Origin of the sequence: Amycolatopsis taiwanensis DSM 45107 (genome assembly GCF_000519205.1) — a bacterium.
Lineage (GTDB): Bacteria > Actinomycetota > Actinomycetes > Mycobacteriales > Pseudonocardiaceae > Amycolatopsis_E > Amycolatopsis_E taiwanensis.
Genome location: NZ_KI912599.1, coordinates 114,629 through 170,230, shown reverse-complemented (window position 1 = coordinate 170,230; position 55,602 = coordinate 114,629). Strand labels below are relative to the sequence as shown.

56 protein-coding genes and 1 pseudogene (1 of these 57 running past the window's edge) are annotated in these 55,602 nt (G+C 69.9%); 18 read left to right on the top strand and 39 right to left on the bottom strand.

Annotated elements, in window-relative coordinates; translation table 11 throughout:
- Positions 1 to 299: 299 nt before the first annotated feature.
- Together A3CU_RS53170 and A3CU_RS48755 are read right to left on the bottom strand one after the other, a co-directional pair.
- Entirely contained in the window at positions 300 to 1,916 is a 1,617-nt protein-coding gene (locus A3CU_RS53170; RefSeq protein WP_052372884.1) for a protein kinase domain-containing protein, read from the bottom strand.
- A gap of 113 nt (positions 1,917 to 2,029) precedes the next feature.
- Complete coding sequence (locus A3CU_RS48755; protein ID WP_052372883.1) at positions 2,030 to 2,521, bottom strand: MarR family winged helix-turn-helix transcriptional regulator; 492 nt, start codon at positions 2,519 to 2,521, stop codon at positions 2,030 to 2,032.
- A gap of 62 nt (positions 2,522 to 2,583) precedes the next feature.
- Between A3CU_RS48755 and A3CU_RS0138380 the strand changes: the two genes are divergently transcribed.
- Positions 2,584 to 3,801, top strand: a complete 1,218-nt coding sequence (locus A3CU_RS0138380) for an amidohydrolase family protein (RefSeq protein ID WP_043843951.1) — start codon at positions 2,584 to 2,586, stop codon at positions 3,799 to 3,801.
- 115 nt (positions 3,802 to 3,916) lie between these two features.
- Here A3CU_RS0138380 and A3CU_RS0138375 read toward each other — a convergent pair whose 3' ends face one another.
- The 4 genes from A3CU_RS0138375 to A3CU_RS55320 are packed head-to-tail and all read right to left on the bottom strand — an operon-like array spanning position 3,917 to position 7,582.
- Entirely contained in the window at positions 3,917 to 4,729 is an 813-nt protein-coding gene (locus A3CU_RS0138375) for an FAD binding domain-containing protein (RefSeq protein ID WP_027946705.1), read from the bottom strand.
- On the bottom strand, positions 4,726 to 5,196 hold the full coding sequence (locus tag A3CU_RS0138370; protein WP_027946704.1) for a (2Fe-2S)-binding protein: 471 nt from the start codon (positions 5,194 to 5,196) through the stop codon (positions 4,726 to 4,728). The genes A3CU_RS0138375 and A3CU_RS0138370 overlap by 4 nt, the downstream gene beginning before the upstream one ends.
- On the bottom strand, positions 5,193 to 7,451 hold the full coding sequence (locus tag A3CU_RS0138365; protein ID WP_027946703.1) for a xanthine dehydrogenase family protein molybdopterin-binding subunit: 2,259 nt from the start codon (positions 7,449 to 7,451) through the stop codon (positions 5,193 to 5,195). Before A3CU_RS0138365 ends, A3CU_RS0138370 begins: the two co-directional genes overlap by 4 nt.
- Entirely contained in the window at positions 7,448 to 7,582 is a 135-nt protein-coding gene (locus A3CU_RS55320; RefSeq protein ID WP_281174193.1) for a hypothetical protein, read from the bottom strand. The genes A3CU_RS0138365 and A3CU_RS55320 overlap by 4 nt, the downstream gene beginning before the upstream one ends.
- Before the next feature lie 291 nt (positions 7,583 to 7,873).
- Between A3CU_RS55320 and A3CU_RS0138355 the strand changes: the two genes are divergently transcribed.
- Positions 7,874 to 8,725 (top strand): SAM-dependent methyltransferase, encoded by an 852-nt coding sequence (locus A3CU_RS0138355; protein ID WP_027946702.1) that lies wholly within the window; start codon positions 7,874 to 7,876, stop codon positions 8,723 to 8,725.
- 6 nt (positions 8,726 to 8,731) lie between these two features.
- Here A3CU_RS0138355 and A3CU_RS0138350 read toward each other — a convergent pair whose 3' ends face one another.
- The 4 genes from A3CU_RS0138350 to ribA form a co-directional block, all read right to left on the bottom strand.
- A complete protein-coding gene (locus A3CU_RS0138350; protein ID WP_156960769.1) occupies positions 8,732 to 8,965 on the bottom strand; it encodes a hypothetical protein in 234 nt (77 codons plus the stop codon).
- A 320-nt stretch (positions 8,966 to 9,285) separates the two neighbouring features.
- A complete protein-coding gene (locus A3CU_RS53165; protein WP_156960768.1) occupies positions 9,286 to 9,435 on the bottom strand; it encodes a hypothetical protein in 150 nt (49 codons plus the stop codon).
- Positions 9,422 to 10,225: an inositol monophosphatase family protein gene (locus A3CU_RS0138340; protein WP_027946700.1), complete on the bottom strand. Its 804-nt coding sequence runs from the start codon at positions 10,223 to 10,225 to the stop codon at positions 9,422 to 9,424. Before A3CU_RS0138340 ends, A3CU_RS53165 begins: the two co-directional genes overlap by 14 nt.
- Positions 10,226 to 10,310: 85 nt before the next feature.
- On the bottom strand, positions 10,311 to 10,937 hold the full coding sequence (ribA, locus tag A3CU_RS0138335; RefSeq protein WP_027946699.1) for a GTP cyclohydrolase II: 627 nt from the start codon (positions 10,935 to 10,937) through the stop codon (positions 10,311 to 10,313).
- A gap of 98 nt (positions 10,938 to 11,035) precedes the next feature.
- Here ribA and A3CU_RS51920 point away from each other — a divergent pair, with 98 nt between their 5' ends.
- Complete coding sequence (locus A3CU_RS51920) at positions 11,036 to 11,755, top strand: creatininase family protein (protein WP_084144174.1); 720 nt, start codon at positions 11,036 to 11,038, stop codon at positions 11,753 to 11,755.
- 53 nt (positions 11,756 to 11,808) lie between these two features.
- Here A3CU_RS51920 and A3CU_RS48745 read toward each other — a convergent pair.
- The 5 genes and pseudogenes from A3CU_RS48745 to A3CU_RS48735 all read right to left on the bottom strand — a co-directional run.
- Positions 11,809 to 12,735, bottom strand: a pseudogene (locus A3CU_RS48745) (lysylphosphatidylglycerol synthase transmembrane domain-containing protein); the annotation flags it as partial.
- Complete coding sequence (locus A3CU_RS51915; RefSeq protein ID WP_425388312.1) at positions 12,732 to 13,577, bottom strand: class I SAM-dependent methyltransferase; 846 nt, start codon at positions 13,575 to 13,577, stop codon at positions 12,732 to 12,734. The gene A3CU_RS51915 and the pseudogene A3CU_RS48745, both read right to left, overlap by 4 nt.
- The gene (locus tag A3CU_RS0138315) at positions 13,523 to 14,611 is read right to left on the bottom strand and encodes a glycosyltransferase family 4 protein (protein WP_027946698.1); all 1,089 of its coding nucleotides are present in this window, start codon (positions 14,609 to 14,611) and stop codon (positions 13,523 to 13,525) included. Before A3CU_RS0138315 ends, A3CU_RS51915 begins: the two co-directional genes overlap by 55 nt.
- Positions 14,565 to 14,975: a 6-pyruvoyl trahydropterin synthase family protein gene (locus tag A3CU_RS0138310; RefSeq protein WP_027946697.1), complete on the bottom strand. Its 411-nt coding sequence runs from the start codon at positions 14,973 to 14,975 to the stop codon at positions 14,565 to 14,567. Before A3CU_RS0138310 ends, A3CU_RS0138315 begins: the two co-directional genes overlap by 47 nt.
- A gap of 2 nt (positions 14,976 to 14,977) precedes the next feature.
- Positions 14,978 to 15,988: a zinc-dependent alcohol dehydrogenase gene (locus A3CU_RS48735; RefSeq protein ID WP_043843946.1), complete on the bottom strand. Its 1,011-nt coding sequence runs from the start codon at positions 15,986 to 15,988 to the stop codon at positions 14,978 to 14,980.
- Positions 15,989 to 16,172: 184 nt separating this feature from the next.
- Between A3CU_RS48735 and A3CU_RS48730 the strand changes: the two genes are divergently transcribed.
- On the top strand, positions 16,173 to 17,003 hold the full coding sequence (locus A3CU_RS48730; RefSeq protein ID WP_052372876.1) for a CDP-alcohol phosphatidyltransferase family protein: 831 nt from the start codon (positions 16,173 to 16,175) through the stop codon (positions 17,001 to 17,003).
- On the opposite strand, the gene A3CU_RS48725 is transcribed toward A3CU_RS48730, so the two are convergent.
- Positions 16,928 to 18,430, bottom strand: coding sequence for a nitrilase-related carbon-nitrogen hydrolase (locus A3CU_RS48725; RefSeq protein ID WP_084144167.1), 1,503 nt, complete (start codon positions 18,428 to 18,430; stop codon positions 16,928 to 16,930). The two genes, A3CU_RS48730 and A3CU_RS48725, sit on opposite strands and share 76 nt — an antisense overlap.
- The gene (locus tag A3CU_RS0138290) at positions 18,414 to 18,995 is read right to left on the bottom strand and encodes a TetR/AcrR family transcriptional regulator (RefSeq protein WP_027946696.1); all 582 of its coding nucleotides are present in this window, start codon (positions 18,993 to 18,995) and stop codon (positions 18,414 to 18,416) included. The genes A3CU_RS48725 and A3CU_RS0138290 overlap by 17 nt, the downstream gene beginning before the upstream one ends.
- A 481-nt stretch (positions 18,996 to 19,476) precedes the next feature.
- On the opposite strand from A3CU_RS0138290, the gene A3CU_RS0138285 reads away from it, so the two are divergent.
- Positions 19,477 to 19,857, top strand: a complete 381-nt coding sequence (locus A3CU_RS0138285; RefSeq protein WP_027946695.1) for a hypothetical protein — start codon at positions 19,477 to 19,479, stop codon at positions 19,855 to 19,857.
- A gap of 14 nt (positions 19,858 to 19,871) precedes the next feature.
- Here A3CU_RS0138285 and A3CU_RS0138280 read toward each other — a convergent pair whose 3' ends face one another.
- Together A3CU_RS0138280 and A3CU_RS0138275 are read right to left on the bottom strand one after the other, a co-directional pair.
- Positions 19,872 to 20,675: an ABC transporter permease gene (locus tag A3CU_RS0138280; protein WP_027946694.1), complete on the bottom strand. Its 804-nt coding sequence runs from the start codon at positions 20,673 to 20,675 to the stop codon at positions 19,872 to 19,874.
- Entirely contained in the window at positions 20,672 to 21,655 is a 984-nt protein-coding gene (locus A3CU_RS0138275) for a daunorubicin resistance protein DrrA family ABC transporter ATP-binding protein (protein ID WP_027946693.1), read from the bottom strand. The genes A3CU_RS0138280 and A3CU_RS0138275 overlap by 4 nt, the downstream gene beginning before the upstream one ends.
- A gap of 427 nt (positions 21,656 to 22,082) precedes the next feature.
- Between A3CU_RS0138275 and A3CU_RS0138270 the strand changes: the two genes are divergently transcribed.
- The 6 genes from A3CU_RS0138270 (at position 22,083) to A3CU_RS0138245 (ending at position 30,598) form a co-directional block, all read left to right on the top strand.
- Positions 22,083 to 23,885, top strand: a complete 1,803-nt coding sequence (locus A3CU_RS0138270; protein ID WP_027946692.1) for a glycosyltransferase — start codon at positions 22,083 to 22,085, stop codon at positions 23,883 to 23,885.
- Between the two features lie 10 nt (positions 23,886 to 23,895).
- A complete protein-coding gene (locus A3CU_RS0138265; protein ID WP_027946691.1) occupies positions 23,896 to 24,729 on the top strand; it encodes a TylF/MycF/NovP-related O-methyltransferase in 834 nt (277 codons plus the stop codon).
- Positions 24,726 to 27,080: a phosphoketolase family protein gene (locus tag A3CU_RS0138260; RefSeq protein WP_027946690.1), complete on the top strand. Its 2,355-nt coding sequence runs from the start codon at positions 24,726 to 24,728 to the stop codon at positions 27,078 to 27,080. Before A3CU_RS0138265 ends, A3CU_RS0138260 begins: the two co-directional genes overlap by 4 nt.
- Before the next feature lie 132 nt (positions 27,081 to 27,212).
- On the top strand, positions 27,213 to 27,446 hold the full coding sequence (locus A3CU_RS0138255; RefSeq protein WP_027946689.1) for a hypothetical protein: 234 nt from the start codon (positions 27,213 to 27,215) through the stop codon (positions 27,444 to 27,446).
- Between the two features lie 3 nt (positions 27,447 to 27,449).
- Positions 27,450 to 28,571, top strand: coding sequence for an acetate/propionate family kinase (locus A3CU_RS0138250; protein WP_027946688.1), 1,122 nt, complete (start codon positions 27,450 to 27,452; stop codon positions 28,569 to 28,571).
- Positions 28,572 to 28,867: 296 nt separating this feature from the next.
- A complete protein-coding gene (locus tag A3CU_RS0138245) occupies positions 28,868 to 30,598 on the top strand; it encodes a GAF domain-containing sensor histidine kinase (RefSeq protein ID WP_211246619.1) in 1,731 nt (576 codons plus the stop codon).
- Between the two features lie 3 nt (positions 30,599 to 30,601).
- On the opposite strand, the gene A3CU_RS55315 is transcribed toward A3CU_RS0138245, so the two are convergent.
- From A3CU_RS55315 to A3CU_RS48700, 12 genes are all read right to left on the bottom strand, one after another.
- On the bottom strand, positions 30,602 to 30,958 hold the full coding sequence (locus A3CU_RS55315; RefSeq protein WP_084144166.1) for a gas vesicle protein K: 357 nt from the start codon (positions 30,956 to 30,958) through the stop codon (positions 30,602 to 30,604).
- Positions 30,955 to 31,221: a gas vesicle protein gene (locus tag A3CU_RS0138235; protein WP_084144165.1), complete on the bottom strand. Its 267-nt coding sequence runs from the start codon at positions 31,219 to 31,221 to the stop codon at positions 30,955 to 30,957. The genes A3CU_RS55315 and A3CU_RS0138235 overlap by 4 nt, the downstream gene beginning before the upstream one ends.
- On the bottom strand, positions 31,214 to 31,996 hold the full coding sequence (locus A3CU_RS0138230) for a GvpL/GvpF family gas vesicle protein (protein WP_027946685.1): 783 nt from the start codon (positions 31,994 to 31,996) through the stop codon (positions 31,214 to 31,216). Before A3CU_RS0138230 ends, A3CU_RS0138235 begins: the two co-directional genes overlap by 8 nt.
- Positions 31,989 to 32,345, bottom strand: coding sequence for a gas vesicle protein (locus A3CU_RS48715; RefSeq protein ID WP_043843942.1), 357 nt, complete (start codon positions 32,343 to 32,345; stop codon positions 31,989 to 31,991). The genes A3CU_RS0138230 and A3CU_RS48715 overlap by 8 nt, the downstream gene beginning before the upstream one ends.
- A gap of 1 nt (position 32,346) precedes the next feature.
- The gene (gene gvpO / locus A3CU_RS0138220) at positions 32,347 to 32,670 is read right to left on the bottom strand and encodes a gas vesicle protein GvpO (protein WP_084144164.1); all 324 of its coding nucleotides are present in this window, start codon (positions 32,668 to 32,670) and stop codon (positions 32,347 to 32,349) included.
- Between the two features lie 26 nt (positions 32,671 to 32,696).
- Positions 32,697 to 32,939 carry a gas vesicle protein GvpG gene (locus A3CU_RS0138215; RefSeq protein WP_027946683.1) on the bottom strand — a complete coding sequence of 81 codons (243 nt, stop codon included), beginning with the start codon at positions 32,937 to 32,939 and terminating at the stop codon, positions 32,697 to 32,699.
- A 5-nt stretch (positions 32,940 to 32,944) separates the two neighbouring features.
- Positions 32,945 to 33,697: a GvpL/GvpF family gas vesicle protein gene (locus A3CU_RS0138210; RefSeq protein ID WP_027946682.1), complete on the bottom strand. Its 753-nt coding sequence runs from the start codon at positions 33,695 to 33,697 to the stop codon at positions 32,945 to 32,947.
- Between the two features lie 6 nt (positions 33,698 to 33,703).
- Positions 33,704 to 34,078: a gas vesicle protein GvpJ gene (gvpJ, locus tag A3CU_RS0138205; RefSeq protein WP_027946681.1), complete on the bottom strand. Its 375-nt coding sequence runs from the start codon at positions 34,076 to 34,078 to the stop codon at positions 33,704 to 33,706.
- Positions 34,075 to 35,148, bottom strand: a complete 1,074-nt coding sequence (locus A3CU_RS48710; protein ID WP_043844003.1) for an SRPBCC family protein — start codon at positions 35,146 to 35,148, stop codon at positions 34,075 to 34,077. The genes gvpJ and A3CU_RS48710 overlap by 4 nt, the downstream gene beginning before the upstream one ends.
- 5 nt (positions 35,149 to 35,153) lie before the next feature.
- Complete coding sequence (locus tag A3CU_RS0138195; protein WP_027946680.1) at positions 35,154 to 35,792, bottom strand: hypothetical protein; 639 nt, start codon at positions 35,790 to 35,792, stop codon at positions 35,154 to 35,156.
- Positions 35,793 to 36,214: 422 nt separating this feature from the next.
- Positions 36,215 to 36,973, bottom strand: coding sequence for a hypothetical protein (locus A3CU_RS48705; protein WP_052372870.1), 759 nt, complete (start codon positions 36,971 to 36,973; stop codon positions 36,215 to 36,217).
- Positions 36,970 to 37,617 carry an RNA polymerase sigma factor gene (locus tag A3CU_RS48700; protein ID WP_211246618.1) on the bottom strand — a complete coding sequence of 216 codons (648 nt, stop codon included), beginning with the start codon at positions 37,615 to 37,617 and terminating at the stop codon, positions 36,970 to 36,972. Before A3CU_RS48700 ends, A3CU_RS48705 begins: the two co-directional genes overlap by 4 nt.
- Positions 37,618 to 37,951: 334 nt before the next feature.
- Between A3CU_RS48700 and A3CU_RS0138180 the strand changes: the two genes are divergently transcribed.
- Together A3CU_RS0138180 and A3CU_RS55310 are read left to right on the top strand one after the other, a co-directional pair.
- On the top strand, positions 37,952 to 38,830 hold the full coding sequence (locus A3CU_RS0138180; RefSeq protein ID WP_027946679.1) for an NAD-dependent protein deacetylase: 879 nt from the start codon (positions 37,952 to 37,954) through the stop codon (positions 38,828 to 38,830).
- 189 nt (positions 38,831 to 39,019) lie between these two features.
- Complete coding sequence (locus tag A3CU_RS55310; protein ID WP_156960767.1) at positions 39,020 to 39,406, top strand: ribosomal eL19 family protein; 387 nt, start codon at positions 39,020 to 39,022, stop codon at positions 39,404 to 39,406.
- 122 nt (positions 39,407 to 39,528) lie between these two features.
- Here the strand turns inward: A3CU_RS55310 and A3CU_RS0138170 are convergent, their stop codons facing one another.
- The 4 genes from A3CU_RS0138170 to A3CU_RS0138155 are packed head-to-tail and all read right to left on the bottom strand — an operon-like array spanning position 39,529 to position 45,409.
- On the bottom strand, positions 39,529 to 41,277 hold the full coding sequence (locus tag A3CU_RS0138170; protein WP_027946678.1) for an L-lactate permease: 1,749 nt from the start codon (positions 41,275 to 41,277) through the stop codon (positions 39,529 to 39,531).
- 28 nt (positions 41,278 to 41,305) lie between these two features.
- Positions 41,306 to 42,622 (bottom strand): glycolate oxidase subunit GlcF, encoded by a 1,317-nt coding sequence (gene glcF, locus A3CU_RS0138165; protein WP_027946677.1) that lies wholly within the window; start codon positions 42,620 to 42,622, stop codon positions 41,306 to 41,308.
- A complete protein-coding gene (locus A3CU_RS0138160) occupies positions 42,623 to 43,894 on the bottom strand; it encodes an FAD-binding oxidoreductase (protein ID WP_027946676.1) in 1,272 nt (423 codons plus the stop codon).
- A 36-nt stretch (positions 43,895 to 43,930) separates the two neighbouring features.
- A complete protein-coding gene (locus A3CU_RS0138155; RefSeq protein WP_052372910.1) occupies positions 43,931 to 45,409 on the bottom strand; it encodes an FAD-linked oxidase C-terminal domain-containing protein in 1,479 nt (492 codons plus the stop codon).
- Positions 45,410 to 45,656: 247 nt separating this feature from the next.
- Between A3CU_RS0138155 and A3CU_RS0138150 the strand changes: the two genes are divergently transcribed.
- Complete coding sequence (locus A3CU_RS0138150; RefSeq protein WP_027946674.1) at positions 45,657 to 48,041, top strand: lysylphosphatidylglycerol synthase domain-containing protein; 2,385 nt, start codon at positions 45,657 to 45,659, stop codon at positions 48,039 to 48,041.
- Between the two features lie 67 nt (positions 48,042 to 48,108).
- On the opposite strand, the gene A3CU_RS0138145 is transcribed toward A3CU_RS0138150, so the two are convergent.
- Complete coding sequence (locus A3CU_RS0138145) at positions 48,109 to 48,300, bottom strand: hypothetical protein (protein WP_027946673.1); 192 nt, start codon at positions 48,298 to 48,300, stop codon at positions 48,109 to 48,111.
- Positions 48,301 to 48,531: 231 nt separating this feature from the next.
- On the opposite strand from A3CU_RS0138145, the gene A3CU_RS0138140 reads away from it, so the two are divergent.
- Both A3CU_RS0138140 and lspA read left to right on the top strand, forming a co-directional pair.
- Positions 48,532 to 49,671, top strand: a complete 1,140-nt coding sequence (locus A3CU_RS0138140) for a glutathione-independent formaldehyde dehydrogenase (RefSeq protein WP_027946672.1) — start codon at positions 48,532 to 48,534, stop codon at positions 49,669 to 49,671.
- A gap of 674 nt (positions 49,672 to 50,345) precedes the next feature.
- Complete coding sequence (gene lspA, locus A3CU_RS0138135; RefSeq protein WP_027946671.1) at positions 50,346 to 50,870, top strand: signal peptidase II; 525 nt, start codon at positions 50,346 to 50,348, stop codon at positions 50,868 to 50,870.
- Positions 50,871 to 51,088: 218 nt separating this feature from the next.
- Here the strand turns inward: lspA and A3CU_RS0138130 are convergent, their stop codons facing one another.
- Positions 51,089 to 51,772, bottom strand: a complete 684-nt coding sequence (locus A3CU_RS0138130) for a DUF429 domain-containing protein (protein WP_043843939.1) — start codon at positions 51,770 to 51,772, stop codon at positions 51,089 to 51,091.
- A 25-nt stretch (positions 51,773 to 51,797) separates the two neighbouring features.
- Here A3CU_RS0138130 and A3CU_RS0138125 point away from each other — a divergent pair, with 25 nt between their 5' ends.
- Both A3CU_RS0138125 and A3CU_RS0138120 read left to right on the top strand, forming a co-directional pair.
- Positions 51,798 to 52,043, top strand: a complete 246-nt coding sequence (locus A3CU_RS0138125; RefSeq protein WP_027946669.1) for a hypothetical protein — start codon at positions 51,798 to 51,800, stop codon at positions 52,041 to 52,043.
- A gap of 12 nt (positions 52,044 to 52,055) precedes the next feature.
- Entirely contained in the window at positions 52,056 to 52,694 is a 639-nt protein-coding gene (locus A3CU_RS0138120; RefSeq protein WP_245617513.1) for an HD domain-containing protein, read from the top strand.
- A 451-nt stretch (positions 52,695 to 53,145) separates the two neighbouring features.
- Here the strand turns inward: A3CU_RS0138120 and A3CU_RS0138110 are convergent, their stop codons facing one another.
- Together A3CU_RS0138110 and A3CU_RS48695 are read right to left on the bottom strand one after the other, a co-directional pair.
- The gene (locus A3CU_RS0138110; RefSeq protein ID WP_052372868.1) at positions 53,146 to 53,967 is read right to left on the bottom strand and encodes an FHA domain-containing protein; all 822 of its coding nucleotides are present in this window, start codon (positions 53,965 to 53,967) and stop codon (positions 53,146 to 53,148) included.
- A gap of 74 nt (positions 53,968 to 54,041) precedes the next feature.
- Positions 54,042 to 55,602, bottom strand: the 3' portion of a protein-coding gene (locus A3CU_RS48695; protein WP_052372867.1) for a serine/threonine-protein kinase. The gene runs 263 nt beyond the window's last position; 1,561 of the gene's 1,824 nt are visible here — the last part of the coding sequence; its start codon lies beyond the right edge, outside the window — the gene reads right to left on this strand; it ends in the stop codon at positions 54,042 to 54,044.

The window sequence follows — 55,602 nt, the reverse complement described above, 5'->3', positions numbered from 1 at the left end:
CGCCCCAGGCGCCCGAACTCCCGCCTCAAACGTCCGAGTTCCCGGTCCAGGCGTCCGAATTCCCGGTTGGGGCGTCCGAATTCCCGGTCCAGGCGTCCGTGTCCCCGCTCCAAGCGTCCGAATTCCCGGTCCAGGCGTCCGTGTCCTCGCTCCAAGCGTCCGAGTTCCCGGTTGGGGCGGCTGAGTTCGCGATCGAACCCGGAACTCGCGTGCCTGAACCCAGAACTCGCGTGCCCGAACCCAGAACTCGGCTGCCTGAACTCGGAACTCGGCTGCCTGAAGTGGGGACACGCGCGGGGTCAGGATTCTTGACAGGTGGGGGTGATGTCGGCGGGGGCGGCGGAGCCGTCGTCAGTGGCGTTCAGGCCGAAACTGGTGGAGCTTCCGGCGTGGAGCACGGCGTTGAAGTCTGCGTTGGTGACCGTGATGCTGGAGCCCTGCTGGGAAAGGGTGCCGTTCCACACTTGGAGGATGTTCCCGGATGGCACCGTCCAGCTGACCGACCAGCCGGTGAGATTGTCCGTGCCGTCGTTCCGGACGGTCACCTGCGCCTGATAACCGCCGGGCCAGGAGCCCGTCACGTGGTATTCGGCATGGCAGCTCCCATGCGGCGGAGCGCTCGAGGACGCGCTCGGTGGCGGAAGCGCGGCGGTGCTCGCCGGTGGCTGCCCGGCGGCTACACCGTTTGGTTGCCCATCGTTGCTGAAGATCGTGCCGAGGAGCACGCCCCCAGCGACGAGCGCCACCGCGAGACCCGCGACGGCAAGCCGCCGTGCGGTCAGCCGCCGGAAGACCGTGAACGCGCTCCCTTCCTCGGGCCAGTCTCCTTGTGGTGGCAGAACTTTGGTGCCACGCAGCGGTAGCGCCTTCGTCCCGGACGCGGGGGCTCTCTCGCCTGGCTCCTGCCCGAACCCGGAACTCGACGACCCAAACCGGGAACTCGGCGACCCAAACCGGGAACTCGGCGAGCCGAACCCGGAACTCAGCGACCCGAACCTGGAACTCAGCGACCCGAACCCGGAACTCGGCGGGCTGGAGCGGGAACTCGGCGGGCTGGAGCGGGGACTCGCGGGTGGGGGGAGGTCGGGGACGGGGCGGCCGTCGGCCACCGCGGCGAGTGCCTCCGCCACGGCGGGCAGCTCGGGGCGCTCGGCGGGGTCGCGGCGCAGCAGGCAGAGCAGCACATCGGCGAGTGGCCCGGGGTGCCGGGGCGGGGGGATCTCGTCCCGGGCGATCCGGTGCAGCAGCGCGATCGGGTTCGCGTCCGTGCCAAACGGCGGCGCGCCCTCGACGGCGAAATAGAGCGTGGCGCCCAGCGAAAAGACGTCCGACGGGAAGTCGGCCTCGGCGCCGCTCGCGACCTCCGGGGCGAGGTAGGCCGGGGTGCCCACGACGAACCCGCTGGCGGTCAGCGTGGCCTCCCCGGCCGCGCGGGAAATGCCGAAGTCCGCGAGCTTCGCGGTGCCGTCCGGGGTGATGAGCACGTTCCCCGGCGTGACGTCACGGTGAATGATGCCTTCCGCGTGCGCCGCGGCCAGCGCGGCGGCCACCTGCGCGCCCAGCTTCGCCACCTGCCCGGAGGTCAACCCGCCGCTCCGGCCGGCCAAGGCCGACAGGCTCTCCGCCGACACGAATTCCATGACCAGGTATGGGCGTCCACCGTCCGACACGACGTCGTACACGGTGACCGCATGCGGGTGCTGCAGCCGCGCGGCGAGGCGGGCCTCGCGCATCACCCGCCGGGCCGCCTCGTCGGCCGTGGTCTCGTCCGCGGTCTCGGCGACCACGAGCTGCTTGACCGCGACCACGCGATCCAGCCGCTCGTCGTGGGCCCGCCACACCACGCCCATCGCCCCCCGGCCGACCCGGGACACCAGGCGATAGCGTCCGCCGACCAACTCACCCTGTTGTGTCACGACGAGGTCCTCCAGTGCGTGACGAGGTGGCCCCCCGCGCCGATTGTAGGAGGGTTACTCAAAACGCGAGATGAGCACAATGCTCTGCCTCGTGGAGGCTCCGCTCCCATCCGTCAGCGGCGGCGATCGGTGACGGCGGTTATCTCGCGTAGGGCGTCGGCTGCCGCGCGGATCGTCTTGTCGGGGATGCCGGCCAGCAACTCTTCGTGGACGCGGGTCGACGCTGCCATTGCCTTGTCGGTGATCGACTCGCCGGATGGGGTCAGGCGGACCCAGCGGCCGCGGGCATCGTCCGGGTTTGCTTCGCGCGCTACGTAGCCGGCGGTGGTCAGGCGTTGCAGGACGTTGCTTGTACCGCCTGAGGTGAGAAACAGGGACCGCGTCAGCTCGCTGGGGCGCAGCGGGCCGCCTGCTCGGCGTAGCGCCGCCAGCACGTCGAACTCCGCGTAGGTCAGGCCCAGTTCCGACAGGGCGACCTTCATCGCCTGCTCGTGCCGCAACGCAAGGCGGGACACGCGCTTGCTCAGCTCCACGCGCGTAATAGCCGCTGGGGCCATGCCCGCCGCCGCCCACTGCCTGGCCAGCTTGTCGACCTCATCCTGCACGGGGCCGAGAGTACCGCTGTTCTAATTGCTTTTCTAAAAGCTTTCGATATAGCATCACCGCCATGGCAATGATCATTCGTGGTGGACGAGCGGTGGACAGTGGGCGCGTGACCGACTTCCTTGTCGAGGACGGACGGATCGCCGCGACCGGGCCGGACCTACCCGCACCTGCCGGCGCCGAAGCAGTCGACGCCACCGGCATGCTTGTCTCGCCCGGCTTCGTCGATACCCACCGGCACACGTGGCAGGCCGGGCTTCGCGGGATGGGGCCCGACATCTCACTCGCCACGTATCTCGATCTCGTCCTCGGCACGGTGGGTCCCCGCTACCGTCCCGAGGACGTCTACACCGGCACCCTCGCCGGCGCGCTCGAATGTCTCGACGCCGGGATCACGACCCTCGTGGACTGGAACCACATCCAGCACACGCCCGAACACACGGCCGCCGCGGTCGACGCGCTCAAGGTGTCCGGCATTCGTGCCGTCTTCGGATACTGCAGCCACAAGCCGGAACTCGCGCGGCGAGTCCAGGCCAGCATGGGCGGACGGGTCACGATGGCCATGGCGCCGTTCGGGCCCGAGATCGCCGGGGAGGACGTCGCTCTCGACGAATGGCGGATCGCGCGGGAGTTGGACCTTTCCGTGACCGTGCACATGGGCGGCCACGGCAAAGAGAGTGCGGCACGCGGGCTGGACTTCCTGCGGCGCAACGGCTTCCTCGGACCGCGCACCAGCTACGCCCACGGCAACCACTACACCGACGAGCAACTGAAGCTGATCGCCGGCAGTGGCGGTGCCATCGCGGTGTCGCCGGTTGTCGAGATGGAGCTTGGTATCGGCGCGCCCGTCACCGCCCGGGCGCGTAAGGCGGGAGTCCCAACCGGACTCGGGGCGGACACCGTGATCAGCGGGCCTGGCGACATGTTCAGCCTCATGCGGGCCGACTACGCCCACATGCGGCTCGAATCGGACCTCACGGCCCGCGACATTTTCCGCGCCGCGACCGAGGACGGTGCGCGCGTGGCCGCGATCGACGGCGTCGGGACGCTGGAAACCGGCAGCCATGCGGACGTCGTACTACTCCGAACGGACCTGCCGGGGGTGGCGCCGGTGCATGATCCCGTCGCGTCGGTCGTTCTGGCGATGGACACGCGGGCGGTCGACTCCGTCATCGTGGGTGGCCAGTTCGTGAAGCGGGACGGCCGGTTGCTTGCTCCCGACGTGAGCACATTGTTGACGACATTGGCGGAATCCGCCGCTCGGGTCATCGCCCCGGCATGATGTTGCGTGCCAGGGGGCAAGCAGCCAGACGCTCCGCCACCACAACCCCGGCACGGCCGCCTCGGGCGAACCCGGGGCGGCCGTGTGCCGTCAAACCGTCAACGAACGCGCGCGATCAGGCCGCGGCCTTGGTCAGCGCGCGGGTGGTGAGCACACGCGCCAGGTGCTGGCGGTATTCGGTGCTGGCGTGCGGCTCGTCGACCGGGGAGGTGCCCTCGGCCGCGAGCGCCCCGGCTTCTTCCGGCGATGCTCCGGACGCGAGCGCCTCCTCGGTGGCGCGGGCGCGCAGCGGCGTGCCACCCATGTTGATCAGGCCGACCGACTTGCCGACCACCGCGACGCCGACGATCGCCCAGTCGATGGCCCGGCGGACGAACTTCTCGAAGCCCCAGCCGAGCCCGGTCTGCTTCGGCACCCGGACCTCGGTCAGCATTTCATCCGGCTCCAGCGGGGTGGTGAACGGGCCGAGGAAGAAGTCCGCGGCCGGGATCCGCCGCTCGCCCGACGGGCCGCGCACGACGAGCACGCCCTCGGACGCGAGGATCGCGGCCGGCAGGTCCGCGGCCGAGTCGGCGTGCGCGAGCGAACCGCCGATCGTGCCGCGGTGCCGGATCTGCAGGTCGCCGATCGAACCGGCGACGTGTGCGAGCAATGGCGCGTGTTCGGCCAGCACCGGGTCGCCGTTGAGGTCCTGGTGCCGCGACAGCGCCCCGATCGCGATGTCGTCGCCGTCGAGCCGGACGTAACGCAACTCGTCGATCGGCGCCACGTCCACCAGCACCTCGGGCGCGGCCAGCCGAAGCTTCATCAGCGGCAGCAGGGACTGCCCCCCGGCCAGGAGCTTGGCTTCCTCGCCGTGCTCGGCGAGCAGGCTGAGCGCCTCGTCCACAGTGGACGCGCGCTGGTAGCTGAACTGTGCCGGGATCACCGGTCGACCTCCTGCCCGGACGCTTCCATCACCGCGCTGACGATGTTGTGGTAACCCGTGCAGCGGCACAGGTTCCCTTCCAGGCCCTCGCGTACTTCCCCACGGGTGGGTTTCGGGTTGTGCGCCAACAGGGATGCCGACGCCATGATCATGCCCGGCGTGCAGAACCCGCACTGCAGGCCGTGCTGCTCGCGGAACGCCTTCTGCAACGGGTGCAGCTCGCCGTCGCTACCGCTCAGCCCTTCGATGGTGGTGACGGCGTGCCCGTCGGCCTGCGCGGCCAGCACCGTGCACGACTTCACCGATTCCCCGTCGAGCAGCACCGTGCAGGCGCCGCACGACGTGGTGTCGCAGCCGATGTTGGTCCCGGTCAGTCCGGCGTTCTCCCGGATGAAATGGACCAGCAGCGTCCGGTCCTCGACCTCGTCGGTCACCGCACGACCGTTGATCTCGATGGAGACCTTCATTTCCCCTCACCTCTCACAGAAAGCGCTTCCCAGACCCGCTGCGGGGTCGTGGGCATGTCCAGGTGACGCACGCCGAGGTGCGCCAGCGCATCCACCACCGCGTTGTGCACGGCCGGGGTGGACCCGATGGTCGCGGCCTCACCGATGCCCTTGACTCCCAACGGGTTCCGCGTCGTCGGCGTCGCCGAGTCCACCAGCTCGAAGTCCGGCAGCTCGACCGCGCTGATGAACGAGTAGTCGGCCAGGGTGGACGTGGTCGGGTTGCCGTCGGCGTCGTAGCTCATCACCTCCAGCAGCGCCTGCGCCGCGCCCTGCCCGAGCCCGCCGTGCCGCTGCCCGCGGAAGGTGACCGGGTTGAGCACGGGTCCGGCGTCGTCGGCCGCGATGATCCGCATCAGCTCGACCTTGCCGGTCTCGGTGTCGACCTCGACCACGGCGAGGTGGCTGCCGAACGGGAAGGTCGGCGTGCCCTTGTCGAACCACACGTCGGCCGACAGCGGCTCCTCGATCTGCTCCGCGAGCTGGCTCCAGCTGAGCTGTCCGCCCGAGGGCACGCCCTTGACCCGCCACACGCCTTCGTCGACGTCCAGTTCGAGGTCGTCCGGCGAAGCCTCCAGCAGGTCGGCGGCGAGCTCGCGGGCGCGGTCGATCACCTGGTCCGCGGCGGCCTTCACCGCGGAACCGCCCAGCTGCAGCGACCGCGACCCGAAGGTGCCCACGGCCCTCGGGATCTCGTCGGTGTCGCCGTGTTTGACGGTGATCTTGTCCATGGCGACGCCGAGCTGGTCGGACAGCAGCATGGCGAGCGTGGTGTCCAGGCCCTGACCGTGCGGTGAACTGCCGGTGTAGGCGGTGACGGTGCCGTCCGGGTTGATGTCCACGCGGCCGCTTTCGCCACCGCCGTCGCCGCCGGTGATCTCCACATAGGACGCGATGCCGAGACCGAGCGCCTTCACCTCGCCCGCCTCGCGGCGGCGTGCCTGCTCCGCGCGAAGCTCGGCGTAGCCGGCGGCTTCGAGAACCTTGTCCAGTGCTGCCGAGTACTCGCCGGTGTCGTAGTTCGCACCGGTCGGCGACTGGTACGGGAACTCGTCCGGGCGGATGAAGTTGATCTTGCGGACCTCCGCGGGGTCCTTCCCGATCTCCGCGGCGAACACGTCGATGGCGCGTTCGATCGCGGCGGAGGCCTCCGGCCGCCCGGCGCCCCGGTAGGCCCCGATCGGGGTCGTGTTCGTGACCACCGCGCGGCTCGCCGCCTCGACCTTCGGGAAGTGGTAGACGCCCGTACCCATCAGTTCAGTGAGCGTAGGCAGGAACAGCGCGCGTGGGTAGGCGCCCGCGTCCTGGATCACGTCCAGCCGGAAGGCCTCCACCGTGCCGTCGCGCCTGCCGCCGATGGTGATGGTGTTCTGCTGGGCCCGCCCGTGCGTCATCGCCACGAGGTTTTCGCTGCGCGTCTCGGCCCACCGGATGGCCCGGCCCGACCGCTTCGCGGCCCAGCCCAGCACCGTCACCTCCGGATCCGCGCCGATCTTCGCGCCGAAGCCGCCGCCGACGTCGGGCGTGACGACCCGGATCTGCTCCTCGCCGACACCCAGCCCGCCCGCGATCGCGCCACGCGCCAGTTGCGGGTTCTGCGTGGACAGCCACACGGTCAGCCGGCCGTCCTCGCCCCACGCACATGCCGCGCCGCGCACCTCCAGCGGCGCCGGCGCGACCCGGTTGTTGACAATCGTCTGGGTGACCACGACTTCGCAGTCCTCGAACGCCTTGTCGTCGAACTGGCCGTCGTGCTGGTGCACCAGGTTGCTGCCCAGCTCCGGGAACAGCACCGTCTCGTCGGCCAGGGCCGCGTCGATGGTCGTGACCACGTCGAGCGGGTCATAGTCGATGTCGATCAGTTCCGCGGCGTCGGCCAGCTGGTACCGGTGCTCGGCGAGCACCAGGGCGACCGGTTCACCGACGTAACGCACCACGCCGTCGGCCAGCCACGGCGACGCCACCGGCGCACCGGCCGGGACCGGCGGCGCGAGGTCCAGGTCCGAGATCGTGTACACGGCGACCACCCCGGGCGCGGCCTGCGCCGCCGAGGTGTCGATCGACGAGATCCTGGCGTGCGCGATCGGGCTGCGCACGAACATCGCGTGAACCGCGCCGGTGAGCGCCGCTTCCCGCAGGTCCTCGACGTAGGTGCCGCCCTGTGTGATCAGTTTCTGGTCCTCGATCCGGACCACTCTGGTGCCGAGAATGCTCATCTGGCCTCCTGTGTCTTGCGGGACACCCGCACCCGGTCGGCCCGCACGAGCAGGGCTGCGCGAGTATCGCTCATGCGGTCCTCCTGTGTCTTGCGGGACACCTGGACGCGGTCGGCCCGCACGCTACGCATCCAAGATCATGCCCTTTGTAGGCAGTGGTCAGCGCAAGGGGTACATCTTTTCCGTTCACCGGAACACCTTCCTGCCGGTCCGTAGCGGACGGTCGCGCGGTTGGTCACCCGGCCAACGTTCGACTCGATTTTCGCCCATATCCGGTAATGGGCCAAGAAATGTCCGGACTTTCCGACGAGGCCGGCGAAGCCCTTATCGAGGCTTCCGCCGCAGGTGCCCCCCTCGTGCGCGCCGCCCGGCAGCGCTAAAGTCGGTTGGTCCGCCTCCGCCGACCCAGCCCCGAGGTCGTCATGCCGCTGATCACTCCCCGACAGACCCCCATCGGAGTGGACCCGACCAGGCCCAGCATCCCACGGATCCAGCAAACGTTCCTCGGCGGCAAGGACAGCTACGAGGCGGACCGGCAGGTGATGCGGGAGATCACGAGTGCGGTGCCCGACGCCGGGGACATACCCCGCGCCGGCCGCGCCTTCCGTGACCGCGCGTGCCGGTTCCTCGCCGCCCAGACCGGCATCGGCCAGTACCTCGACTGCGGGGCCGGGCTGCCGACGGCGGAGAACACGCACCAGATCGTGCAGGCGAGCCAGCCCGAGGCCCGGGTGATCTACGTCCACGACGACCCGATCGTCCTCGCGCACGGGCGGGCGCTGCTGGAGGAGAACGAGTTCACGCACATGGCCGCGGGGGACATCTTCAACCCGTCCTCCGTGCTGGACAACCCGGTGGTCACCCGCCACCTCGACTTCAGCGAGCCGATGGTGCTGCTGCAGGTGAGCACGATCCCGTTCCTGCCCGACAGCAGTGAGCTCAGCGCGCCCGAGATCATGCGGCAGTACATCGACGCGCTCGCCCCCGGCTCGTACGTGGTGCTGTCGCACTTCCTCGACCCCGAGGTCCCGGGGCTGACCGAAGTCGCGAAGAAGCTGGAACGGATGCTGCTGGACGGGCCGGTGGGCGCCGGCTGGTTCCGCCCCCGGGCCGAGATCGCCGAGTTGATGGCCGGCCTGGACATCGTCGAACCGAACGAACTGTCCGTGCCCGGCGTCGTGGTCTGCGACGAGTGGTGGCCGGACGGGCCGCGGATGATCCCGCTGAGCAAGCCCGCCCGCTGCGTCGCCGCGGTGGTCGGCCGCAAACCGTGAACCAGGTCAGGTTCCGTACCTGACCGGGCTGTACCGGGGAAACCAGCCGGGCGGGTAGGTGGTGCCGTCGCCCGCGCTCGGCGCTGAGATGTACTGGCCGTTCCGCATGAACTGCGCCATCCGCCGGGCCTGCGCGGTGTCGCCGGCGGCGATCAGCCCGGTCTCCTGCTGGTACGGGTCGCGGCCCACACCCGGTGGTAGCCGTCGCCCGGTGAGTCGGCGCTGACCACGTCGCCCCACGGGGTCGCCAGCCCGGCCACGCTCGCGCCGCGAAGGTCTTGTCCTCGGCCGAATGCAGAGCCATCACCGCCACCTAGTAGGCGCGACAGCGTTGTGTGTCACCGCAAAACGCGGGCCGGCGCGGCCTTCATACTGTCCACATAGGAGTCTCTGCCACTGCGATAGGCGGCTTCCACGGCGGAAAATCCGCTCGCGAGCACGCCACCCCGCGGCGAGCGCGGAACTGGAGCTGTTACCGAAGCCGAGCGCGACGGTGAATGTGGTGTCCGCCCCTACGGCGATCTGCCCACACCGCACGGCATGGGCTCGCGAATGCGCAACTAGACTCGCTGAACCAGGAACTCGGTGCCCTGAACCCGGAACTCGGCCTCCTGAGCCGGGGACACGCGCCCCTGAACCCGGAACTCGGCGTTCTGAAGCGGGAACTCGGTGTTCTGAAGCGGGAACTCGGCGTCCTCAGCCGGGGACACGCCGGGAGGTGGCGAGGATGGACATGATTTCGGCGCGCAGGCCGGGACACACGGCGATGGTCGCCGCGGAGTCGGCGGAGTGCTCGGTGTCGTCGAGGTCGAGCACGGCGCCGCCCGCCTCGCGGACCAGCAGCGCACCGGCCATGGTGTCCCAGGGCAGGTTGGCCAGGATGATCGCGGCGTCGAGCTTGCCGTGCGCGACCCAGGCCAGGTCGATCGCGGCGGTCCCAAGCATGCGGATGCGTTGCGCCCGCGCGCCGAGATGGCTCAGCAAAGCCATCCGGAGCCGGTTCTTCGGCTCGGCGCCGGAACCCACGGCGAAGTCGCCGAGCGAGATCACCGCCTGGGACAGCTCCCGCACCGGCGACGACGTGATCCGCTCGTCCCCGGCGTAGGCGCCCTGCCCCGCCAACGCCGTGTAGGTCACGTCGAGAAACGGCAGTTCGATCGCGGCAAGCACGCTGCGCCGGCCGGCCACGAGTCCCAGTGACACCGCGGAAAGCGGAATACCCCGCGCGAAATTCGCGGTGCCGTCAATGGGATCCAGCACCCACCAGAGTGCCTCCCCGGTGGCGCCGCTACGGCCGCGCTCCTCGCCGAGGAGGCCGATGTGCGGGGTTTCCCGGGCCAGGAAGTCGCGGAGCGAGTCCTCCACCGCGAGGTCGATGTCGGTCACCATGTCCCGGTCGCCCTTCGCGGCGAGGACGGCGGGCGCCCGGGAGGAGATGATCCGGCGCGCCATCGCGACCGCTTCCCGGGCGATCGGCAGCAGGCCGGCGAACTCGGTCATCCTTGTTCCTCCGCGAGGAGGCGCGGGGCCTGACGGCGGCGCGCGTGGTGGTCACCCTGGTCGCCGTGGGTTGACACCAGGTGCGTCATGCGCCGCCCCCTCCGCGCACGAAGCCTTCGAGCTGCGGCAGGTCGTGCCCGAGCCGGTCGCGCTTGGCGGTCAGGTACGCGATGTTGTCGGCACTCGGCCGCACCAGCAACGGAACCCGCGCGGTCACCACGATGCCGTGCGCTTCCAGGGACCGGATCTTGTCCGGGTTGTTCGACATCAACCGCACGGACCGAACCCCGAGATAGCGCAGCACCGACGCGGCCGGCGTGTAGTCCCGGACGTCCACCGGGAGCCCCAGTCTGACCGCGGAATCGACGGTGTCCAGGCCCTGCTCGTCCTGGAGGATGTGCGTCCGGACCTTCTCCACCAGGCCGATCCCCCGGCCCTCGTGCCCGCGCAGGTACACCAGGATGCCGCTGCCCTCGTCGACGATCGCGTCCAGCGCCGCGTCCAGCTGCTCACCGCACTCGCAGCGGGTCGACCCGAAGATGTCGCCGGTCATGCACTCCGAATGCACCCGGACCAGCACGTCTTCGCGCACCCGCGTCCCGTGGACCAGCGCCAGGTGCTCGTGCCCACCCGGCTGGTCCCGGAAGGCCACGCTCCGGAACCTGCCCCGGCGAGTCACCAGCTCGGACTCCGCGATGTCTTGTTCCCGCATCCAATTACCCTTGTCTTGCCTGCCTGTGCACGGTGTACCGGAAATGATGGAATTGACCGGATGGGTGCGCCCGGCGGAAACGCGGAAAGGCAGACATGATGGACCCGCTACGGTTGGAAACGACCACGGACACGACCATCGACGCACGAAATCGCGCGGCCCGGGTCGCCGTGCTGCCAGTCGGCAGCTTCGAACAACACGGGCCCTTCCTTCCGCTGGCCACCGACACCGTCATCGCCTGCACCATCGCGCAGGAAATAGCCGCCGCCCACCCGGTCCAACTGCTCCCGCCGGTGACGATTTCGTGCTCCCACGAACATGCCGCGTGGGCCGGAACGGTGAGCATCTCGGCAAGCACATTGTATTCGGTGGTGCGCGACATCGCCGATTCGCTGCGCCTTTCCGGAGTGCCCAGGCTGGTTCTGGTCAACGGACACGGCGGAAACTACGTGCTGGCCAACATCGTGCAGGAATCGCTCGGCGGGATGGCACTGTTCCCCGGGCTGCCCGAGCTGCTGCGCGCCCGGGCCGCGGCCGGCCTGCGGACGTCGATCGACACCGACATGCACGCGGGCGAACTGGAGACCTCGATCCTGCTGCACGCCCACCCGGAACTGGTGAAAGCCGGCTACGAAACGGCCGACTCGGTCGCCGACGATCGGCCTCACCTGCTCACGCTCGGCGTGGCCGCGTACACGACTTCGGGCGTGATCGGCCGCCCGTCACTGGCGTCGGCAGCCAAGGGCAAGGCACTGCTGGCGAGCCTGGTCGAGTCCTTCGCCGGGTACCTAACGGCCCTCGATCCGGGGGAACCCTGACCCGGGCGGCGCCGGAACAGCACGAGCACACCCGGCGCGCAGGCCGCCAGCGACAGCACCCCGTACACCACAGCCGTGGTCAGTCCCGCCGTGGCGCCCAATCCCACGGCACCGAATGCGAACGCGGAAAAGCCCTCCCGCGGGCCCCAACCTCCGACGTTGAGCGGCAACCCCATCACCATCAGGGTCAAGATCATGATCGGGAAAAGCTGCGCGACCGGCGCGGTCACGCCCGCGACCCGGGCCGCTACGACGAACAGCGCGACGTTCCCCACCACGGTCGCCGCGGACAGCAGCGCCACGCCCGGCCAGGCGCGCCGGGCGAACAGGCCGCGGCGTGCGTCGCGCAGCGCGGTCGCCCACACGCGCCGTCCCGCCGCGGAGGCCCGGGCCAGGAGGAGCGCAACGACGGCGAGCAGCAGGACCGCCACGACAACCACCAGCCCACGGCCCGGCAGGACCCCCGTGACCAGGGCCGGGTAGGCCATCAGCGCCCCGAGCCCGGCCACCGCGAGCGCCAGTTGACCCGCGAACCGTTCCAGCACCACGGCGCGCACCCCTCGGCCCAGGTCACCGGACCGGTGCCCGTGGTCCACCGCGCGGTGGACGTCGCCGAGCACCCCCGCCGGAAGCACCGAGTTGAGCAGCACCGAGCGGTAGCAGTCCGCCACCGCCGTGCCCAGTTTGAGCGGCAGGCCCAGGTTGCGGGCCACCAGACACCAGCGCCACGCGCCGAACAGCGTGGTGAGAAACCCGATGCCCACGGCGGCCAGTAGCGACGAGACGGTGATCACCCGCAGCCCGGCCACGAAGGCGCCCGCACCGAGCCGCCACGCGAGCGCGGCCAGGATGCCGACCGCGACCAGCAGTCGCAGCCACGGCCAGCACCTACGCACCGCGGCCCGCACTCGGCCATTACGGAGCAAGGTGGATTTGCTACGAAACGACGGCGCCCCTGACACCTGCTCGGTCGCGATCATGCTGGTTCCTCGATCGCGAGCAGATCCGTATGGCCCACAACGACTTCCCCGCCGGTCTCGGCGAGCCGCCGGCGCAGGTAACCGGGCGCTTCATCGGCGAGTTCGGGCCGCTGTTCGCACGCCGCCGCGACCCAGCCGCGCAGCCATTGTTCGGTCAGCGCGGCCTGTTGAAGGCCCAGCCGCCACGGACTCGGGCGGCCGGCCACCCGCATTCCGCGACGCTCGAACGCCTCGGTCGCCGCCCTGATCGCGTCCGGCCCGAGCCGCCCGTCACGCCGCTGGTGGTCGTTGAAAGCCGCTTCGAACTCGGCGTCGAGCGGCTCGGCCTGGGCGAACTCGACCTCGCCCGAGACGGACAGCGTGAGCAGCGCCGGGCATCCGGCGCCGGCGCAGGCGGCGGCGAGGCCGTCCACTTCCTCGGCGGTGAGCAGGTCCAGCAACGCCGACGCGGTCACCAGCGAGGTTCCCGCGAGATCTTCGGCGCGCAGCCCGGTCAGTTCGCCGAGGCGCGTCTCGAAGGTGACGGGGGTGGAGTCGGCGGCCACGCCAGTCACCGTCGCCACCTCGAGCAGCGCGGCGTCACGGTCGTACAGCACCCAGTGCTGCGGGCCGGGCAATCTTGCGGCCAGCCATCGCCCCATCGATCCGGTCCCACAACCCATATCACGAACGATCACGCGGTCCCGGTTCAGCAGGACCGCGCGCAGCGGGTCGAGCAGTGCTTCGGCACGGGCCACCGCGTCGGCGGGCTCGCGCAGCGAAAGCCATCGCGGGGAACAACCCGAACTCAGCTGGTCAGCTGTCCGAGCAATCGAGCCAGGCGCCGCGAGGTTTCGTCCCACGTCACCAGCATGCCACGGCGTTGTCGCGCCGAAATGGTGAGACGTTGCCGCAACTGCTCGTCGGCGAACCACTCCCGCAGGGCCGTGACCAGCGCCGGAACGTCCCCGGGCGGCACGAGAACGCCCGGCACCGAACCGTCGGGCGCCCGGCCGAGAGTGTCCGGCAGACCCTGTGCGGCAGCCCCCAGCACCGGGATCCCACGGGCCAGCGCCTCGGTGACGACCATCCCGAACGTTTCCGCGCGCGAGGGCACCACGACCAGATCGGCGGCGGCGTAGGACCGGTCGAGCGCCTTCGGAGTGCGCGGCCCGGTGAGCCGCACCCGGCCGTCCAGTCCCCGGCGGGCGACCGTTTCCCGCAGCCGTTCGACGAACGCGGGATCGCGGCGCCACGGCCCGACCAGGTCACAGGTCCACGGCAGGTCGCCGACCGCGGCGAGCGCCTCCACCAGCAGGTCCTGGCCCTTGCTCGGGGTCAGCGAACCGACACAGAGCAGCCGCGACACGCCGTCGGTGCCCGGCGCGAGCGGCGCCGGATCGGTGCCCGGGCTGACCACGTGCACCCGCCGTGGGGGTACCCCGTGGTGCTCGGCGAGCCGGTTCGCGGTCCACGCGCTGGTCGCCACGACGGCGCGTGCGGCGTGCAGCGTCCAGCGTTCGCGGGCGTCCAGGTCCGCGGCCACCTCGGGCGCCAGCCCGGCCTCGTCGGCCAGGGGCAGGTGCACCACGACCACGAGGTTCAGCCGGTCCGCCTCGGGCACGACGACCTCGGGCACCCCGCACGCGATCAGCCCGTCGAGCAGCACGACCGAGGAGTCGGGCACGCCCGCGAGCGCCTGGGCCAGCTCCGCGCAAGCGCTTGCGCCCGGCCTCGGCCACGTCCCGTGCGCGGCGATCTCCCGCACCGGCCGGCCCGCCGCGGCCAGGCCGAGGCACACCCGGCGGTCGTAGACGTTGCCGCCGCTGGGCATCGACGGGTCGTCGACGTCAGCCGGCAGTACGAAGATCACGCTCGTAGCTTGCCCACGCGACATGCGACTCATGCAGGGTGACGGTGATCCCGGCCAGGCCACGCGCGCCTTCGCCGAGGGCACCCACGTGCACCCGCTCGGCGAGCCGGTCGGCGATGACCTTGGCCAGGAACTCGGTCGAGGTGTTGATCCCGGCGAACGCGGGCTCGTCGTCGAGGTTGCGGTAGTTCAACTCGGCGAGCACCGCGCCCAGTTCGGCGGTGGCCCGGCCGATGTCCACGACGATGTTGTCGTCGTCGAGTTCCGATCGGCGAAACGTCGCGTCCACCACGAACGTCGCCCCGTGCAGCCGCTGCGCGGGCCCGAACACCTCACCACGGAAGCTGTGGGCGACCATCAGGTGGTCACGCACGGTGATACTGAACAAAGTTACGACCTCCCCGGACTCTCTTGATCTATCACAGCCTCCCGATAAGCGATCCGGTGGCACAACGCACCCATCTCCCCGGCCGCCAGCCGCGGCAGCACCGACGGCAGGTCTTCGAACCGGCTCTCCCCCGTGATCAACGCGTCGAACGCCGGGTCGGCGAGCAGGTCGAGAGCGAGCGCGAGCCGGTCGGCGAACGTGCGCCGCGACCGCCGCGCGGGGGACACCATGCCGACCTGACTGGCCCGCACGGTAAGCCTCCTGGAGTGGAAGAACTCGCCCAGCGGCACGCTGACCCGCCGGTCGCCGTACCAGCTCAGCTCGATGACCTCGCCTTCGGGCGCGAGCAGCTCCAGCGCGCGGGTCAGCCCGGCCTCGGTGGCGCTGGCGTGCACCACCAGGTCGCAGCCGTCTTCGGCCTCCTCGGGCGAGGCGAAGTCGACTCCCAGCCCACGCGCGACCGCCGCTCGCGCCGGGTCCACGTCGACCAATTGCACGCGGACACCGGGAAAACGGGCCAACAGCGCGGCCACGCTGCAGCCGACCATCCCCGCCCCGATGACCGCGACCCGGTCGCCGACCAGCGGCGCCGCGTCCCACAACGCGTTCACCGCGGTCTCGACCGTCCCGGCCAGCACCGCACGGGCCGCGGGCACCCGGTCGGGCACGACGGTCACCGCCCCGGCCGGGACCACGTAGCGGGTCTGATGCGGGTAGAGGCAGAAAACCGTGCGGCCGAGCAGGTCCGCCGGTCCCCGCTCGACCTCGCCGACGTTGAGGTAGCCGTACTTGACCGGCGCCGGGAAATCGCCTTCCTGGAACGGCGCGCGCATCAGCGAGTACTGGCTTTCCGGCACCCCGCCCCGGAACACCAGCGTCTCGGTCCCGCGGCTCACCGCCGAGAAGAGCGTGCGGACCAGCACCTCGTCCGGCCCTGGGGCGGGCAACTCGGTGGGACGGATCTCACCTTCACCGGCCGACTTGAACCAAAACGCCCATGCTGAATGTGTCACAGGTACAGCGTTGTTCAGAACGTGTGCGGGTAGCCAGACCGTGACGTCCGTGGTCGGCTACCGGTCGATCACAGCGGCGGCCTGCCTCCCCGCCCACGTGCAGTGTTGTTGCGGTCACGAAGGTGTTGATCTTGCGCTTTGCATCGTTTCCACACCTCCGTGTCTCCGCTGGGAAGGGACGCGCTTGAAGGCGATCACCGGTTCCGCCGGCCGGGAACAGGCGGCCGCGGTGGGCACCCAGCTCCTCCTGCTGGTTCCGCTGCACCTCGGGTGGGCCGGCTGGCTGGCCGGGGCCGGCTACGCCGCCGCACTGTGGTTCATCCTGACCATCGCGCGGCACCGCACCGGCGCCCGGTCCTTCGGCCCGGCCGATCACGTGACCCTGGCCCGGGCCGTGCTCGTCGGCTGTGTCATGGCCCTCGTCGCCGCCCACGCCGCCACCGGGCCGTTGTTCGTCGCGGTCGCGTCGGTGGCGCTGGCCCTGGACGCGGTGGACGGGCTGGTCGCCCGGCGCACCGGAACCGTCTCGGCGCTGGGTGCGCGCTTCGACATGGAGGTCGACGCGTTCCTCATCTTGCTGCTCAGCATCCAGGCCTCGGCCTCGCTCGGCGTGTGGGTCCTGGCGATCGGGCTCATGCGGTACCTGTTCGTCGCGGCGAGCCGGCCGTTACCGTGGCTTCGCGCCCCGCTGCCGCCCAGCTTCGCCCGGAAGACGGTGGCCGCGCTGCAGGGAATTCTCCTGGTCGCCGCCACCTCCGGGGTCTTCCCGCACCCGGCCGCGATCGCACTGGCCGCCGTCTCGCTGGCGACGCTCACCTGGTCCTTCGGACGCGACGTCCGATGGCTGTGGCGCCGCCGCGCACCCGCGCCCCCGCTCCAGGACGCTGTGTCCCCGATTCAGGACGCTGTGTCCCCGGCTCAGGACGCTGTGTCCCCGGTTCAGGAGGCCGAAATCCGGGCTGGGGCAACGGGGGTCTCGGCCCGCGTCTCCGCCTTCCGATTACGCCCTCGGTAGGCCGTGAGCGGCGCGACGATGGTCAACGCGAGGCACAGCCACGCGAACCAGTCGCCGAACTTCGTGTAGAGCGTGGCCCCGGGCCCGATCGGCACATCCGCGGTGATCGTGGTGAAACCGGTCGACCCCGTCGTGTACGTCTGGGCGAGCACCCGGCCCCAGCCGTCGGCGATCATCGGGCTGCCGTTCTGGTCGGCCCAGACCACCGCTTGCCCGTTCTCCATCCCGCGCAGCAGGGCCGTCCGGCTGTGCTGCCAGCCGTTGTCGCCGTTGTCGGACGCGGGGATCGCGAGAATGTCGGAGCCTTGTGCGGCATAGCCTCGGGCGGGCTCGGCGAACTCGACGTCGTGGCAGATCTCGACCCCGGTTTTCGGCCCGGCCGAAGGGACGAACACGAGATCGTGGCCGAGACGGCTGACCATGTCGTGCTGCTTGAGGTACCGCACCGGTTCGCCGCCACCCGCCGGGAATATCAGCGCGAAGTTCTCCCGCACCGAGCCACTCTCGCCCCGCTCGCCGTTGGCGTGCATGAAGCCGAGCACGATGTCGATGTCCTTCCGCGCGGCGGCCTGCCGCATCGGTCCGGCCAGGTCGGCGGGCAGGACATCGGGTGAGCTGAACGCGCCTTCCGGCAGCACCACGGTCCGCACGCCCGCAGGCAGATTGTCTATCTCCCGCAGGTATCCGGCGACGAGCGCGCGCCCCTGGGGGCTGGCCACGTCGGGTGCCCACGCGTAGTGGTTGGGCGCGATCGCCGCGACGCGCCGCGTATCGCCGGTGTTCTGGTTCAGGCGCACCGCCCCCGCCGTGAACACGGCAGCGAGCACAACCGCCGCGGCGGCGCCCAAACGTATCCGGGCCTTCGATGTCACCGAAGGTGCGCACAGCGCGGCGATCACCGACGGCACGAACATGACCAGGAATTCGACGCCCCACCTGCCCGTCACGACCGCGGTCTGCAAGGCGAGGGGAAAATCGCCCTGATCCTCGAAGAACATGTTGGAGAGCCCCATCGGGTTGGACACCGCCACCACGTAGAGCGCGCCTGCCCACGCGGCCGGTCCGGCGATCGCGGCCCACACCGGCCGCCCGCGGCGGGCCGGCAGGCGGAAGACCACCACGGCGAGCACGAACACCAGCGACGTCCCGACGTCGATCACGACGCCCACCGGCCACAGTGGCGTATCGCCCGAGTGCAACTGGAAGCTCCAGCTGTTCGCCGTACCAAGCAAAAACGCCGCGAACGCTGTGCCCGCGGCGGTCCATCCTCGCAGGCGGGGCGCCACCAGCAGCACCGGCAGCGGCGCCAGCCAGGTCAGCGCAGCGACCGGGGTGAGGCCGGTGCCGAAGTAGAAGAGCGTTGCCGAGACAGCCACGGCGGCGAGCACCGCCGGGAACCGTGCCGGCCTGTTAGTGTTTAAGTCCATTGAGGACCCTCCCCACAGTTTTCGCGCACAGGCGCCTGAATTCCTCTTCGGACAGTCCTATTCGGCCACCGAGATAGAGCTGGGTCAGTCCCACTACCGGCATGGTGATCGCGAGTGTCACTTCGAGCGCGTCGTCTTCGGCCAGCACCTGCTCCCGCATGCCCTGCTCGACCACCTCGATCACCGGGCCCAACGCGGGAGAGTCGCTGCTCCGGAAGTCCTCCGGGAACTGCCGCACGCCTTCCCGCCGGTCCGTGATCAGGAACGAGTACAGGTTCGGCTTGCCCAGCGCGAAGTCCAGGAAGCCGTGCATCAACTCGTGGATCCGGCTTTCGAAGTCGCCGCCCGCGCCGCGGTTTCCCCAGTCCTTGGCCAATTCCGCGAAGGCCGTGTCGGCCACTGCCCGCAGCAGCGTCTCTCGATTCGGGTAGTGGCGGTACGTCGCCATCGTCGTGACGCCCGCGTCCGCCGCCACTCGGCGCATCGTCACCGCCTGGGCGCCTTCTTCCAGCAGGATCGCCAAAGCCGCAGACGCCACTCGCTCGGCCGTGCCAGGTTCTGTCATGTGTACAACGTACACGTCGCCGTGTACGTTGTACACATCGGGCTCCGTGACCGACCCCGAGCCCCCCGGCCCAGCCACCCGAAATCCCGGCCCAGGACGCTGTGTCCCCGCTCCAGACACGTGAATTCCGGCTTCAGGCAGCCGTGTCCCCGATTCAGGACGCTGTGTCCCCGGCTCACGCACGCGAGTTCCGGCTTCGGGCAGCCGTGTCCCCGGTTCCAAAAAGCGAATTCCCGGTTCGGGCCGATCGTTCGGGTCGTCAACTCCAACTCACGGACCGAACGGAGAACGGCTGAGTGCTTGATCCACGATCACGTCCGCCACTGCGAACTGCCTCGCTGCTCCACCTGTCGCGCGAACGCAACGTCGACTGGGTCCTCAGCGGTTCTGCCGTCCTGATGCTCTACGGCGCGGACCTGAGCCCCAACGATCTCGACGTGGTGCCCGCGCTCGCCCCATCAACCTGCGCCGACTTGCCGACGTGCTCATCGAGATCGAGGCCGTGCCCGCGTACCAGCCGTCCTGGTCGAAAGGGTTGTCCCTGCAAGAGTGCCAAGCGTGGGCGCCGGAGCCGCCTACCGCCGAGCAACTGGACCACCTGTTCGTCACCCGTCTTGGCATGCTCGACATCCCGCCAGCTCTCACGGGCACCTACGCCGAGTTACAGCCGAGCGCGGACTCAGTCCAGTTAGCCGGAGCACCAGTCCGGGTATGCGCTCCCGAAGAAGTACTCAGCCGGTTGCCGGCCCGGCCGCGCGCCAAGGACATCGAGCGGGCCGTGCATTACGCAGCCGTCCGCGAAGCGTTGCGTCGTGGCCGCGTACCGCGGGCAGTTGCCTGGTTCGACCACCGAATCAGCTGACTGACCTTTCCCGGTTACTTGCTGGCGACGCGGCGGTAACGGGCGACGGCCAGGGGCGCGAAGATCCCGATGATGGCCAGGCAGGCGAGGATCGCATAAAGCGCGGCGTGCTCGGCCGGCCAGCCGGTGGGTGGCGGGCCGAACTGGTTACCGAACAGGTTGCGGGTCGCGTTGGTGACCGCGGTGAACGGGTTCCATTCCGCGATCACCCGCAGGAATCCGGGCAGCTTGTCCAACGGGACGAACGCCGACGAGATGAAACTCAGCGGGAACATCCACATCAACCCCGCGCTCTGCGCCACCTCGACACTGCGCGCGGTCAACCCGATCAGCGCCCCGATCCAGGACATCGACCAGGCGAACAGCAAGATCACCAGGTACGCGAGCACGGCATCGGCCACGCTTCCCCGGATACGCCAGCCGACGATCAGCCCGCACAGCGACATCACGAGCAGGGCCACGACGCTGACCGCGAGGTCCGAAGTGGTCCGCCCGAGCACCACGGCGAGCCGCGACATCGGCAGCGAACGGAACCGGTCGATGATGCCCTTCTGCAGGTCGTTGGCGAACCCGATCACCGTGAACGCCGAGTTGAACGCCACGGTCTGCACGAAGATCCCGGCGATCAGGAACTCCCGGTACGCGGCGCCGCCCGCCGCGCCGCCGATCGCGTCGCCGAAGACGTAGGCGAACAGCAGCACGAACATGATCGGCTGCAGGGTCGCGGCCATCAACCAGTCCGGGTTGCGGCGGACGTTCATCAGGTTGCGCCAGGTGATCACGCCGCCATCGGCGAGGCTCTTCGCGATCGCGTTCATCTCTTCTCCCCGTGAGCGTCCACGAACTCCGCACCGTGCCCGGTCAGGGACAGGAACACGTCGTCCAGGGTCGGCCGGTGCAGGGCGACGTCCTGCACCGTGATGCCTTGCGCGTCGAGCCTGCGCAGCGCCTCGATCAGCGCCTTCGGCCCGGTGTCGACCAGGATCTCGACCCGGCGGGCCTGATCGTCGCCGGCCGGCTCGCCGCTGCCCACCTCACGCAGCACCTGCCTGGTGGCCGGCAGGTCGGCGGCCGAGGCCACCACCAGTTCGAGCCGTTCCCCGCCGATCATGGCCTTCAACTCGTCCGCGGTGCCGCTCGCGATCACCCGGCCCTTGTCGATCACCACGATGGTGTCCGCGAGGTGGTCGGCCTCCTCCAGATACTGCGTGGTGAGCAGGACCGTCGTGCCGTCGGCGACCAGTTCCTTGATCACTTTCCAGGTGTCGAGCCGGCCGCCGGGATCGAGTCCCGTGGTCGGCTCGTCCAGCACGACCACGCTCGGCTCCGCGACCAGCGCGCCGGCCAGGTCGAGCCGGCGCCGCATCCCGCCGGAGTATCCCTTCGCCGGGCGGTCCGCGGCCTCCTCCAGCCGGAACCGGGCGAGCAGTTCCCGTGCCCTGGCCCGGGCCGCGGCCCGTTTGCGGCCGTAGAGCCGGCCCACCAGGTACAGGTTCTCGAATCCGGTGAGGTTCTCGTCGACCGCCGCGTACTGACCGGACAGCCCGATCGCACGGCGGACCGCGTCCGGCTCGGTACGTACGTTGTGCCCCGCCACCCATGCCTCGCCCGAGTCGGCCCGGAGCAGGGTGGTCAGGATGCGCACCGTGGTGGTCTTGCCCGCCCCGTTCGGCCCGAGCAGTCCCAGCACCTGCCCGGTCGGAATCGTCAGGTCGACACCGTTGAGCGCCTGGGTGGACCCGTAAGCCTTTTCCAGGGCACGCACCTGGACGGCGGTTCCTGGGTCTGGTTGTGACATGAAACACGCCCCTCTCCGTTTCGCACCACAACGTAGACGGGGAGACCGACAAAATCCTCCGGTTTTCCCCTGATCTGAACCCTGATCATCCAAAGGAAGCTCGGGGTTGGCCACGGGCACACCGAAGCCCGGCAGGGACGAACTCTGGCATGTGAGGCAGGAACCCGGCCTCCCAACCGGGAACACACGTGCCTGAAGCCAGAACTCAGGCGCTTGAAGCGGGAACTCAGGCGCCTGAAACGGGGACACGCAGGCCTGAAACCGGAACTCAGGCGCCCGAAGCGGGGACACGCGGGCCTGGAGCGGGAACTCGGGTGCCTGGAGCGGGAACTCGGGTGCCTGGAGCGGGGACACGGGAGGCTGGGGCGGGGACACGCCGGGGCGGCGCGGTGTTTGGTGCCTTTCCCATTGGGGAAGGAAGGTTGGCATGCTGGTCCAGCGCACCCTCTTCGCACCGCCGAACGACCTGGAGCCCGCCGAGCTGTATGCCACGACGGAGCGCGGCGTCGCGGTCGCCGAACGCGGTCGTGTCACGGTCGCACCGCACGCGTTGGTCTCCACGAACACCTACTTCGGCCGGTTCCCGGCCAGCTACTGGCAACGCTGGACGCCGGTCGGCCGGGTCCGGGTGGAGGCCAGGGCCCACGGCACCGGGCGGGTTCGGCTGATGGCCTCGGACACCGCCGGCGATGCTCGCCCGGTGGACGGTGTCCGGGTCTCGGGCGCGGTGGCCGAGCCGATCGGCCTCCACGCCACGCTGAACAGGTTCACCGACGGCGGGGCGCTGTGGCTCGAGGCCGACACCGAGGCGGCCGAACTGACCGTCGGCGACGTGCGCTGGGAGGTGAACGACCGGGCCCGGGAGCGGCCCGCGGCGGTCGTGATCTGCACGTACAACCGGGCCGACGACTGCGTGGCCACCCTGACCACGCTCGCCGCGGACGTCGAGTGCATGGCCGGCCTCGACACCGTCTACGTCGTCGACCAGGGCAGCGACCCGGTGTCCTCGCGCACCGGTTTCGACGCGGTGAAGCAGGCATTGGGCGGCAAGCTTCGCTACCTGCGCCAGCCGAACCTGGGCGGCGCCGGGGGGTTCACGCGGGGCCTGTACGAGGCCACCTCGGGTGCGGCGGAGAACTGGCCGTACCTGGTGCTGATGGATGACGACATCGCGCTCGAGCCCGACACCGTGCCCCGGATGATCGCCTTCGCCGCCCGCACCGAGCACCCGGCGATCGTCGGGGGGCAGATGCTGCAGCAACTGCATCCACATCGGTTGCACGTCAGCGCCGAGCGCGCCGACCTGCCGCACCTGCGCGCGGGTCGCCCGGTACCCGGCGCGGTGCACGACGCCGACCTTACCTCGACGAGCCTCGACACCCGGGTCAACGCCGAGTACAACGCGTGGTGGTCGTGCCTGATCCCCCCGGACATCGTGCGCGAGATCGGTTATCCGCTGCCGTTGTTCTTCCAGTGGGACGACATCGAATACGGGCTGCGCGCCCGCGCTGCCGGTTATCCGACGGTGACGCTGCCCGGTGCCGGGGTGTGGCATGCCGACTTCGCCTGGAAGGACTGGGACGACTGGCCGCGCTACTTCAGCCTTCGCAACGCGCTGATCGTCAGCGCCGTGCACAGTGACTTCAACGTCAGGCAGGCGACGAAGTTTCTGCTCGCGGAATTCGGGCGGTACCTGGTCTCGATGCGGTACGGACTGGCGCGCACGCTGCTCATGGCGGTCGAGGACTTCCTGCGCGGGCCCCAGATCCTGGCCGACGGCGGGGCCCAGGCCGCGGCCGCGGTGCGCAAGGCGCGCGCCCACCACCCCGAGACCGTGGTGCATCCGGCCCACGGCGCGCCCGACCTGCCGGTCTCCTACCCCGCCCCGACCCCCTCCATGCCGCGTCTCGTGCTGCTGAAGCGGGCGGCCTGGCAGATGCTGGGCGTAGCCCGCGGGCAGGCCACGATCGCGGCCAAGCACAACCACTGGTGGCACGTCTCCCTTTTCGACACGGCCGTGGTCACCGACCCGTCGCAGGAGGGAGTCCGGTTCCGGCACCGGAATCCCGCGCTGCTACGCGATCTCGCCTGGCGCGGAGTGCGGGTGCTGTCGGAGTTCAGCCGCCGCGCGCCCCGCGTCGGACGGCTGTACCGCGCCGCGATGCCCGAACTGACCAGCCGCCGCAACTGGGCGCGGCTGTTCGGTGCCGATTCCCGTGCCCACCTGTGAGGAGGTTCCCGTGCTCAACCGGATCCGCCACGCGCTCCGCGCGCCGCTGGCGAGGATCGTCGACGAAGCCGCTGAGCGGCACATCGTTCGCTACGAGCAACTGGTCGAGAAGGTTCGCCAGGACTTCGAAAACCTGGCGCGTCAGGAAGGAGACCGGCTCGCCCGGGTGGCGCACGAGATCGAGTTCCGGGCGCGCCGGGACATCCACGCGGCGGCCGAGCGACACGCCGTGGCGACCACCGAGGCGTTCGTGCGTGAGCACTTGCCCACCGCGCGTACCTTCCCACACCCCGCCGAAACCCTCGCCCACGCGCTCTCCCTCGCCCCGGAGGCCGGGCTGGCCTGCGAGTTCGGGGTGTTCAGCGGCAGCACGCTGAAAACGATCGCGGCGGCCCGCGCGGGCCACGACGTCTACGGCTTCGACTCCTTCCGGGGACTGCCGGAGGACTGGCGGCCGAACATCCCGGCCGGGGCCTTCCACGCCGAGCGGGTGCCCGAAGTGGACGGTGCCTCGATCGTCGCCGGCTGGTTTTCCGAGACGCTGCCCGGTTTTCTGGCCGAACATCCCGGTCCGGTCGCGTTCCTGCACCTGGACGCCGACCTGTACTCGTCCACCAGGACGGTGCTCGAGGAGATCGGCGACCGGCTGCGGCCGGGCAGCGTGGTGCTCTTCGACGAGTACTTCAACTACCCCGGCTGGGAAGGGCACGAGCACCGTGCGTGGCGCGAGTTCGTGGCCGAGCGAGGAGTGGACTTCGAATACCTCTGCTACACGTCCAACAACGAACAACTCGCCGTCCGGATCACCGAAGTACCAGCCCGGGCGCGAGGGAGGCGGCCATGACGGAGCCGACCGACGAGTTGCGGCGGGTCGACGCGTACTGGCGCGCGGCGAACTACCTTTCCGTGGGCCAGATCTACCTGCTGGACAACCCGTTGTTGCGCGAACCATTGCGGCCCGAGCACATCAAGCCGCGGCTGCTCGGCCACTGGGGCACCACGCCGGGGCTGAACTTCGTGTACGCGCATCTGAACCGCACGATCCGCGAGCGCGATCTCGACGCGATGACCGTGATCGGGCCGGGGCACGGCGGCCCCGCGATGCTGGCCAACACGTGGCTGGAGGGCAGCTATTCGGAGGCTTACCGAGAGGTCCCGCGCAACGAAGAGGGCATGCGGACCCTGTTCCGCCAGTTCTCCTTTCCCGGCGGGGTACCCAGCCACGTCGCGCCGGAGGTGCCCGGCTCGATCCACGAGGGCGGCGAACTCGGGTACTCGCTGGCCCACGCCTACGGTGCGGCCTTCGACAACCCCGGCCTGCTGGTGGCCTGCGTGGTCGGGGACGGTGAGGCGGAGACCGGGCCGCTCGCGACCAGCTGGCACGCCAACAAGTTCCTCAACCCGGCGACCGACGGCGCGGTGCTGCCGATCCTGCACCTCAACGGCTACAAGATCGCCAATCCGACGGTGCTGGCGCGGATACCGGACGAGGAACTGGACGCACTGCTGCGCGGCTACGGCTACGCGCCGCGCTACGTCACGGGTTCCGATCCCACGCGGATGCACGCCGAGATGGCCACGGCCCTGGACGAGGTGCTCACCGACATCCGGCGCATCCAGCACGAAGCCCGCGACGGCGGCGAGGCTACCCGCCCGGTGTGGCCGATGATCGTGCTGCGCAGCCCGAAAGGCTGGACCGGTCCCTCCTTTGTGGACGGTCTGCCGGTGGAGGGGACGTGGCGGGCGCACCAGGTGCCGCTGGCCTCGGTGCGGGACAATCCGGCGCATCTGGCGGCCCTGGCCGACTGGCTGCACTCCTACCGGCCGGAGGAGTTGTTCGACGAGGCCGGCCATCCGGTGCCGGACGTGCTGGCCACGATCCCGCGCGGGGACCGGCGGATGGGCGCCAACCCGCACGCGAACGGCGGCCTGCTGCTCGAACCGCTGCGGCTGCCCGACTTCACCGCCTTCGCGATCGAACCGGCCAAGCCCGGCGCCTCGACCTCCGAACCCACCCGGATCCTCGGCCAGTACCTGCGTGAGGTGGTGCGGGAGAACACCGGAAGCCGCAACTTCCGGCTGTTCGGTCCCGACGAGACGGCGTCCAACCGGCTCGACGCGGTGTACGAGGCCACCGGCAAGCAGTGGACGGCCGAAGTTCTCCCGGTGGACGAGCACCTGGCCCGCGACGGGCGGGTGGTCGAAGTGCTTTCCGAGCACCTGTGCCAGGGCTGGCTGGAGGGCTACCTGCTGACCGGGCGGCACGGGATGTTCTCCTGCTACGAGGCGTTCATCCACATCGTCGACTCGATGTTCAACCAGCACGCCAAGTGGCTGAAGAGCAGCAAGCGGCTGCCGTGGCGCCGCCCGGTCGCCTCGCTGAACTACCTGCTCACCTCGCATGTGTGGCGCCAGGACCACAACGGGTTCTCGCACCAGGACCCCGGCTTCATCGACCACGTGATGAACAAGAAGGCCGAGATCATCCGGGTCTACCTGCCGCCGGACACCAACACCCTGCTCTCGGTCGCCGACCACTGCCTGCGCAGCAGGGACTACGTCAACGTGATCGTGGCGGGCAAGAACAAGTCCCCGGACTGGCTGCCCATGCCGCAGGCGGTGCTGCATGCGACGCGGGGCGCGGGGATCTGGGAGTGGGCGGGTACCGAGGACGGCGGCCCGCCGGACGTGGTGCTCGCGTGCGCCGGTGACATGCCCACACTGGAGGTGATGGCCGCGACCGCGATCCTGCGGGAGGAAGTGCCCGGCCTGCGCACGCGCGTGGTGAACGTGGTCGACCTGATGCGCCTGCAACCGCCCAGCGAACACCCGCACGGCATGCCCGACCCCGAGTTCGACGCGCTGTTCACCACGGACCGTCCGGTGATCTTCGCCTACCACGGCTATCCGTGGCTGATCCACCGCCTGACCTACCGGCGCACCAACCACGAGAACTTCCACGTCCGCGGCTACAAGGAGGAAGGCACCACGACCACGCCGTTCGACATGCGGGTGCTCAACGACCTGGACCGCTTCCGGTTGGTGATCGACGTCCTCGACCGGGTGCCCGGGGTGGGCGTGACCACGGCGTCACTTCGGCAGCGGATGACCGACCAGCGGGCCCGGCACCGTAGCTACATCCGCACCCACGGCGAGGACCTCCCCGAGGTGCGCGACTGGGCCTGGCCGTACTGAACCCGGAACTCACCGTCCTGAACCGAGAACTCAGGTGCCTGAGGCAGGAACTCGCCGTCCTGAACCGGGAACTCGCCCGCCCCAACCCGGAACTCGCCGTCCTGAGCCGGGGACACAGCGGGAGCTCCCGGCGTGTCCCCGGCCCAGGCACCCGAGATCCCGGCCCAGGCACCCGAGATCCCGGCCCAGGCAGGCGAGATCCCGGCCCAGGCACCCGAGTTCTCGGTTCGGGCGGGCGAGTTCTCGGTTCGGGCGGGTGTGTCCCGGGTACAGGTGCGCGAGATCCCGGTTCGGGTGGGTGAGTTCCTGGTTCGGGTGAGTGAGTTCCTGGTTCAGGTGAGAGAGTTCTCGGTTCGAGGTGGGTGAGACATGAACGTGCTCGTGGTCAACGCCGGCTCGTCGAGCCTGAAGGTCCGGCTGCTGGACGGTGACGACCGGTTGACGGCCTCGCTCGACCTCGGCGAGTGGGCGGGCGCCGAGGAGACCGAGGAGCTGGCGCGGTTCGTGGGCGGACTGCGCCGCGTCGACGCGGTCGGGCATCGCATCGTGCACGGCGGCGCCGAGTTCCGCGATCCCGCGTTGCTCGACCCGGACGTCCGGAGAAGGATCGCGGACCTGACCGAGCTGGCCCCGTTGCACCAGCCGCGCGGCGTGGCCGGGATCGACGCGATCGCACGGGTACTGCCCGAAACACCGGCCGTTGCCTGCTTCGACACCGCGTTCCACGCCGGGTTGCCCGACGCGGCCGCGACCTACGCCCTGCCGCGAGAGTGGAACCAGAAGTGGGGGCTGCGCCGGTACGGGTTCCACGGCCTGTCTCACGCCTACGCCGGCCGGCGGGCGGGTGAGCTGCTCGACCGGCCGGCGACCACACTGCGTCTGGTCACCTGCCATCTCGGGGCGGGTGCCTCGCTCGCGGCGGTGTCCGACGGCCGCTCGATGGACACCACGATGGGGTTCACGCCGCTGGCCGGGCTGGTCATGGCCACTCGCACCGGCAGCGTCGACCCCGGCCTGGTGCTGTGGCTTCTGCAGCATGCGGGCCTGAGCACCAGCCACGTGTCCCGCGCCCTGGAATTCGAGTCCGGGCTGGCCGGGCTGACCGGCGGCAGCGGCGACATGCGCGAAGTCCTGCGGGGCGTGGCCGACGGCCGGCCGGAGTCGCGGCTCGCCTTCGGCGTCTACACGCACCGGCTGCGACGGGAGATCGCCGCGATGACGGGCTCTCTGGGCGGGTTGGACGCGCTGGTGTTCACCGGCGGTGTGGGCGAGCACAGCCCCGACGTACGCGCCGCTGCCACAGCCGACCTGGCGTATCTCGGCGTCGAGGTGGACGAGACGGCCAACCGGGCGGCGACCACGGACACCGATATCAGCGCATCCGGGGCGCCGGTGCGCACCCTGGTCATCACCTCTCGTGAGGACATCGAGATCGCCCGGCTCACCCGGGCGGCGATCCGGCCGGACGCGCCCGGGCCTCCAAGCCGGTGAGCCCGGTGGCCCCAGTGAACGCGGTGGACCCGGTGACCCGGTGAGCCCGGTGGGCCCGGTGGCGGTGGACCCGGTGAGCCCGGTGGACCCGGTGAGCCCGGTGAGCCCGGTGAGCCCGGTGAAGATGATGAACGCGGATACCGTGCGACTGTGCGAAACCCAAACGGCCGGAAATGTGAAAATCGAACCAAAACCCCGTGTCATCGAAGAAACGGCACGGTTTCATCACCGCGCCGCCGTGCGCCCATCACGTTTTCCAGGTGGCCGTGCCGCACGGACAATGCAAGGCTGGGAACATGCCCGGTTACGACGGTATGGGCAAAATCGGAGCGCCTTCGCTAAGAGGCACGCTCTCCCATCTGAGGCTGCGCGAACTGCTCCGGGAAGTCCAGGACCGCATCGAGCAGATGATCGACTCCCGGGACCAGATCGACGGGCTGCTCGAAGCCATGCTCGCGGTCGCGTCCGGGCTCGAACTGGACACCACCCTGCGCCGGATCGTGCACGCCGCGATCGAGTTGGTCGACTGCCGCTACGGCGCGGTCGGCGTGCTCAACGCCGACGGCAAGGGCCTGGCCGAATTCGTCTACGAGGGCATCGATGAGCGGACCCGGCGCGAGATCGGTAACCTGCCCGAGGGGCACGGCCTGCTCGGGCTGCTGATCCGGGAGCCGAAACCGATCCGCGTCGACAACCTCTCGCAGCACGCGGCCTCGTCGGGCTTCCCGCCGCGCCACCCTCCGATGCGTACCTTCCTTGGCGTGCCCGTCATGGTGCGGGACAAGGCGTTCGGCAACCTTTACCTCACCGAGAAGGCCGGCGGGCAGCCGTTCACCGAGGACGACGAGGTCGTGGTGCAGGCGCTGGCCGCCGGGGCCGGGATCGCGGTGGAAAACGCGTGGCTGTACGAAGAGGCCAGGTTGCGCCAGCACTGGCAGGAAGCGACCAGCGAGATCCGCGCCGAGTTGCTGGCCGCCGCCGACCCGGCCGAGGTGCTGCACCTGGTCGCCAACCGCGCGCTGGCCCTGACCGGCGCCGACCACGCGTTCCTGGCCCAGCCCGAGGACCCGGAGCTGCCCGCGTCCGACGTCACCGCCCTGGTGATCACGGCCGACGCGGGGCTGAACGGGGCGCTGACGGGACGGCGGATCCCGGTCGCCGGCACGCTCACCGGCGCCGCGTTCGCCGACGCCACGCCCCAGCGGGTGATCGTTGCCGGCAACGATCTCGGCCTGGGACCGGACACGGAGTTCGGGCCGGCGCTGCTGCTGCCGCTGCGCGTGTCCGCGCAGTCGGTTTCCGGTGTGCTGGTCGCCGTGCGCCACGCCGGCGCCACCCCGTTCGACGCCGGGCAGCTGCCGCTGGCCGCGTCGTTCGCCGACCAGGCCGCGCTGGCCCTGCAGCTGGCGGCCGGCAAGCGGCAGCTCCACGAGATGGACGTGCTGGCCGACCGCGACCGGATCGCGCGGGACCTCCACGACCACGTCATCCAGCGCCTGTTCACCCTGGGCCTCGGTTTGCAGAGCACCGCGATGCGCAGCCACTCCCCGGAAACCCGCCGCCGGATCACCGAGGCGGTCGAGGACGTGGAGAACATCATCGCCGACATCCGCACCGCGATCTTCGACCTGCACGGCGGCCTGGCCGGCACCGGAAACCTCCGCAAGCGGCTCAACGACATCATCGCCGAACTCACCACGGACAGCGACGTACACACCACGGTCCGGATGTCCGGCGCGCTCGGCGTGGTCTGTCCCGAACTGGCCGACCATGCCGAGGCGGTGGTGCGTGAGTCGGTCAGCAACGTGGTCCGGCACGCGCATGCCAGCGCTGTCGCCGTCACCATTTCCGTCGAAGACGATCTCACCATCGACGTGACCGACAACGGCATCGGCATCCCCGAAGGCGTCGCGACCAGCGGGTTGCACAACCTGCGGGAGCGCGCCAAGCAGGCCGGCGGGACCATGCGGGTGGACCGGCTGCCCGACGGCGGCACCCGGGTGTTGTGGCGAGCGCCGGTGAGCTGAGCTTCAGGGATCCGAAAGCAGCGGGCCGAGCGGGCCGAGGTCGATGTTGAGATCCTGCCGGGTGAGTTCGAAATGCTCGCAGAGTTCGCCCATGCGCTCTTCCAGGCGCATCAACGTCAACCCAACGGCTTCGATCTGCTCGTCGGTCAGGTCGCCGTGGTCCACCCGGCGCAGGGCCTGCTTCTCCATCAGCTGCCGCAGCAGTTCCACGACAGTCAGCACGAGGCTGACCAGGCTGCGTTCGGCCGTCTCCGGGTCGGTGTCGAGACGGCGGACGGATCGGGTACCTGCCGGCGGTGGGTTCGAGGACTCACCTTGGCCAGGGCTCTGATCATGATTAGGGAACGGGTTCTCGCTCATGGTTCCGGCGGGGGTAGCAGGGCGCTGACCGAGGACAGCAGGGTGCGCAACGAGATGTGGACCAGGTCCACGTCGGCGATCGACAGGGTCAGCTCGCCGCTGACCACGACCCCGCCGGCCAGCACCCGGTCGAGCACGTCGACCAGCGCCACGTTCCGGTCCAGCGCACCGGAGGTGTCCACAGTGTCCAGTCGATCCACACTCGCATCCGCGGGATACCCGATGTCCCTTGCGGACACTACTGGTGGTCGTGGCTCACTCATCGTTGTCCTCCAATTCTGAGAACGAGTACGGCGGCCATGGGCCGGTCAACTGGAGACGGACCGACTCGTGCTCGGAGTCCAGCACCGCCACGGCCCGCGTGAACTCCCGTTCCGCTGCGCTGTCCACGAGATATGCGGCGTTGAGGATCATCGGCGACTGGGCGCCGGAGAGCTGCTGGCTCTGCGGGCGATGCCGCCGGGCGTCCACGGCACGCTCGGCGAGCACGGCGTAAATGTGGCCGGCCTCTTCCGCGGCGAGTTGCTCGTGGCGTTGGCGCGTCTGGTGTTGCTCGCGCTTACGCTTGAGGTACGCGGCGCCCGCGCCCGGACGCGAGGGACCACCACTCGTCGCCGCCGGTTGTCGTTCCGGCTCACGCTCCAGCAGCGCCTTGACGCCCCATTCCCGCCGCCCGGCGACTCGCCCGAGCGTACGTTCGAAATCGGCCGCCCGCTTGCGCAGCACCTGCTCCACCCGCTCGTCGTCGAGGTAGACGGTGGCCAGCCGGAGGGGCACGGCCGGGCCCGCGCGGGCGACGGCGTCCACCACGTTGTCGTGCGCGCGGGCGACCCTGGCGAGCCAGTCGAGGTCCTCCAGGTTGCGCCGCAGCGCCTCGTCCCCGAAGGAACTCAACGGCACCGAACCGACCACCGCGACGAGCCCGCCGGCTTCGACGGTGCGCAGCGGCTCTTCGGCCACTCCGGTCAGCGGAGGCAGGCCGCCGCGGCCCAGGTCGCCGGCGACGGCATACAGCCAGGTGCCCTGCTCGTCACTCATCACCGCCACCCTCGATCCGCTGCCGCGGGGCCTGTTCCCCTTCCAGTTCGGCGACGCGGGCGCGCAGCTTCTCGTTCTCGAGCCGGAGCTTGTCCCCGTCGCCCGTCAGCCAGGGATCGTTCTCCCACCAGTTGATGCCGACCTCCCTGGCGGTCTCCAGTGAGGCGATGACGAGCCGGAGCTTGATGGTGAGCAGTTCGATGTCGAGCAGGTTGACCTGGATGTCACCGGCGATGACCAGCCCCTTGTCGAGGACTCTCTCCAGGATGTCGCCCAGGTTCGCGGGCTGGTGACCGCCGCCGGTCAGCGCCCCGCTCCGGCCGGAGTTGGCGGGTTGGATCGAAGACATCTCAGCGCGAACCCCCATACCCCTGGCCGCGGCCGTAGCGCCGGGTCCGGCGGTAGGCCAGCAGCGTTCCCTCGAAGTCGAGTTCCACCTCGTAGAGGCCCAGCATGTCCGCCGAGGACGGGATGCGCTGCTCCTCGACGACCTCGACCTCGACCAGCCAGCCGTCCTCGATCGGCTCGACCGAGGTGGCGCCCAGGGCGGTCTTGCCGGTCAGCTCCCGAACCTCGTCCACCGCCATCCGGCCGATGTCCGACGCGGACCGCTGCCGGTCCTCCGGCGGCGGTGGTTCGCGTTCCACCGGGCTTCGCGGTTTCGCGGCCGCCATCTGGGATCACCTTTCGTTCGCGTTTTCTAGGCGCTTGGAAGCGAACCGGGGCCGATCATTCGCGCCAGCACCTCCGCCTGCGCCTGCTCTTCCTCCTCGGCGGAGATCTCGCCGGCTTCGCGTGCCCGCTCGATCCGTTCCAGCTCCCGCCGCACGGACGCCGGGTCGTGCAGTTCGCGTTCTACCTGCTCCTGGATCACCTCGCCCAGCTTGATCGTCGCCCGCACAGGCGCGAGCGGCAGCAGGAGAATTTCGCTCAGCAAGCCCATTTCACTTACGTCCCGGTCCTCGTCACGACGAAGTCGTAGGGCGCCAGGGGGCCCAGCAAGCGCACCCCGACCCGGCCTTCCCACTCCCTCGCCAACTGATCCACCGCGGCCTCGAGGTCGGCCTGCTTCGCGATCTCGGTCAGGCACGCGATGTTGAACGCGTCCTCCTCATGAGTCGGCTCCCGGACGTTGATCAGCACGCCCTGTTCCGTGAGCACGCGCGCCATCGTGTCGGTGTCAATCTGGCGTTTGGCCGCGATCGCGTTGCTGATGTGCTCGCCGAGCGCGATCCGCTCGTTACGCGTGGCGTCCTCCGGCTTGTCGCGGATCGCTTCCCGCAACCGGACCAACGCCGGGTTCTCGTCGAGGATCTCGTTGAGTATCGCGCCTTCGTCGTACCGTCCCTTGAGGACGTACTCGGCCTTGCCCTCCAACTCGTGCAGCGCCTCGGCGAACTCGTCCTCGTGCTCGGCCAACAGCTCGTCGATCACCGCCTGCTCGTCGGTGAGCACCGCGCCGAACCGCATCGGCAGCACCGGGCAGGCAACCGACGCGCCGTCGAGGAGGGCGGAGTGCGCGGTGAGATCCCGCGGCCGGCCCAGCGGCTTGCCCGGATCGATCGGGCTGACCAGCGCCGATATCCTGCCGTGCCGCACGGTTTTCACCTCGGCCGGTGGGTCGCCGACGCCGCGGGCACCGGGTTCGATCTCGACGTCGGCGGGCACGATTCCGTACACGTACATGGCGTTTTCCGTCATCTCGCCTCACCTGTCCGTCCGGGCCTCATCGGTGATGAAGTCGCGCAGCTTTTCCCCAGCCGCTTCGAGCGCGCCCTTGGTCTTGGACTTCGCGCCGCCGGACTGTACGTCCTCCAGCAGGTCGGGCAGCCCCTTCTTCTCGCTGTCGGAGATTTCGAGGCGGTTGACCGCCTGGGCGAACCGCAGATAGGTGTCCACGCTCGCGATGACCACGCGGGCGTCGATCGTCAGCAACTCGATACCGACCAGCGACACGCGGACATAGGCGTCGATGACCAGTCCCTTGTCCAGGATCGTGTCGATCACGTCGGCCAGGCCGGTGGGACTCGGGCGGTCGAGCCCACCGCCGCCACCACCGGCCGGTTGAATCGCTGTTGTCATCCGTTGCTCCCTCGCTCTCTGCCGGCCGTTCCCGCGCCCACTGGCTCGCCGCGGGGCTCCGGCACGCCGCCTTCCGGGGACTCACCGCGGCCTGCGGCTTCTTCCGCGGCTTCTTCCCCGGCCTCTTCTTCCGTTTCTGCTCCGGCTCGGCCGGTGTCCTCTTCGGACCGGCCGTCGACGACCTCGCCGTCGCGGATCTCGCCGTGCCAGCCTTCGATCTCGTCGGGGTGCAACAACGCGTACGTCATCGCGTGCCGCCTGAAGTGCTTGAGCTCCAGCCGTACCCGGCGTCCCTGGGCCCGCCAGATGTTGCCGGTCCTCTCCACGAACCCCTTGGGGTGGTACTCGAGCACCAACATGATCCGCGTCAGATCCGGGCTCAGCTCGTGGAAACTGACCGCACCGTCGACATAACCCTTGTCCCCCTTGGACCGCCAGATGATGTGCTCCTCGGGCACCTGCTCGACGATGTCCGATTCCCACGCCCGGTGCGACCACCAGATCTGCGCCTTCCAGCGCAGGTTCTCGTCGCTGACCTGCTCGACGTTCTCGACCTTCTTCATGAAGGTGGGGAAGTCGGTGAACCGGGTCCACAGGTCGTAGGCGAGATCCACCGGCACACCGACGTCGATCTCCTCGACGATGTTGGTCACCTTGAGCTGATTGGTCTTGCTTCTGCCGCCCTTGCCGCCGAGCAGCCCGCCCGCGAGGCCGGACACCTGGTCCTTCACCTTGTCCGTCACACCGGACAGGCCGCCCTTCACCGCGCCGAGCATCGCCTTGCCCTTGATCCCGCCCCCGCCGCCGGTCAGCGCGCTCAGCAGGCCGCCGTCGCCGCCGCCCTCGGCGAACTCCGTCAGCCGCCCGGACGCCGAAGTGACCTTCCCGACCAGCGCGTTGGCGCCACGCGCCACAAGGGTCTCGACCAGCTTCCGCAACGCCTCGCTGAGCTGGTCCGACGGCACCACCTTCGACACCGCCTGGCCGGCCTGCCCCGGCAGGTCGCCTACCGCTTCCTCGACCCGCTGCGGCGCCTGGCCGACCGCGTCCTTGACCTGTTTGGCGACCATCGTGCTCACCTCCTGGTTCGCCGCACCGGCGTCCGGCCGGTGCCCGTCCCGGCCCGGGTCGCGCGGCGCCGCGCGGGCTCTTCATCGGCGGGCTGCTCCGCCTGCCGACGCCGGGACGTGGTGCGCGTGGACGTACCGCGGTGCGCGGTAGGCCGTGCGGGCGCTTCTTCCCTGCCCTGCTCCGGAACTTCCGCTTCGCTCTCTTCGCCCCGCGCTTGTTCTTCCTCGCCTTCGCCGGCCGCCTCGCCGCGGGCCCCGCCCTCTTCAGGCTCCTCCTCCGGTCTCTCCTCGGCGGACTCGGGTTTCGGGCCGGGCTTCGGTACCGCCTGCCCGGCTTCCTTGACCACCCGACCGGGCTCGACGGCGGCTCCGAGCCGCTCGCTCAGCGCGTCGATCCGGCTGCTGGCCGCGGTGATCGCGGCCGCCTTGGCGGCATCGACCAGTTCACCGCGCGCCACTTCGGTCAGCTTGCCCAGCTCCGCCGATTCGGCGAGCTGTTTCAGGCCGCGCTGCACCATCTTGCGCGGCGAGGTGGTGCCGGTCGCACCGGCCGCGGCGATCATCAGCGCCAGCTTCATCTTGCGCGTCCGCCCCAGCAGGTATCCGGCCCCCATCCCCAGCGCGATCCGTCCGCCAGCTTTCATGTCTTCCTCCTGACGCAATCGCATTCGGCTCGCTCCGGATGCGTGCTGCCGTGCTACCCCGTTGGGGAAACGGCGAAACCAGGCCAGGGAAATCGGAATGTGGAATTCCCGCCGAGTGGTCCACGCGGCTGAACTCTGGGTGCGCGAAATGGAGCAGACAGTGAGAAATCGACGTTCCGCGCTCAGCTCTGCTTGCGCGGATGGCGCGAAACCGGCTGGGCAGACGCGGCCGCTCGTCGGTCGTGAGAGATCGCCGGTTGTGAGAAAGTGCTACCCCGGCAAAGCTTTCCGCGCACCACCGGCCCGGCTGTGGCTGAGATGCGGGCGGTGGTCCGAGGCCTGGGGGGAGGAACCTCGGACCACCGCCCGCTGGTGGCGGTGACGGCAATGAGGGGGAGGGGTCACCGCCAGTCGGTGGGTACTCACGGGATCATTGTCGGGAGGTGCGGGATCTCCTTGTGGCCTATGCCGGGCGGCGTCGTCTCGTTGTGGTCCATCTCGGGCGACGCCGAACGGGTGGGCAGCAGGCTGGTGCAGTAGTCGGCGACCCTGTCCTTACCGCCCGCGGCCGTGATCAGCGCGGTGAAGGCGGGACTGTCCAATGCCTTGCCGTGCTCGGCGCCCGCGCCGCTGGTGTAGGCGCGGCAGAGCCCGTCGAGCGAGGGGTTGGGGTTGGGGTTGGGGTTGGGGTGCGCGGCGGCGGGCGGCGCGGCCTGCTCGCCGGCCCGCTCACCGGTGCGAGGTGCGCTGCTGGGCGGCGGCTCGGCGCTGGGCGGCTCGGCGCTGGGCGGCGGCTCGGCGCTGGCTCGGCTGAGCGTCGCCGCGGTCGTGGGTGCGGGTGGGGGGACGGTAGGACCGCTGCCGCCGGTAGCGGCGGCGACGGTGACCACGCCGCCCACGGTCACGGCCGCGGTCGCGGCGAAGGCCACCGCGGCCCTGGTCGTGACCAAGGTGGCCAGCACGGTCCTGATCATCCGTCGTCTTCCTGCCGGTCGTGGCTCGATGCGCGCGGAGTGCAACGCCGCGACCGCGGCTTCCTCCCCGGCCAGCTCACCCGGCCGGGCCGGAGCCGATGCCACGGCCAGCAGGGCATGCAACCCGGGCCCGCCCGCGGCCAGGTCACCACCCAGCACCCGTTCGGCTGCCCGCCGGTCCAGGCGCCGGCCATCACTCGCGCTCATCTCACTTCCCTCAGCGCCGCCGCTCCCAGATGTGTCACACCCCGTTCCCGACTCGGCTTCCCGGCGATGTTCGCGCTGGTCTCGGACGTACCCTGGGACAAGCGCCCGGCCAAGGTCCGCAACCCGCGATACGCCGCGGTACGCACCGCCCCCGCTCGCTTACCCAGCACCCGCCCGGCCGCGGTCGCGTCCAACCCCAGCACCACGCGTAGCAGCACCGCCTCCGCCTGATCGCGGGGCAACGACGCGATCAACTCCAGCGCGGCCTCGGTCCCCAGCGTCTCCATCGCCGACTCCCCCGCGTCCGGCCAGCCCGCCCAGTCCAGCCCGGCGTCCTCCACCGAGACCGCGCTCACCGGCCGCCGCCGCACCCGCCGTAGATGATCGAGCGCCCGATGCCGTCCGATCGTGGCGACCCAGCCACGAAACCCTTCCAGGTCACCGGAAAACCGCGCCACGTCCCGGGCGACCTGCAACCATGTCTCCGACGCCACGTCCTCGGCGTCTTCCCCTACCAGCACCCGCAGGTACCGCAGCAGACCCGGCGCCACCGAGCGGTACAGCACCCGGAACGCGCCCTCGTCCCCCGCGCACGCCGCCCGCACCAACTCGTCGCCGTCCTCACCCGGGTCCGACACAGCCACCTCACCCCCTCGTGAACCCCACCAAGACGGCGTCATCATGGTCCACACGCGCGCCGCACGGAAGCCCCAACGCCTTCGTCGACGTTCAACCACAAGGGCATTAAGTCAGTTAACTTTCCACGGATATGAGCCGGCGCCAGTGTCAGCCGGCTACGCGAACACACGTTCGCAGTCAGTTGCCGGTTTATTGCGCACGGCAATCCGGGCGCTTTTTCCATGTGGCGCCGTCCAGAATTGTGTTCGAAACCACTGTCGGAACCGGCGCCGCACTGCCAGGCCGGGACGATGGTCCAACCGTGCCCCGGCTGACCCACGGACCACGTAAGCTGCCCTTGTGCTGACCCGACCGACCCTCAGCTGGACGGCCACGGGCGAGCCCGCACCACGCACGACCAGCCTGGACGAGGTCACACGGGTCGTCAGCGGCGGTCGGGTCGTGGTCCTGTCCGGGGCCGGGCTGTCCACCGAATCCGGCATACCCGATTACCGAGGCCCAGCGGGCAGCCTCCGCCGGCACACGCCGATGACGTACCAGGAGTTCGTCAGCAGTGAGCAGGCCCGGCGCCGGTACTGGGCGCGCAGCCACCTCGGCTGGGCAATGGTCGCCCGCGCCGAGCCGAACGCGGGGCATCGCGCCGTCGCCGCGCTTCGCACACGGGGCCATCTGTCGGGAGTCATCACCCAGAACGTCGACGGTTTACACCAGGCCGTGGGCACCTCGGGTGTCGTGGAGTTGCACGGCAGGCTCAGCCGGGTCGTGTGCCTGGGTTGCGGGCGGAAGAGTTCGCGGGAGGAGCTGGATTCCCGGCTGCGAGCGGCCAACCCGGTGTTCGAGGGCTCCGCGAGCAGGGTCAACCCGGACGGCGACGTCGACCTCGCCGACGAGCAGGTCCGCGCGTTCCGGCTCGTCGACTGTTCCGCGTGCACAAGCGGGGTGCTGAAGCCGGATGTGGTGTTCTTCGGCGAAAACGTGCCACCGGCACGGGTTCAACGCTGTTACCGGCTTATCGACAATGCCCGCGCGCTGCTGGTCCTGGGCTCGTCGTTGACGGTCATGTCCGGCCTGCGGTTCGTCCGCCACGCGGCCAAGTCGGGCAAGCCGATCCTGATCATCAACCGTGGGGAAACCCGCGGCGATCGCTACGCGAACACCCTCGTCGATCTCCCCCTGGGCCAGGCACTGACCGACCTGGCCCGCCGCCTCGGCTGCTAGCCCGAACCCAGAACTCGCCCACCCGAACCCAGAACTCACCCACGAACCCAGAACTCACCCACGAACCCAGAACTCACCCACGAACCCAGAACTCACCCACGAACCCAGAACTCGCCCGCCTGAACCCAGAACTCACCCACCTGAACCCAGAACTCACCCTCCCCAACCGGGGACACGCCAGTACCCAGCGTGTCCCCGGCTCAGGCACCCGACTTCCCGGCTCAGGCACCCGAGTTCCCGGCCCAGCCGGGCGTGTCCCCGGCTCAGGCACCCGACTTCCCGGCCCAGGCACCCGACTTCCCGGCTCAGGCACCCGAGTTCCCGGCCCAGCCGGGCGTGTTCCCGGCTCAGGCACCCGAGATCCCGGTCCAGGCACCCGAGATCCCGGCCCAGGCACCCGAGTTCCCGGCCCAGGCACCCGAGTTCCCGGTCCGGGCACCTGAGTTCTGGCTTGGTGAACGCCTAGACCGAAGAGCGGATTACCCCGGCAACGTTCTGAGGCACGCCGCCAGGACCGTCTCACCTCCGCGCCAGTACGACGAACTCGTGTCCCGCGACGGGAACACGAAATCCTGAACCGGGAACTCAGCGGCCTGAACCGGGAACTCAACCTCCTGGAGCGGGAACTCAACCTCCTGAACCGGGGACACGGGGTCCTGGGGAGGGGACACGGGTGCTGGGACCGGGGGCACGGGAAGTTAGGGCACCATCCAGGAGAGGAAGGGGGTGGACTGGCCGAATACCAGTAGGCACATCACGGCCACGAACACCAGGCTCCACAGGAACACCCGCCGGAACAGGTCGCCCTCACGCCCGGACAGCCCGACCGCCGCCGCGGCGATCGCCAGGTTCTGCGGACTGATCATCTTGCCGAGCACGCCACCCGACGAGTTCGCCGCGGCCAGCAGGGTGGCGCTCAACCCCGCCTTCTGCGCCGCGACCAGCTGCAGGGCGCCGAACAGCGAGTTCGACGAGGTATCAGAGCCGGTCACCGCCACGCCGAGCCAGCCGAGGATCGGCGAGATCAGCGCGAACACGCCGCCCGCCCCGGCCATCCAGGTACCAAGCGTCGCGGTCTGTCCGCTCGCGTTCATGACGTAGGCGAGCGCAAGCACCGCCATGACGGTCACGATCGCGGCGGCCAACTGCCGGTAGGTGGCGCCGTAGGCCCGCAGCGCCCGCATGGGGCGAATGCCGATCACCGGAATGGTGATCAGTCCGGCGATGATGAGCAGCGTGCCCGCCGCGTTCAGCCAGTCGAACTTGAACATGGACAAGGTGGACGGTTTGCCGCTGGACGACTCGATGTGCAGCCCCGGCCAGTTGAAGTTCTGCGTGACGGAGGTCAGCGCGTCCTTGATCGCCGGTACCTGGGCGAGCGCGAACACCGCGATGATGATCAGATACGGCGCGTACGCCCGGAAAACCTCGGCACCGCTGTCCCGCTGGGCCGGGCCGTTCCCAACACCAGCGCCCCCATTGCCAGTGTCCCCACCAGCGCCCCCGTCACCAGCGCCGCCGCCGCCCGACGGGCGCGGCAGAGTGGCCGTGGAAGCCGCGACCGCGCGGTGCTTGCCACCGTCGGCGCCCGCCGTCCCGAAGCCGGAGACCCCGCCGCCCTCGACGTACGACTCGACGGGACGCCACACGCGCAGGAACAGCACCATCGCCCCGGCGCTGAGCAGCGACGCGACAATGTCGGTGAGCGGCGCGCTCACGTAGTTCGACACCGCGAACTGGGCGATCGCGAAGACGACACCGCACACCAGCGCGCCCGGCCAGGTCTGCCGGATGCCGCGGACACCGTCGATGATGAACACCAGCGCGATCGGTACGAACACGCCCAGGATCGGGGTCTGCCGCCCGACCATGGCGGAGAGGTCGCCCAGCGGCAGGCCGGTGACCGTGGCCAGGGTGGTGATCGGCACGGCGAGCGCGCCGAACGCGACCGGCGCGGTGTTGGCGACCAGCGCGACCACCGCGGCCTTCATCGGCTTGAAGCCCAGCGCGATGAGCATGACGCTCGTAATGGCGACCGGGGTGCCGAAGCCGGCGAGCGCCTCCAGCAGCGCACCGAAGGAGAACGCGATGATCACGCCCTGGATCCGCTGGTCGTCGCTTATCCTGGCGAAGGACCGCCGCAGCACGTCGAAGTGTCCGGTGTGGACGGTCATGTTGTAGATCCAGATCGCATTGATCACGATCCACAGGATCGGGAAGAAGCCGAACGCCGCGCCTTCGGTCGCCGCCAGCACCGCCGGCCCGGCCGGCATCGGGTAGACGAAGATCGCGACCACCAGCGCGACGGCCAGCGAGATCAGCGCGGCCAGCCAGGCGGTCATCCGCACGATGCCCAGCAGCACGAACAGCGCGATCAGCGGCAGGGCCGCCACGAGCGACGACCATGCCAGCGACCCCGCGACGGGATCGAGAATCTGTCTGTACATTTGTCACCTCGCCGTTGAGGAGTACCGATCAATTTCCGGAAATTACCCGTCCGACACCTTCCGCCGCCAGGCCACGAATCGATGCGTCGAGCACCTCCACGGTGTGCGCGAGCCGGATTTCCCCGCCCTGCCCCTCGATCGAGGCGGCCACCTGCATCAGGCAGCCCGGGTTCGCCGTGACCAGCAGGGACGCGCCAGTGGCGAGGACGTTGTGGGCCTTTCGGTCCCCGAGCTCCCGGCCGGCCTCCGGCTGCAGGATGTTGTAGATTCCCGCGGAGCCGCAACACAGTTCGCTTTCGGCGATTTCGCGCAAGTTCAGTTCGGGAATATCCCGCAACAGGGCACGCGGTTGCGCGCGAACACCCTGCGCGTGCGCGAGATGGCACGCGTCGTGGTAGGCGATCGTGACCGGCAACGGATGCCGGATGGCCATCGACGGATATTCCACCAGGATTTCGGACACGTCGCGAACTCGTGACGCGAAATCCTGGGCCTTGCGGGCATAGGCCGGATCGTCGGCGAGCAGATCGCTGTACTCCTTCATGGCCGAGCCGCATCCCGCGGCGTTGACCACCACCCACTCCACCCCGGTGGCCTCGAAGGTGTCGATGAGCTCGCGGGCGAACGACTGCGCCTCGGCTTCGCGACCGTTGTGTGTGGACAGTGCCCCGCAGCAGCCCTGGCGGCTCGGAGCGATGACGTCGAACCCCTCGGCGGCCAGCACTCGCGCGGTGGCCGCGTTGACGCCGGGGAAGAACTCGCGCTGCACGCAGCCCAGCAGCATCCCGACAGTGCCGCGCTTGCGGCCCTTCGCCGGGACCCGCTCCGGCACGCGCACGTACCGCTCGATCGGCGGAGCAAGCGTTTCCAGCGCGGCCAGGGCCGGGAACACCTTGCGCAGCAACCCGGACCGGCGCAGCAGCCGGTTCAAGCCGGTCGCCTGGTAGGCGCGAAGCGGTCCGCGCAGGGCGTGCAGGCGTTTGGGGTAAGGGAAAACGCTGAAGATGGCCCGGCGCAATGCCCGGTCCCGCGGGCCGCGGTCGAAACGGCGCTCAACCTGCGCGCGGGTGGCCTCGATCAGCTTGTGGTACTGGACGCCCGACGGGCACGCGGTCACGCATGCCATGCAGCCCAGGCAGGCGTCGAAGTGCTGCACCATCTCGGAGGTCATCGGCTCGCCTTCGAGCCCGAGCCCCATCAGATAGATCCGCCCACGCGGCGAATCCATCTCCTCGCCCCACAGCGCGTAGGTGGGGCAGGTCGGCAGGCAGAACCCGCAGTGCACACAGTCGGAGACGAGCTCGGCCGCGGGCGGGTGGTGGTGGTCGAACGCGGGCTCAGACATCTAGATCCCTCCGGCAAAACGACCGGGCGCGAGCCGATGCTCCGGGTCGAACTGATCCTTGACGCGACGCATCAGGGCCAGCCCCCGCACCGGGCCCCACACGTCGACGCTTGACTTGACCGCCGGTGGCGCGTCGAGCACGACGACGTCCCCTCCCCACGCGGATGATTGGTCACGCAAATCCTCGACCAGTGCACCGACGGCATGCGGCTCGGCGGCGCCGGGCACACCGGCGTGCACCACCCCGACTCCCACGGAACCCCGTAGCGCCACGCTCAGGCCGTGGCGCGCCGCGGCTTCGTCGAGTGCGTCGAGCAGTTTGGGCAGTCCGGCGATCTCGTGAGTGAGTCGCATCGCGACATCCCCGCTCCCCCACGGCGCCCGGCCCCACCAGTCCGGCGCGCTGTCGCGCACTTCCGTGCTTTCGCCGAGGAGTTCGACCAACTTGCCGACGCGGCCGGTGACGCCGGCCGGGATGCCCTCGATGGAGGCCGCGAGGGTCGCGACCTCGCCCGGTGCGCGGTCGAGTTCGAGCCCGGCCGGCACCACCTGCGAATGCACGACGCGCCGCACCAGGTCGTACGCTTCGGCCGCCGAGCCGGCCCGCCGCACCACCCAGCGGGCCGTGACCGGCAACGGGTGCAGCCGGAACACGGCCTCGGTGACCAGGCCCAGCGTGCCCCAGGAACCGGTGAGCACCTTGCCCAGGTCGTAGCCGGCGACGTTCTTCACGACCTTCCCGCCGGCCCTCGCGACCACGCCGTCGGCCCGCACCATGGTCACGCCGATGAGCAGGTCCCGCACCGCGCCGTGGGAAAGCCGGAGCGGGCCGGACGCCGCGGTCGCGATCAGGCCGCCGACCGTGCCGCCGTGCGTGCCGCCGGGCGGCAGCACCGGGTCGATCGCGAGCCGCTGCCCGGCCCGGGCCAGGTGCTCGTGCAACGTGTCGAGCCGCACGCCCGCCTCCGCGTGGACGACCAGGTCGCCCGCGCGATGTTCGACGATCCGGTCCATGCGGGCGGTGTCGACGACGAGATCGGCCCGCGACGGCGGCGCGCCCCAGGAGAGCCTGCTCCCGGTTCCACGCGCGATCACGGCGAGCCCGTGCTCGGCGGCGACCCGGAGCGTGGCCGCGGTTTCCTCGGTGCCGCAAGGCGATGCGACGTACGAGGGCGCCACCCCGTCGACGTCGTCCCCGGGACCGGCGGGCCGCGCTTCATCGGCGGTAGCGGCGCGCAACGCGTCGAGTATTCCCTTGTCCACTTCACTCATGTTGTCCTCGTACCCAAAAGAATCCGTGGGACAACATCAGAAGACCTCCGCGATTCCGGCTTCCTGCAACGGATGCGCGCCGCGGTGGCGGCCGGGCACCTCGCCGCACAACCGGGGCGTCGGGAACACCTTGCCCGGATTGGCCAGCCCGTCCGGGTCGAAGGCGCACCGCACCATTTGCATCGTGTCGAGATCGTCCTCTGTGTACATGCGCGGCATGAACTTCGCCTTGTCCGAACCGACGCCGTGCTCGCCGGTGATCGATCCGCCGTGTTCGATGCAGATGTCCAGGATCGCCCCGGACACCTCCTCGGCGCGCTCGGCCTCGCCGGGCACCGCGTCGTCGAAGAGCACCAGCGGGTGCAGGTTGCCGTCCCCGGCGTGGAACACGTTGGCGACCCGGACGCCGGCGCGGCCGGACAGCTCGTCGATCCGCCGCAGCACCTCGGATAGCGCGGTGCGCGGAATGACCCCGTCCTGGACGATGTAGTCCGGGCTGATCCGGCCGACCGCCGCGAACGCCGACTTGCGCCCCTTCCACATCAACGCGCGCTCCGCGTCGTCCTTCGCGATGCGGATCTCGAACGCGCGGTGCTCGCGGCAGTGCCGCTCGACCTCGTCGAACTGCTGCTCGACCTCGGCGACCGGCCCGTCGAGTTCCACCACCAGCACCGCGCCGGCGCCCTCCGGGTAGCCGCAGCGCACGGCCGCCTCGGCCGCCTCGATCGCGAGCGCGTCCATCATCTCCATGGCGGCGGGGACGACACCGGCGCCGATGATCGCCGAGGTCGCCGCGCCCGCGTCGTCGGTGCTGGGGAAGCCCGCGAGCAGCGTGCGGACCGTCTCCGGCAACCGGACCAGCCGCACGGTCACCTCGGTCGCGATCCCGAGCGTGCCCTCGGAGCCCACGATCGCGCCCAGCAGGTCGTAGCCGGTCGGGTCCGGGGCCTTGCCGCCCAGGCGCACCGTCTCCCCGTCGGAGGTGACGAACTCGGCGCCGGTGATGTGGTTGGTGGTGAAGCCGTACTTCAGGCAGTGCGCGCCGCCGGAGTTCTCCGCGAGGTTGCCGCCGATGGAACAGACTTGCTGGCTGGACGGGTCCGGCGCGTAGTAGTAGCCGTGCGGCGTGGCCGCACGGGTCACGTCGAGATTGATCACGCCCGGCTGGACGACCGCGCGCTGGTTCTCGCGGTCGATCTCGACGATGTCTCTCAGCCGCGACGTGACGATGAGGACACCGTCCGCGCGGGGCAGGGCGCCGCCGGAAAGACCGGTGCCCGAACCGCGGGCCACGAACGGCACGCCCGCCGCGGCGCATGCCCGCACCGTGGCCGCCAGCCCGGCGGCGTCGTCCGGCAGCACGGCCAGCGCGGGTATGGCCTTGTAGTGCGCGAGACCGTCGCATTCGTAGGTACGCAGGCGCTGGTGGTCGTCGATCACCGCGTCCGGCCCGAGCGCGGCTCGGAGCCGGTCGGCGAGCGCCGTGATGTGCTCTGCCACGTCCGGCAACTTCATGGTCTTCATGCGCGTCGTCCCAGTCTTCGTCGACCGCGGCTTACGAGGAACTATCCGGACAACTTTTCGTGTTACGAAAACCAAAGTCTGCTTAACGGAAACCGTAGGTCGCGGACGGAGCATCGTCAACCGGCGGCCGGACGGTGCGTGACCGGCACGGGCAACCGGCCACAACGCAGGGTCTTCTCGCCGTGTTTAGCGGCACACTGGATGGACGAGCGTTGACGACCATTAAGGCTGGACTGAAGTGGGCGACGAGCCGGTGAAGCCGGCGACCGGCGAGGCCGGGTCCGCCCCGCCGATGCTGCCGCTCGGGCGGCACCCGCGGGACCTGGCCGTGCTGGTGTTCGCCCTGGCGGTCGTCGCGGCCTGCTCGCTGGTGGCACGCTGGCAGGCGGCCAACCCCGTCGAGTTGGCCATCTTCGAGGAGATCGAGCGCATCCCGCCGGCCTCGACCGCGGCCTGGAACGTGTTCCAGTGGGCCGGCGGCTGGCTCGGCGTCGCCGCCGTCGCCGCCATCGCGCTGTACTTCAAGCGCATCCGGCTCGGCCTGCAATGCGTCGCGGCCGGCGCCGTCGCCTGGGTCCTCGCCGGGATCGCGAACGACTTCGTCGGCCCGCGCTACGTGCCGCCGAAACTGCTCGCGCCCGAAACCAGGGCGCCCGGCCCGACCGGTTTCGCCTTCCCCGACGTCGAGGTGGCGATGGTGGCGGCGCTCGTGGCGGTGATCGCGCCCTACCTCAAGCCCGGCTACCGGCGCGCCGCATGGGCGGTCGTCGTGGTGATCGCCGTGGCCGGCGTCTACCTCGGCCGCCACCTTCCGCTGGACGCCTTCGCGGGCGTGTTCCTCGGCTGGGCCGTCGGCGCGCTGTTCCATCTCCTCTTCGGTGCGCCGGGACGCCGCACGTCGGTAGCGGTGGTGCGGCAGACGCTGGAACAGGCCGGGCTCGCGCCGGTCGAGGTCGTGCCCGTCCGCACGCGCCGGTACGGGCCGCAGGAAGTCGTGGTGACCACCGCGAGCGGGGACCGCCTGCGGGTGGAGGTCGTGCGCCACCTACGCCGCCGGGCGGGCATGTGGTACCGGCTGCGGCGGCTACTGGCGTCACTGGAGGTGGAGGACGAACCACCGCTGTCGTCCCCCTACCACGAGGCCGAGCACGAGGCACTGCTGACGCTGCTGGCGGAGCGCGGCGGGGTCCGCATCCCGCCCGTCGTGCTGGCGTGCCAGGCGCCGGACGGGTCGGCTCTGCTCGTTCGCCGCCAGATCGACGGGCGCCGCCTGTCCGATCTCGGCCTCGACGAGATCGACGAGCCGCTGCTGAAAGCCTTCTGGGACCACGTCGCGAAACTCGGCGACGCCCGCATCGCCCATCACGACCTGCGTGCGAGGAACGTGCTCGTCGACGCCCACGGCGAGCCCTGGCTACTCGGCCTCGCCCTCGGCAAGGCCGGCGCGACCCCCGGCCGAACGGCGCAGGACATCGCCGAGGCGCTGGTGTCGATCGCGTCCCTGGTCGGCGTCGAACGTGCCGTTCTCAGTGCGACGCGGGCGCTGTCGCCCGACCGGCTCGAACCCGCGCTGGCCTACCTGCAGCCGCTCGCGCTGCCGCGCCGGGTCCGCAAGCAACTGGCCAGCGAACGGTTCGCCCTGACCGACCTGCGCGAGACCCTCGCCGAGCGGATCGGGCGGCCGATCCCGACCTTCCACTCACCGCTGCGGCCCAGCCGGCTGGTCGGCCTGCTGCTGTTCGGCGCCGCCGTCTACACGCTGCTGCCGCAGCTGACGAACCTGAGCGGTGTGTCCGAGGCTCTCGCCGGGGCCAACTGGACGTGGCTGGCGATCAGCACCGTGACCGGCCTGGTGGCGCTCCTGCTGGCCGCGGTGTCGATCATCGGCGCCAGTTGGACCCCGCTGCCGTTCTGGCGCACCACCGCAGTTCAGGTCGCCGCCGCCTTCACCGGCCGCACGACGCCCGGCGGGGTCGGGTTCTTCGGCATCAACATCGCGTTCATGGAACGGATCGACATCCGCCGTTCGCAAGCGGTGGGCGTGACGATGCTCAACGTCGCCGCGACCGGGGTGCTCGGCGGGATCTGGTCGGTGGTGGGCGCTTTCGGGATGGGCACCGCGGGGGTGCTCACCGGTATCTCGATCCCGCACGGCTGGCCCGTGGTGGCGGGCGGGCTGGGCGCGCTGGCGATCGTGGTCGCCGTGCTCGCCTCGCCGTTCGGGCGGCGCCGGTTCGTCCAGCCCGGGTTACAGGTGATCAGAGAGCTGGTCAGAACCCTGGGACAACCCCGCCGCGCGATCCAGCTGTTCGGCGGGGCGGCGGGCTATCTGGCCGTCTCCGGGCTGGGCCTGGTGACCAGCCTCGCCGCGTTCGACCCCCACATGCCGGTCTTCGCCGTGCTCACGGTGTTCGTCATCGGACAGACGTTCGGGCACATCATCCCCACGCCCGGCGGCCTGGGCGCGGTCGAGTCGCTGATGATCGGCGGGCTGGCCGCGCTGGACATCGCGCCGACGACCGCAGTGGCCGCGGTGCTCACCTCACGGCTGCTGACCTACTGGCTGCCGGTGCTGCCCGGTATCGCCGTCTTCCGCTACCTCCAGCACCGCGAGATCATCTAAGTCCGGAATAGACAGTCCAAATCGAACTGTGCGCAGTCAGTCCGACACGGTTCGTGCGGGTAAGCGTTCAGGCGTTGGGCTTCGGCGCGTGTTCGGGGGCCTGGGTGAACTCCCACCACGCGAGCGGAAGCCAGTCACCGTCGACAAAAGCGTCGACCGACGCGCCGCGGCCGGAGATGAGCACCTGGGTTCCGGCCGGGTAGGTCACGCCGGACAAACCGGCTACTTCGACGAGCAGGTTTCCCGTCCGCCTCGTCACTTCTGATCTCCTCCGTGGGTGATGAAAATGCAGGTCACGGCCACGTCCGGGGCACGTCCGTTCACCCGCGCCAGGGCTTGACTGCCGTCCAAAGTGGGCGAACGATGGGTTCCGCCAGGTAGGGCGAAACCGAGAAGGCCGCTCGATACAGAGTACGCCGCGGCCGCGTGCAAGCGACTGTGTCGTTCGTCGCTCAATGCAAAACACCATCGCCGATCGGAGGTGCTCGCGGTGAAAGCAATCGTATACAAGGAGCCGTTCAAGGTAGCTGTAGAAGAAGTGGACAATCCGCGAATCCAGCATCCGAACGATGTGATCGTGCGGGTCACCTCCACCGCCATCTGCGGGTCCGACCTGCACATGTACGAGGGCCGGACGGCGGCTGAGCCCGGCATCGTGTTCGGTCACGAGAACATGGGCATCGTCGAGGAGGCCGGCGACGGAGTCACTTCGATCAAGCAGGGCGACCGCGTGGTCATGCCCTTCAATGTCGCATGTGGATTCTGCAAGAACTGCGTCGCGGGCTACACGGGCTTCTGCCTGACGGTGAATCCGGGCTTCGCCGGCGGCGCCTACGGATACGTGGCAATGGGCCCGTACACCGGTGGGCAGGCGGAGCGCCTGCGCGTGCCCTACGCCGACTTCAACTGCCTCAAGTTGCCGGAGGGCACCGAGCACGAGACCGACTTCATCCTGCTGGCCGACATCTTCCCGACCGGCTACCACGGCTGCGAACTGGCCCAGGTGTCCCCCGGCGAAAGCGTCTCGGTCTACGGCGGTGGCCCGGTCGGCCTGATGGCGGCCTACTCCGCCCTGTTGCGCGGGGCGTCGAGGGTTTTCGTGGTGGACCGGGTTGCCGAGCGGCTGCAGAAGGCCGAGCAGATCGGTGCGATTCCGATCAACTTCGCCGAAGGCAGCGCCGTCGACCAGATCAAGGAGCAGACGAACGGCGAAGGCACCGACAAGGGCGTGGACGCCGTCGGCTACCAGGCCACCACGGGCGACGCGGAGCACGAGGAACCGGCGATCGTGCTGAACTCGCTGGTCGACACGGTCCGGCCGACCGGCATGCTCGGCGTGCCCGGGCTGTACGTGCCTTCGGACCCGGGCGGCCCGGACGAGCAGGCCAAGCGCGGCATGCTGTTGGTCTCGGTGGGCAGGTTCTTCGAAAAGGGCCTGCGCATGGGCACCGGGCAGTGCAACGTCAAGCGGTACAACCGGCAACTGCGCGACATGATCATCGCGGGCCGGGCGACCCCGAGCTTCGTGGTATCGCACGAGTTGCCCCTGGACCAGGCGCCGATGGCCTACGAGAAGTTCGACAAGCGCGTCGAGGGCTACACGAAGGTCGTCCTGCACCCGCAGGGGTAGTGGCGCTCGCGGCGTTGACCGGTCCACTGTGGATACCTGGACGGGCCAGCCGTAATCAACCACCACCGGCGGTGCATGAGTGACCCGTTACTGTCGAAATCCGGCATGAACGGGTCACTCATGCAGTCATTTGTGCCCAAGTCGTGACCGGAACACCCCCAGTGCGGCCGCACCGGCACCCGACCCCGTGAACCGGCGCCGGTGCGACCGCCGGCAGCGTGGCGACTGGAACCTGGGCACCAGCCATCGCGGGACCCGGCCGTCGGACGGCCCGGCTTCTCCACGCGATGACGTCCCGTCGGGACAGGATCCAGCCATACACGCCACCGACCTCTCTGGGGCGCCGCCCACCCGACGGGCGGCGCGAGAGGAGCCGAATGGAGCGTCATTCGGCGGTGGCTTTTGCGGCGCACTGATCTCCGTAACGAGGGATCGCAGGTCACCGCAAAAACGCGGAAAGATTACGAAAAAGCAACGGCCAAGTCACTAGGAGAGTGGGCATCGACACAGGTCGGCAATTTTTTCGGTAATGGATCATATCCATATCGTCGCGAGTGGGAAATTCACGCACCGTGGTGGCGATCGAGCGAGCGGCCTCGTTTTCCGTACTACGCAGGCGTTCGGACAGCGTGCCGGCCAGGGAGGAATTTCGATTCGCCGCTATGATTGTGTTAATGGCTACCGTTACGCACCGAGCGACTCGCCGCCTGCCGATCATCGTGATCCTGGCCGCGGCCGTCCTCGCGGTCGACCAGGCGACCAAGTTCTGGGCCGTGGCAACGCTCACCGATCGCGCGCCGGTCCCGCTGCTCGGCGACTTCCTGCAGCTACGCCTGATCTACAACTCGGGCGCTGCGTTCTCCATCGGCAGCGGCTCGACCTGGTTGTTCACCATCGCCGCCGCGGTGGCCGTGGTCGTGCTCGCCGGCTTTGCCAGGCGGGCGCGATCCCGGGGCCAGGCGGTCGCGGTGGGGCTGCTGCTGGGCGGCGCGACCACGCACCTGCTCGACCGGCTGTTCCGCGCCCCCGGTTTCGCGCGGGGTCACGTGGTCGACTTCATTGACTACAACGGATGGTTCATCGGCAACGTCGCGGACATCGCGCTGACCGTCGGCGCCGTGATACTCGTGCTGGCCACGGTTTTCGTGCGCGATGAGGAGCCGGTCGAAACGCGCGGCGACGAACCCGCCGACATCTGACGGCCGAGCCCCACAGCGACCGCCGACGTGTAACAGCCGAACCCCACAGCGACCGCCGACATCTGACGGCCGAGTCCCGCGATGACCCGCCGCCGTGTAACAACCGAGCCCCACAGCGACCGCCTACATCTGACGGCCGAGTCCCGCGATGAACTCGCCGCCGTGTAACAGCCGAGCCCCACGGCGACCGCCGACGTGTAAGTCGCCGACCCCCACGGTCAGGTCCAGATCGCGCACGGTAGGCCGTCGCTGAAGACCTCGGGCGGGTCGGGCCTGGCCAGTGCCTCACCGCGGGCGACGCGCCGAGCCGTCCAGGCCATGGCGGCGGCATCGAGGACGTCGTCGACGGCGGCGTGGCGGCCGGCCGCACCGAGGTCGCCGTCAAGCGGGATGCCGGCGCCGGCGAGGAGGCGGCGGCGCAGTTCGGCGCCCGCCCACGTGGTCTTGCGCAGGGTCAGTGGCGCCCCGGCCAACTGGGCGAAACTCACCTCCGGGTGGGCCTCGACCACGCGGTGCGTCCGCCGTCGCACCCATTCGTCGACCTGTCGCACCTTCGGCTTCAGGCCGAATGCCTGGATGGAAACCCCGTCGCCGGTGAGCGCGCGGTTGCGAGCCGTGGCCGTGGCGTGATCCGGGGCCTCCAGGGCGACGCGTACCGGCGTGATGAACACCGACGAGCGCAACGGGCCGATGGCCTGCCGGGCCAGGAGGTCGGCGCGCCGGCGACTGGCGTCCGCCAGGCCGACCGGGATGTCGATGGCGACGACTTCGACCGCGCCATCGGCGTCGGCCCGCTCGACCAGTTCGGCGATGTGCGCCGCGAAGTACGCGCTCACGCCCCCGGCCGTCGGCGCGATCCCGATCCAACCGCCCTTGCATGCGTCGACGCCGAGAACCCGCATCTCCCCATGGTGCCGCCACACACCCGTGTCCCCTCTTCAGGCACCCGAGTTCCGGATTCAGGCCGGCGAGTTCCAGGTTCAGGCCGACGAGTTCCGGGTTCAGGTCGGCGAGTTCCGGATTCAGGAGCGTGTGTCCCCGACTCAGGCACGCGAGTTCCGGATTCAGGCCGACGAGTTCCGGGTTCAGGAGCGTGTGTCCCCGGTTCAGGCAACCGAGTTCCCGGTTCTGGTAAGCGAAATCCCGTCCAGGCGCTGTGACTCGCCGCTCTGAGAGGATGAGGTCGTGGAGTTGGTGTGGGCAGAGGCGGTGTGCTCGCTTGCTGGCATCCGGTCGGTGGCCGAGGCCGCCGCGGCTGAACTCGTCACCCGGTACGCCGAACCTCATCGTCGCTATCACGACGCGACACATGTGAGTGCCGTACTGCGCGATTCGGCGATACTGGCTGACGAACTGGAGCTGGTTTCCCGGGAGCGTAACCACCTCATTCTCGCGGCCGGCGCCCACGACGTGATCTACCAGTGCAAGCCCGGCGAGGACGAACGCCGGAGCGCGGCCTGGGCGGGTCAGTGGCTGCGGCGAGCGGCGGTCGGTGAATCAGATGTGGCCCGGGTCGAGGCGCTGGTGCTGACGACCGTGACCCACTCCGCGCCGCCGGACGACCTCACCGCGCACGCTCTGCTCGATGCCGATCTGGCCATCCTCGGTACCGACCAAGCCACGTACGAGAAGTACCGTGCCGCAGTCCGCAAGGAATATGGTTCGCTCGACGAGTTGGCTTGGCGCGCCGGACGCGCGGCGCTGATGTCCGGCCTCCTGGCTCGGCGACCGCTCTATCGCACCGCTGCGGCCAGGCGGCGATGGGAGACGACGGCCAGAGCCAACATCGCCCGGGAACTGGAGTTCCTGAACGCACTGGGCTGAACCCTCAATGCTCCCCAAGCCGGATTTCGGATGCCTGGACCGGGGACACAGGCGCCTAAACCGGGGACTCACGCGTCCGAGGCGGGAACTCAGGCGCCTGAAGCGGGAACTCAGGTGCCTGAGGCCGGGACACACGGCTCTGGAGCGGGAATTCACACACCTGGAGCGGGAACTCGCGTGCCCGAAGCCGGAACTCGCCTGCCTGAAGCCGGAACTCGCGTGCCTGAAACCGGAACTCGCCTTCCTCAAGCGGGAACTCGCCTGCCTCAAGCGGGAACTCGCCTGCCTGAAGCCGGAACTCGCGTGCCTGAAACCGGAACTCGCGTGCCTGAAACCGGAACTCGCCTGGCTGAAGCCGGAACTCGCGTGCCTGGGGCGGGGACTCGCGGGTCTGGGGCGGGACAGGTTGGGCTGGGGCGGGGCACGTTGGGCTGGGCGGGGGCACGGGTGGTCAGTCGGGGAGGCGGCCGTCTGGGTCGTCGAGCAGATCGAGGTCGCGCGGTACGAGGGTGGCCGACATCAGCAGTTCGGTCAGCAGGTTGTGGTTGAGCGAATTGCCGACCGGTTCGCCGACCTCCTCCCGGGTCAGGCCCTGCACCCCGGCCCGGGAAAGCCGCATGCGGACGTCGGTGACCAGGTTCTCCACGCGGCGGCTCCGCCAGCCTGTCCCCGGCTGGATCTCGTCCAGCAACGCCGCCGTGTCCTTCCAGGTCCACGGCTGTGGCTGGGCTTCGTGCAGGAGGTACCGCTGGCCGAGCGCCACGAGCGCCAGCTTCTCCTCGGGCTTGAGCAGGTAGACCTCGCCCGGATTGGTGAGGCGGGAGTGCTGCGGTCCGGGCGCCCCGCCGTCGGGCCCGCTGACGAAGACCTCCAACAGGTGTTCCCGGCCGGCGGAGCCGCGCACGAACAGCGGCGTGTAGCCGGTGTCGAGCGGAACCGGGTCCTCGTCCCGGAACAGCAAGCGCTTACCGGCAAGGCGGATCGGCCGGCCGCCGGTGTTGGCCAGCCACCACTGGCCGCGGCGGCAGGTGAGGCTGCCGTGGTGGCGGCTGATCTGCAGGTCGTTTTCGCCCAGGCAGACGTGCACCTCCGGCCGGTTGCGGCCGAACAGGAGCGTGCGTCCGTCCCTGGGCCCCAGGCTCACCCCGCCGGCCAGCGACAGCGCGGACAGCACGCCCGGCTCCGACGTGGCGACTCCCCTGGCCAGGCTCGCGTGTGAGGGGTCGAGACGCCGGCCGCCCCGGGGTTTGAGGGTCTGAAATGTCTGGTTCATTTCGGTCTTCTCTCCCGCCGACTGCCTTCCACGGCGACCTTAACCAGCCAGTGCGGGACCGGTCCCCGCCTTGCTCATCGGGGTGCCTTCGCCTCCAGCGCGGTCACCGCCGCGGTGGTCAACGTCTTCGCCGTTTCGCAGCGCTGGTCCATCGGCCGCTCCCCGACCACCTTGACCACGAGCAGTTCGACCATGTGGTCGTCGGGGTTGTTGTAGTAGTCGCGGTACTCGGTCCGGATGGTGCAGTCCTTGGGGTCGTCGAATCCCGGGGTCATGAACGCGTCCCGGCCGGCCAGCGTCATGGGCTGGCCGTCGCTGGCACCCAGCGGCGGGTTGCGGTCGTAGAACACGTCGACCCGGCCGTCGATGGAGCTGTTCCAGCGGCACGACCAGTTGCCGAACCCGGGCACCGGATGACGCGCGTCGACCCCGGGAACGCTGCTGAGCGCGGTGGCGTCCAGCAGCGAGCACGCGTCGGCCGAAGCCAGGGACTGCGCCGGAAACGGCGCGGCTCGTCGCGGGATCGGACCCCGGTTGAGCACCCCGGCCGCGTAATCGGTCGCGGCGTCGGCGAGCGCGCACGGGTCCGGCCCCGTTGGCTCGTCCTTCCGGCCGGTGATGCCGACCTGGTGGCCGTCAGGCAGCGCGAAGCTGCGGTCGCAGGTGTCGTCGTCGAGCGGTTCCACCAGGAGCGTGAGGTTGCCGGCCTGCGTGGTCCGCGTCCGGGAATCCGCGTCGGGCAGGCCGTTGTCCAGGACGAGCTTGACGTCGGCGATTACCTCGCCGTTGGGTTTCACCAGCAGATCGCAGCGGTTGAAGTTGCCGGAGTCGGTGGACAGCACGATCTCGCCGAACCTGGCCAGCGACGCGGTCGAGACCAGCGCGCAGGGATCGGCCGTGCGGGCGTCGCCGACGAGCGGTGCCTGCGCGGTCGAGTTGGGGCGCGGCAGGGCTAGGACCACACCGACCGCGACCGCCACCACCGCGACCGCCGCTGCCGCAGCGGTGAAGATTCGCCGGCGCCGGATCCGGCGGTGGAGTTCCGAGGGCACCGCCGTATCCCGCCATTGGGCCTCCCGGTGCAGGATCTCGGGATCCGGCGGGCTGACCTTCTTGAACAGGGTGGCGGCTTCACCAGCGTCGGGGCGGCGGTGTGGGTTCGCGAGCAACAACTGGGTCAGCGGCACGGTGAGCGCGCCGGCCCGGCCGGGCGGCGCCACTACGCCCTCCGCGGCCTTCGACAACAGCGCCGCCGGGTGTCCGACGTCGCCGAACACGGGCCGCCCTTCGATGCCCGCGTACAGGGTGGCGCCCAGGGAGAACACATCGGACTCGGGTCCGGGTTTCTGTCCGCGCGCGACTTCGGGTGCCAGATAGGGCAGTTTTCCGCGCACGATGGCGCTGTCGGTCTGGGTGACGTCGTTCCACAGCGCACGAGAAACGCCGAAATCGGTCAGTTTGGCGACATCGCCCGGGGCCAGGAGGATGTTTTCCGGCGTGACGTCACAGTGCACGATGCCGCGGGCGTGTGCTGCGGCCAGTGCGTCGGCGACCTGCCATCCGATGGTCGCCGCACGCGCCGGCTTCAGCGCACCGCTTTCGCGCACGATCTCGGCGAGGCTGCGCGCTTCGACG

What these genes read in the sequence shown, in the direction of transcription:
- A3CU_RS0138260 (WP_027946690.1), top strand. Translation starts at nt 24,726, where the DNA reads ATGACGGAGCCGACCGACGAGTTGCGGCGGGTCGACGCGTACTGGCGC.
- A3CU_RS0138370 (WP_027946704.1), bottom strand. Translation starts at nt 5,196, where the DNA reads ATGAAGGTCTCCATCGAGATCAACGGTCGTGCGGTGACCGACGAGGTC.
- A3CU_RS0138280 (WP_027946694.1), bottom strand. Translation starts at nt 20,675, where the DNA reads ATGAACGCGATCGCGAAGAGCCTCGCCGATGGCGGCGTGATCACCTGG.
- A3CU_RS0138170 (WP_027946678.1), bottom strand. Translation starts at nt 41,277, where the DNA reads ATGTACAGACAGATTCTCGATCCCGTCGCGGGGTCGCTGGCATGGTCG.
- A3CU_RS48715 (WP_043843942.1), bottom strand. Translation starts at nt 32,345, where the DNA reads ATGTCTTCGATCCAACCCGCCAACTCCGGCCGGAGCGGGGCGCTGACC.
- gvpO (WP_084144164.1), bottom strand. Translation starts at nt 32,670, where the DNA reads ATGGCGGCCGCGAAACCGCGAAGCCCGGTGGAACGCGAACCACCGCCG.
- A3CU_RS0138365 (WP_027946703.1), bottom strand. Translation starts at nt 7,451, where the DNA reads ATGAGCATTCTCGGCACCAGAGTGGTCCGGATCGAGGACCAGAAACTG.
- A3CU_RS48725 (WP_084144167.1), bottom strand. Translation starts at nt 18,430, where the DNA reads ATGGACTTAAACACTAACAGGCCGGCACGGTTCCCGGCGGTGCTCGCC.
- glcF (WP_027946677.1), bottom strand. Translation starts at nt 42,622, where the DNA reads ATGTCTGAGCCCGCGTTCGACCACCACCACCCGCCCGCGGCCGAGCTC.
- A3CU_RS0138250 (WP_027946688.1), top strand. Translation starts at nt 27,450, where the DNA reads ATGAACGTGCTCGTGGTCAACGCCGGCTCGTCGAGCCTGAAGGTCCGG.
- A3CU_RS55320 (WP_281174193.1), bottom strand. Translation starts at nt 7,582, where the DNA reads ATGCGTAGCGTGCGGGCCGACCGCGTCCAGGTGTCCCGCAAGACACAG.
- A3CU_RS0138270 (WP_027946692.1), top strand. Translation starts at nt 22,083, where the DNA reads ATGCTGGTCCAGCGCACCCTCTTCGCACCGCCGAACGACCTGGAGCCC.
- A3CU_RS0138235 (WP_084144165.1), bottom strand. Translation starts at nt 31,221, where the DNA reads ATGAGTGAGCCACGACCACCAGTAGTGTCCGCAAGGGACATCGGGTAT.
- gvpJ (WP_027946681.1), bottom strand. Translation starts at nt 34,078, where the DNA reads ATGACAACAGCGATTCAACCGGCCGGTGGTGGCGGCGGTGGGCTCGAC.
- A3CU_RS0138245 (WP_211246619.1), top strand. Translation starts at nt 28,868, where the DNA reads ATGCCCGGTTACGACGGTATGGGCAAAATCGGAGCGCCTTCGCTAAGA.
- A3CU_RS0138210 (WP_027946682.1), bottom strand. Translation starts at nt 33,697, where the DNA reads ATGACGGAAAACGCCATGTACGTGTACGGAATCGTGCCCGCCGACGTC.
- A3CU_RS0138315 (WP_027946698.1), bottom strand. Translation starts at nt 14,611, where the DNA reads ATGTCGCGTGGGCAAGCTACGAGCGTGATCTTCGTACTGCCGGCTGAC.
- A3CU_RS0138355 (WP_027946702.1), top strand. Translation starts at nt 7,874, where the DNA reads ATGCCGCTGATCACTCCCCGACAGACCCCCATCGGAGTGGACCCGACC.
- A3CU_RS0138215 (WP_027946683.1), bottom strand. Translation starts at nt 32,939, where the DNA reads ATGGGCTTGCTGAGCGAAATTCTCCTGCTGCCGCTCGCGCCTGTGCGG.
- A3CU_RS0138275 (WP_027946693.1), bottom strand. Translation starts at nt 21,655, where the DNA reads ATGTCACAACCAGACCCAGGAACCGCCGTCCAGGTGCGTGCCCTGGAA.
- A3CU_RS0138340 (WP_027946700.1), bottom strand. Translation starts at nt 10,225, where the DNA reads ATGACCGAGTTCGCCGGCCTGCTGCCGATCGCCCGGGAAGCGGTCGCG.
- A3CU_RS0138110 (WP_052372868.1), bottom strand. Translation starts at nt 53,967, where the DNA reads ATGAACCAGACATTTCAGACCCTCAAACCCCGGGGCGGCCGGCGTCTC.
- A3CU_RS51920 (WP_084144174.1), top strand. Translation starts at nt 11,036, where the DNA reads ATGGACCCGCTACGGTTGGAAACGACCACGGACACGACCATCGACGCA.
- lspA (WP_027946671.1), top strand. Translation starts at nt 50,346, where the DNA reads ATGGCTACCGTTACGCACCGAGCGACTCGCCGCCTGCCGATCATCGTG.
- A3CU_RS0138195 (WP_027946680.1), bottom strand. Translation starts at nt 35,792, where the DNA reads ATGAAAGCTGGCGGACGGATCGCGCTGGGGATGGGGGCCGGATACCTG.
- A3CU_RS0138160 (WP_027946676.1), bottom strand. Translation starts at nt 43,894, where the DNA reads ATGAGTGAAGTGGACAAGGGAATACTCGACGCGTTGCGCGCCGCTACC.
- ribA (WP_027946699.1), bottom strand. Translation starts at nt 10,937, where the DNA reads ATGCGGGAACAAGACATCGCGGAGTCCGAGCTGGTGACTCGCCGGGGC.
- A3CU_RS0138290 (WP_027946696.1), bottom strand. Translation starts at nt 18,995, where the DNA reads ATGACAGAACCTGGCACGGCCGAGCGAGTGGCGTCTGCGGCTTTGGCG.
- A3CU_RS55315 (WP_084144166.1), bottom strand. Translation starts at nt 30,958, where the DNA reads ATGAGCGAGAACCCGTTCCCTAATCATGATCAGAGCCCTGGCCAAGGT.
- A3CU_RS48705 (WP_052372870.1), bottom strand. Translation starts at nt 36,973, where the DNA reads ATGAGCGCGAGTGATGGCCGGCGCCTGGACCGGCGGGCAGCCGAACGG.
- A3CU_RS0138380 (WP_043843951.1), top strand. Translation starts at nt 2,584, where the DNA reads ATGGCAATGATCATTCGTGGTGGACGAGCGGTGGACAGTGGGCGCGTG.
- A3CU_RS0138155 (WP_052372910.1), bottom strand. Translation starts at nt 45,409, where the DNA reads ATGAAGTTGCCGGACGTGGCAGAGCACATCACGGCGCTCGCCGACCGG.
- A3CU_RS0138130 (WP_043843939.1), bottom strand. Translation starts at nt 51,772, where the DNA reads ATGCGGGTTCTCGGCGTCGACGCATGCAAGGGCGGTTGGATCGGGATC.
- A3CU_RS48710 (WP_043844003.1), bottom strand. Translation starts at nt 35,148, where the DNA reads ATGGTCGCCAAACAGGTCAAGGACGCGGTCGGCCAGGCGCCGCAGCGG.
- A3CU_RS0138230 (WP_027946685.1), bottom strand. Translation starts at nt 31,996, where the DNA reads ATGAGTGACGAGCAGGGCACCTGGCTGTATGCCGTCGCCGGCGACCTG.